This is a genomic window from Sulfitobacter sp. 1A13421 (genome assembly GCF_043557285.1).
Lineage (GTDB): Bacteria > Pseudomonadota > Alphaproteobacteria > Rhodobacterales > Rhodobacteraceae > Sulfitobacter > Sulfitobacter faviae.
Genome location: NZ_JBIFFQ010000012.1, coordinates 1 through 55,936, shown reverse-complemented (window position 1 = coordinate 55,936; position 55,936 = coordinate 1). Strand labels below are relative to the sequence as shown.

Here is a 55,936-nt window from a genome sequence, read left to right as displayed (position 1 = left end):
TGGTCACATGGTCCGAGCCGCGCACCACATGGGTCACGCCCATCTCGGTGTCGTCCACAACGCTCGCCAATGTATAAAGGATCTGCCCATCGCCGCGAATGAGCACTGGATCGCTGACCGAGGCCGCGTCGATGGAGATATCGCCGAGGATACCGTCGTCCCATTCGATCCGCTCGTGATCCAGCTTGAAGCGCCAGACACCGTCGCCACGTTCGGCACGCAAAGCGGCCTTCTCTTCGTCCGACAGGTTCAGCGCGGCGCGGTCATAGACCGGCGGCTTGCCCATGTTGAGCTGTTTCTTGCGCTTGAGGTCCAGCTCCGTCGGCGTCTCGAAAGCCTCGTAGAAACGGCCCTTTTCGCGCAGGTCATCTGCGGCGGCGTGGTAGCGATCCAGCCGCTCGGACTGACGCTCGACCCGGTCCCACTCCAGACCCAGCCATTCGAGGTCTCGCTTGATGCCATCGACATATTCTTCCTTGCTGCGCTCGGGATCGGTGTCGTCGATACGCAGGATGAAAGTGCCGCCTGCCTTGCGCGCGATGAGGTAGTTCATCAGCGCGGTGCGCAGGTTGCCCACATGGATATAGCCAGTGGGGGACGGGGCGAAACGGGTGATTGTGGGGTTGGACATCTGGCGTACTCCTGTTGCGCGCGGGCTTGCCACAGGGCGCGGGCGTTGTCCAGCAAAGGCGGGGGTCAGCCCCCGTCTGCTGCGGTGCCGGTCTGCGCGGGCGTGGCTTCTGACGTATCCGCGCCGGTGCTGTCTTCGGGCGCGGGTGTTTCGGTGGCCGCGTCCTCACCGTCAGCCTCTTCCGAAGCCGCGTCCGCCGCTTCCGAGGTTTCGGCCCCGGCGGTCTCATCACTCAGCGCGCCATTCTCCCATTCGCCCGAGGCTTCCTCGCCGCTGGCATAGCGCATGGTGCCACTGCCCTGCCGCTTGCCCGCTTTGAAGGTGCCCTCATAGACATCGCCATTGGCATAGGTCGCAACACCCTGCCCTTCGATCTCGCCCTCGGTCCACTCGCCCTCATAGACGAAACCGCTGGCCATGGTGATCTTGCCCTGACCGTGGCGCTGGCCGTCCCTAAAGGCCCCCTCGTAAACGGTGCCATCGGGATAGGTCGCCTTGCCCTGCCCGTGGCGCTGGCCGTCCTGCCAGCCGCCCTCATAGCGGTAGCCATCGGCATAGGTCATCACGCCTTGGCCGTGGTTACGGGCGTCCTTGAACGCGCCTTCATAGACCACGCCGTTGGTATAGGTGGCGATGCCCTCGCCTTCGATCACCCCGGCGACCCATTCGCCTTCATAGGTGGAGCCATCGGGATAGGTGATCTTACCCGTGCCATCGGCCAGATCATTGCGGAAGGTGCCGACATAGACCGACCCGTCGGGGTAGGTCACCTGCCCCTCGCCTTCGATCTGTCCGGCCACCCAAGAGCCGGTGTAGACATAGCCATCGGTGCCAGTAAACGTGCCCTGCCCGTCGCGACGGTCATCCTTGAAATCGCCCTCATAGGTGTCACCGTTTTCATAGGTGACCTTGCCCTTGCCCTCACGGCGGCCCGCGACCAGCGTGCCTTCGTAGACGTCGCCATTGGGTTGGGTCAGCGTGCCGGTGCCGTCGATCTGGCCGTCTTTCCACTTGCCCACATAGACCAGCCCGTCCGGCATGGTCAGCGTGCCTTCGCCGCTGCGTTTGCCGGCTTCGATCTCTCCTTCATAGACCGCGCCATCGGGGTAGGTGATCGTGCCGACGCCCTGTTTGACGCCATCGACCCAATCGCCCTTGTATTCATAGCCACCGGGGCTTTGCATCACGCCCTTGCCGTGGTGTTTGGCGTTGCGAAACGCGCCCTCATAGCGCACGCCGTTGGCGTAGATCGCCACGCCCTGCCCCATGATCGCGCCCGCTTCCCATTCGCCCTCATAGGTGCCGCCATCGGCAAAGGTGATCTTGCCCAGACCGTCAGGCTTGCCCTTGGCGAAATTGCCTTCATAGACCGATCCGTTAGGGAAGCGTGCAACGCCCTCGCCCTTGATCTCCCCCTCGACCCATTCGCCGGAGTATTCATAGCCATTGGGCAGCTTATAGGTCCCGGTGCCATGCTGAAGACCGCCTTGAAAGGTGCCCTCATAGATGCCGCCGTCGTCATATTCCTTGGTCAGCACCTGCCCGTCCTGCGCCGCAAGCGGCGTGGCCAGAAGGGCGATCAGACAGAGGGGCAGGCTGCGGTGCAACATGGGCGGAAATTCCCGATCTCGTTAAGTGGCATTTGGCCCGAGGTTACGGGTGATAGAGGGCAGAGGCAACGTGTTTGCAAGAGGGCCACGCCGGTTTGGGCGGATCCCGCGCACCCGGTGCTGCGGGTCAGCTCTGCGCACGGGGGTTTCGCCCCCGGTCCGATCTGCTAGACCCACCCGATGCCAGCCAGCCCGGAGCCTTGCCATGTCAGACCGTTTCCGCCTCACCCTCGGGCAGTTGAACCCCACCGCCGGTGATCTGCCCGGAAACGCGGCATTGGCCCGCGACGCATGGCAGGCTGGGCGCAACGCAGGCGCGCAGATGGTCGCCCTGCCCGAACTCTTCCTGACCGGACATGACGCGCAAGGGCTGTCGCAAAATCCTTCCTTTCAGCGCGATGTCTTGGCCCAACTTGAAGCGCTGGCCGCGCATTGCGCCGATGGCCCCGCCTTGGCACTTGGCACGTTGTGGGTGGCGGCGGGCAAGCTCCACAACGCATACCTCATCCTGCAAGGCGGAAAGATCGCGCAAAGGGTGCTGCAACACGCGCCCCGACCGCGCACGCCCTTCGATCCCGCCCCGATCAGCGGCCCCTATGCGGTGGCGGGGCTGCGCATCGGCTCTCCCATCGGCGCGGATGGTGAGACGGGCGACGTGGCCGAAACGCAGGCCGAGACGGGGGCCGAACTGCTGCTGATCCCCAATGCCGCGCCCCATCAGCGCGGCGCGATGGAGCGGCGCCTCAACCACATGGTCGCGCGGGTGATCGAGACGGAACTGCCGGTGATCCACCTCAACATGACCGGCGGCGAGGGTGAGACGGTTTTCGATGGCGCCACATTCGCGCTGAACCCCGGCGGCAAGCTGGCATTGCAGATGCCTGCTTTCGACACAGCGCTTGCCCATGTCGATTTGGAGCGCGGGCCGGAGGGCTGGCGGATCGTGGAAAGCGCCTTCGCGCCGCAGCCGGAGGCGCTGGAACGGGACTACCGCGCCTTGGTCGTGGGGCTGCGGGACTATGTTGCGAAAACCGGCGCTTCCAAGGTGCTGATCGAACAGGCCGAGGGGAACGACACCGCGCTCGCGGCGGCGATTGCGCGGGATGCCTTGGGGGCCGAGAATGTCCGCCAGATTGACGTGCCGCTGTCGGACAATCTGCACGCCGCGCTGCGGGATGAACTGGCCGCGCTCGGGGCAGAGGTCAGCGCCGAGATGCTCGCCCCTCCCCTGCGTAGCTTGATGCTACGCGCCTTGACCGATGACGCGGGGGAGATGCTGCTCACCGCACAGAACAAATCCGCTGCCGCCATGGGGATTGCGGCCCTGATGGGGGATTTCAACCCGGTCAAAGACCTTTACCAAACCGAGGTGCCGGCGCTCTGTGACTGGCGCAGCAAGACGGTGCGGGCATGGATGCAGGGACCGGCGCCCAGCCCGACCCCCGACACGGAAGAGGCCCGCGCCGAGGACGCCATCCTGCGCATCCTGCTGGAGGACGGCGGCAACGTTGATGACTGCGCGGCGGCGGGCCACGCGCCGCAGAGCGCGCAGAGGATTGCAGGGCGGATCGCGGCGGCAAAGGCGCGCAAGGGGCCAACCGTTCCCGGCCTGCGTTTGAAAGCAGAGACGGCCTAGACCGTCTCGCCCGCGTCCAACCGCTGCAACCATTTGTCCGCATCGCGCAGGACCGCCTCGCGCCGGTCGTCGTCCATACGATCCCAAGTGGCATAGATGTTCCTCATCCGCATATTGCCCTGAAACCGCTCGCGATGGCGGTCAAGGAAATGCCAGTACAGCAGGTTGAACGGGCAGGCCTTCGGTCCCGCCTTGGTGCTGACGCTATAGCTGCACCCTTTGCAATAATCCGACATGCGGTTGATATAGGCCCCGGAGGAGACATAGGGTTTCGAGGCGATGACCCCGCCATCGGCGAACTGGCTCATGCCGACGGTATTGGGCGCTTCGACCCATTCATAGGCGTCGGCGTAAACCTCTAGATACCACTCATGCACCTGATGCGGGTCGATCCCGGCCAGCAGGGCGAAATTGCCCGTCACCATCAGCCGTTGGATATGGTGGGCATAGGCCTGTTTCTGGGTCTGGCCAATCGCCTGCCGCAGGCAATTCATTTGCGTATCCGCACCCCAATAGAAGCTGGGCAGTTCCCGGTCGTGGCGCAGCACGTTGCGCGCCACATAGTCCGGCCCTTCGAGGAAATAGATGCCGCGCACATATTCGCGCCAGCCGAGGATCTGGCGGATGAACCCTTCGGCAGCGTTGATCGGCACGTCCCCCGCCTGCCACGCCTTCTCAGCCGCACGGCAGACCTCCAACGGGTCGAGCAGCCCGAGGTTCAGATAGGGCGAAATCAGCGCGTGAAAGAGATAGGGCTGCCCCTCCAGCATCGCGTCCTGATAATCGCCGAAACGCGGCAGAGCGTGGGCGATGAAATGCGCCAGAATCTGCAAAGCTTCCTCGCGCGTTGTGGCGAAATCGAAAGGATGCAGATCGCCGAAATTTTCGCCATAGCGCGTCTCGACCAAGTCCAGCACCGCCTGCACCTCGGCATCGGGGGCGAAGGTCAGCGGGTCGGGGATATCCAGCCCTTCCTTCGGAGGTTTGCGGTTGTCGTGGTCGAAATTCCACTTTCCGCCTGCGGGGTCGTCGCCCTCCATCAACAACTCCGTCTCGCGGCGCATCTCGCGGTAGAAGTATTCCATCCTGAGCGCCTTGCGCCCCTCGGCCCAATCCTCAAACCGTTTGCGGCTGGCGATGAAACGGTCATCCGGCACAAGCCGTGTGGGGATCGGCGCGTGGGTCAGCGCGTTGATCAGCCGCCACTCCCCCGGCTCGGTCACAATCACCTCACCCGCGCCCGCCTCTTCCGCACGGCGGAGCAATTCGCCCACGATTGAGCCCGCATTCTCGGGATCGTCCAAGGGAGTGTAGCGCAGCGTCCAGCCGTCTTTCTCCAACGCACGCGCGAACTTGCGCATCGCGGCAAAGACCAGTGCGATTTTTTTGGGGTGGTGGCGGACATATTCCGCCTCTTGCGCCACTTCGGCCATGACCACCACATCCCGCGCCTTATCCGCCGCGCGCAGGGACGACAGGTTCAGCGAGAGTTGATCGCCCAAGACCAAGATCAAACGGCTCACCACGGCACCGCCTTTCCGGCCCAGTCAAAGAACCCGCCGCTCTCCTCCGGCGTCAGCCCGTCGATCACCCGCAGCAGATTGCCCGCCGCCTCATTTGGTGGGACGGCGGGATGGCGGCCAAGGTATTTCTCGGTAAAGGGCGTCTCGACCGTGCCGGGATGCAGTGCCACGCAGATGCTTTGCGGATGGGAGCGGCTCAGCTCGATCGCGGCGGTATGCACGATCTGGTTCACCGCCGCCTTGGCGCTGCGGTAGCTGATCCACCCGCCCAGACGGTTGTCCCCGATGGAGCCGACCCGCGCCGAGAGCACGGCGAAAACCGCGCGCCTGTCACGGGGCAAAAGCCTTGCTGCGTGGCGCAGCACCAGCGCCGGGCCGACCGCGTTCAGCGCGAACTGATCCAGCATCGCCTTTTGCGTGATGGCCCGCAGCGACTTTTCCGGCGTGGCCCCGTCGATCTCCAACGCGCCGGTGGCGACGATCACCGCATCGAAATGGCCACTCAGCCCCTCCAGCACGGCATTGACCGATGCCTCATCCGTCAGGTCCAGCCCATCGCCCGCGCGGGACAGGGGCTTCACCGTATCACCGCGGGCGTGCAGAGCCGCACTTAGCGCCGCGCCGATCCCGCCGCTGGCCCCAATTACCAGCACCCGTGCGCTCATGACGCCGCCCATGGTATTGCTTGTCGCTGCATCCTGATCTCCCTTGCTTATAGGCAGATAGGCGGCGCTGACGCAGGGGCAAACAAAAGCCGCAACACCCCCTTTTCATTTGAAAAGACAGGCGTATAACTACTGCCATGACACAGGCCGTCCATATCCCGACCCTGCCGCGCAACTGCGCGGGCCTGCTGCGCGCCAACTTGCTGCACCTAATCCGCCTCTGAGCGTGCCCTTCGGCGCGCCCGCTCAGAGGGATGTGTTGCGCGCCAAGGATACCAGCAAAGAAAGAACCCAGGATGACAGATATGACGAAACAGGACCGTGTGCTGATTTTTGACACCACCTTGCGGGATGGCGAACAATCCCCCGGGGCGACGATGACCCATGCCGAGAAGCTTGAGATCGCGTCGCTGCTGGATGAGATGGGCGTCGACATCATCGAGGCCGGCTTTCCCATCGCCTCAGAAGGTGATTTCAAAGCGGTTTCTGAGATCGCGCGGCAGAGCCAGAATTCCGTGATCTGCGGCCTTGCCCGCGCGCAACTGGGCGATATCGACCGTTGCTGGGAAGCGGTGAAACACGCAGCCCAGCCGCGCATTCACACGTTCATCGGCACCTCGCCCCTGCACCGCGCCATTCCGAACCTCACCAAGGACGAAATGGCCGACCGCATCCATGAGACGGTGAGCCATGCCCGCAACCTTTGCGACAACGTGCAGTGGTCGCCGATGGACGCCACGCGGACCGAGCTTGACTACCTCTACCGGGTGGTGGAGATCGCCATCAAGGCGGGTGCCACGACGATCAACATCCCCGACACCGTGGGCTACACCGCTCCGCGCGAGAGCGCCGATCTGATCGCGAAGCTTCTGGAAAACGTGCCTGGCGCGGATGAGATCGTCTTTGCCACCCATTGCCACAATGATCTGGGCATGGCGACGGCCAACAGCCTCGCTGCCGTCGAGGCTGGCGCGCGGCAGATCGAATGCACCATCAACGGTCTGGGCGAACGGGCGGGCAATACCGCGCTGGAAGAGGTCGTCATGGCGCTCAAGGTGCGCAATGACATCATGCCCTATGAGACCCGCATCGACAGCCGCAAGATCATGAACATCTCGCGCCGCGTCGCCGCCGTCTCGGGCTTTGCCGTGCAGTTCAACAAGGCCATCGTCGGCAAGAACGCCTTCGCCCATGAGAGCGGCATTCACCAAGACGGTATGCTCAAGAATGCTGAGACCTTCGAGATCATGCGCCCCGAGGACGTGGGCCTCACTGAAACCAACATAGTCATGGGCAAACACTCGGGCCGCGCGGCGTTGCGGTCCAAGCTCGAAGACCTCGGGTTTGAACTGGGCGACAACCAGCTCAAGGATGTTTTCGTGCGGTTCAAGGAACTGGCCGACCGAAAGAAGGAAATCTACGAGGATGACCTCATCGCGCTGATGCGGACCGCGACGGACCCCGAGGAAGACCGCATTCGCCTGAAATCGCTCAAGGTCGTTTGCGGCACCGATGGCCCGCAGACCGCCGACATGATGCTTGAGATCGACGGCGCAGAGCAGACCACGAACCAGACCGGCGACGGCCCCGTCGATGCGGCGTTCAACTGCATCAAGGCGCTGGTGCCCCATTCTGCGCGGTTGCAGCTTTATCAGGTGCATGCGGTGACCGAGGGCACCGACGCGCAGGCGACGGTTTCCGTGCGGATGGAGGAAGAGGGCCGCATCGTGACCGGCCAGTCGGCGGATACCGATACCGTGGTGGCAAGCGTGCGGGCCTATATCCACGCGCTCAACCGCCTGTTGGTGCGGCGCGAGAAGGGCGGCACGGACAAGCGCGAGATTAATTATAAAGATGTGAGTTGAATGATATGGCGGGGGTAACCCCGCCCTATTTATTTGCAGTGAGGGCCATCGCCTGCCCGCGGGTTGGCGATCCAACGCCACCTCGGTGCCACTTTATGGCTCAACCATGATGTGCGCTCGCGAGGTTACGCCCAGCCTCACCAAATCGCCTACCCGTCCGGGCGGGCAGGCGATGGCCCGGCGCCTGCGGCTTGATTCCGGGCCGGTGGCATGAGCCCCCTCAATACGGATTCTTCGCCCCGCGATCATCGCTCAGCGACGCCTGCCCCCGCTCCACGATCTTCACCACGGCATCCGCGAGATGCTGCCGCTGGATATGATCATCCCCCGCCGCCACGCGCAGCTTGTGGGCCTCCAGCATCACCTCGGCATGGCTCGACCCGCGCGGTGGGATGAACGTGTAGCAAGCCAGTTCGATCAACAGCCCCAACGGGTCCTTGAAATAGATCGAATGCATGAAGCCCCGGTCCTTCACGCCGGAATGCCCGATGCCGCGCGCCTCCAACCGCGCGGGCACCTGATCGAACATCGCGCGGTCCACCTCGAAGGCCAGATGATGCACGCAGCCCGGGTCCATCGGCGTGCGGTTGTGCACCCGCTTGCGGTTCTCATTGGTGAAGATCGTGATCAGCCGACCATCGCCGGGATCGAAATACAAATGCCCCTCGTCCGGGTCATCAAGATTGGGCTGGTCAAAGATGAAAGGCATCCCCAACACCCCCTCCCAAAAGTCGATCGAGCTTTGCCGGTCCGCCCCGGTGAGGGTGATGTGATGCACACCAAGTGTCTGTATCTTCTGCATGGTATCGCCGACCTCCGCCTGTGCTGCGCCCGAAATATACCGCTCTATGATAGCGCGGCGGCAATATCGCGCCACCTTTGCGGTCTTGCCCCTTTCACCCTGACCCCGTGCGCCCTATAAGAGCCAATAGCCCGCGCGTGGACCCATGCAGGCGGGCCTGTCCGAATAGTTGCAAGGCTCCGCTACTCTATGTCCATCCTCGATCAATTCCGCGGCCTGTTCTCCTCTGATATGGCGATCGACCTCGGCACCGCGAACACGCTGGTTTACGTCAAGGGCAAGGGCATCGTGCTGAGCGAACCTTCGGTTGTGGCCTATCACGTCAAGGATGGCGTCAAGAAGGTGCTCGCCGTGGGTGAGGATGCGAAACTCATGCTGGGCCGTACCCCGGGCTCGATCGAGGCGATCCGCCCGATGCGCGAAGGTGTCATCGCGGATTTCGACACCGCCGAGGAGATGATCAAGCACTTCATCCGCAAGGTGCACAAGCGCTCGACCTTCTCGAAACCCAAGATCATCGTCTGCGTGCCGCATGGGGCGACCCCGGTCGAGAAACGCGCGATCCGCCAGTCGGTGCTGTCGGCAGGCGCGCGCCGCGCAGGCCTGATCGCCGAGCCTATCGCCGCGGCCATCGGTGCGGGCATGCCGATCACCGACCCGACAGGCAACATGGTCGTCGACATCGGTGGCGGTACGACCGAAGTGGCGGTGCTGTCCTTGGGCGATATCGTTTATGCGCGCTCCGTCCGCGTCGGTGGTGACCGGATGGACGAAGGCATCATCAGCTACCTGCGCCGCCAGCAAAACCTGCTGATCGGGGAGACGACTGCCGAACGGGTGAAGACCTCCATCGGCACGGCGCGGATGCCCGACGACGGGCGCGGCACCTCGATGCAGATCCGCGGCCGCGACCTGTTGAACGGCGTGCCGAAAGAGATCGAAGTCACCCAAGCCCAGATCGCCGAGGCGCTGGCCGAACCGGTGCAGCAGATCTGTGAGGCAGTGATGACCGCGCTGGAGACCACCCCGCCCGACCTGGCCGCCGACATCGTTGACCGCGGCGTGATGCTCACGGGCGGCGGCGCGCTGCTGGGTGATCTCGATCTGGCGCTGCGCGAACAGACGGGCCTCGCGATCTCGGTCGCGGATGAGCCGCTCAACTGCGTGGCCCTCGGCACCGGCAAGGCGCTGGAATACGAGAAACAGCTGCGCCACGCGATCGACTACGACAGTTAACCCTGGCAAGTTAGCCAGACCCGGCACGCGGCGACAACGCCCCGCCTGACCGGGTGGGAGTTTCGGCACAGATGGCCAAGGACCGTTCCAGTTCCAGCGATTTCACCGGCCCGCTGCGGCGGCTGCTGCTGGTCGTGTTGGTATTGGCGCTGACCGGCATCTTCCTACTTTGGCGCATCGACAGCCCCCGCGTTGAACGCTTTCGCGCGCAGGTGACGGATCGTTTCGTGCCCAACCTCGACTGGGCCATGGCCCCGGTCACCGGCACAATCAACCTGTTGCGCGATTTCCAAAGCTACCAGCGCCTGAGCGAACAGAACCGCGAGCTGCGCTCGGAACTGCGGCAGATGCAGGCGTGGAAAGAGGCGGCGCTTCAGCTTGAGCAAGAGAACGCCCGGCTGCTGGACCTCAACAACGTGCGGCTCGACCCGCGGCTGACCTTCATCACCGGCACGGTGCTGGCCGACAGCGGCTCGCCCTATCGACAATCGGTGCTTCTGAACGTCGGCGCGCGCGACGGGCTGGTCGAAGGCTGGGCCACGATGGACGGCATCGGCCTTGTGGGCCGCATCGCGGGGGTGGGCAAGAACACCGCGCGGGTGATCCTGCTGACCGATGCCTCAAGCCGCATTCCGGCGACGATCCAGCCTTCGGGCCAACGCGCCATCGTGGCGGGCGACAACAGCGCCGCGCCGCCCTTGGACTTCATCGAGAACCGCGAGCTGGTCCGCCCCGGCGACCGGGTGATCAGCTCGGGCGATGGCGGCGTGTTCCCCGCGGGCATCCTGATTGGACAGGTCGCCGCCGATCCGGGCGGGCGGCTGCGCGTGCGGCTGGCGGCGGATTACGAGCGGTTGGAATTCCTGCGCGTGCTGCGACACCACGGCAATGAAACCGTGCCAGACACCGCCCATGTCATCACCTCCGACGGCCCCTTGGCCGATCCGGCAGCGCCGGTCGAGGTGCAGCCATGACCGATCTGTCGCGCAGCCGCCTTTGGGTCATGCGCCTGAGCTTTGTCGCGCTGGCGCTGGTGATCCTGTTCTTCCACCTCCTCCCGCTTGAGACGACCCCGCGCGCTTGGGCCGGGCCGGACCTGCTGCTGGGCTTTGCCTGCGCTTGGGGGCTTAGACGGCCCGAATACGTGCCCTCGCTTTTTCTGGCGCTGGTCTTTCTGCTGGCGGATCTGTTGCTGCAACGCCCGCCCGGCCTTTGGGCGGTGCTGGCCCTGATCGGGGTCGAGAACCTCAAATCGCGGGGGCGGCATCTGCGGGATGCGAGCTTTGCCGCCGAATGGCTGACCGTGGCGGTGATCCTGACCATGGTGATCTTTGCCAACCGAATTCTGCTGAGCCTTGCGCTGGTGCCGACGCCTTCGCTGACGCTGAACCTCACGGAATTGGCACTGACAACGCTCGCTTATCCGCTGATCGTGGCGGTGACCCATGGTATCATGGGCGTGCGCAAGACCGCGCCGGGCGATCTGGATGCGCTTGGCAAACGGGTGTGATCGGGGAGCGATGATATGAGACGAAGCCGCGCCGACAATGATGCAACCCACACGCGCCTGACGCGCCGCGCCGCCCTTTTGGGCGGGGCGCAGCTATTGTTCATGGGCGGGCTGGCCGCGCGCATGCGCTATCTACAGGTCGATCAGGCCGACCAGTTCCGCCTGCTGGCCGAAGAGAACCGCATCAACATCCGCCTGATCCCCCCTGCCCGGGGTGAGATTTTCGACCGCAACGGCATACAACTTGCCGATAACGTGCCCTCCTACCGGATCGTCATGGTCCGCGAGGATGCGGGCGACGTGGAAGCCGTGATGGAGCGGCTCGCCCAAGTCATCGAGATCGACGAGGAGACCCGCGAACGCGCCATGACCGAAATGTCGCGCTCTGCCCCCTTCCTGCCCGTCACCATCGTTGATGACGTGAGTTGGGAAGTCGTGAGCAAAGTCAGCGTCAACGCCCCCGCCCTGCCCGGCGTCACGCCCGAAGTGGGCCTGACCCGCGTCTATCCGCGCGGCGCGGATTTCGCCCATGTGGTGGGCCGTGTAGGCCGGGTGAGCCAAGCCGACCTCGACGCGCTGGAGAACCCCGATCAGGTGCTGCGCATCCCGCGCTTTCAAATCGGCAAGATCAACGTCGAAGCCCGCGCCGAGAACCTGCTGCGCGGTGCTGCGGGCACCAAACATGTGGAGGTGAACGCCACGGGCCGCGTGATGCGCGAGCTGGAGCGGCGCGAAGGGCAGGCCGGGGCCGATCTGCAACTGACCGTGGACGCCAATCTGCAACGCTATGTGCAGGCCCGTCTGGGCGAGGAAAGCGCCGCCGTGGTCATCATCGACTGCGAGAATGGCGATCTGGCCGCGCTTGCATCCTCGCCCAGCTACGACCCGAACCTCTTTATCGGCGGCATCTCTTCGGCGGATTACAACCCGCTGCTCAATTCCAAATACCGCCCCTTGGTGAACAAACCCATACAGGGCACCTACCCGCCCGGCTCGACCTTCAAAATGATCGTGGCGCTTGCCGCCATCGAAGAGGGCATCGTCACCCCCGATGAGACGGTCTATTGCCCCGGTCATCTGGAGGTCGCGGGGCGGCGGTTCCACTGCTGGAAACGCGCCGGCCACGGCTGGGTCGATCTGCAACATTCGCTGAAACAATCCTGCGATGTCTATTACTACGATCTGGCGGTAAAAGTCGGGATCGAAAAGATCACCGCCATGGCGAACCGCTTTGGCCTTGGGATCAAACATGATCTGGCGCTGTCCTCGGTCGCGGGCGGGCTGGCGCCCACGAAACAGTGGAAACGTTCGGCCCGGGGTGAGGATTGGGTCGTGGGCGACACGGTCAACGCCTCTATTGGGCAAGGTTTCACCCTCTCCTCCCCGCTGCAATTGGCGGTGATGAGCGCGCGGATCGCTACGGGCCGCGCGGTGACGCCGCGGCTGATCAAATCCATCGACGGGGTGGAGCAACCCAGCGGCGCGGGCGAACCGATGGGGCTGAACGAGAACAACCTACGCCAATTGCGCAAGGCGATGTACGACGTGGTGAACGACCGCCGCGGCACCGGCTACCGCAGCCGCATCATCGACGACACGATGCGCATGGCGGGCAAGACCGGCACCAGTCAGGTGCGCAACATCACCGCCGCCGAACGCGCCCGCGGCGTGACCAGCAACGCCGACCTGCCGTGGGAACGCCGCGACCACGCGCTCTTTGTCTGCTTTGCGCCCTATGACAAACCGAAATACGCAGCCTGCGTGCTGGTGGAACACGGCGGCGGCGGCTCGACCGCGGCGGCCCCGATTGCGCGCGACGTGATGTTGCAGGCCATGGCGGGCGGCGAGCCGCCACTCGAAGCCTACCCCAAGTCCGACCGGGGCCGCATCGCCGCCCAACAAGAGGAACTGCGCAACACCACGCCCGAGACCACCGCCAATCTGGAGGGGGAGGATCAGGCATGAGCTATCTGGAGCATACGGTCAAATCCGTCCCCACAGGGCTGCGCAAGATCCTGTTCATGAACTGGCCGCTGGCGATCCTTCTGACCAGTGTCGCGGGCGTCGGTTTTCTGATGCTCTATTCGGTTGCGGGCGGGTCATTCTCCCCTTGGGCCGAACCGCAGATGAAACGTTTCGCCATGGGCATGGCGATCATGTTCACCGTGGCGATGGTGCCGATCTGGCTTTGGCGCAACCTGTCGGGCGTGGCCTATGGGGCGACCTTGGTGCTGCTGGTCGCGGTCGAACTCTTCGGCTCTGTCGGCATGGGCGCGCAGCGGTGGATCGACATCGGCTTCATGCGGCTACAACCGTCGGAACTGATGAAAATCACGCTGGTCCTGTTTTTGGCCGCCTATTACGACTGGCTGCCGGTCAAAAAGGTCTCGCGCCCCTTCTGGGTGCTGGTGCCCATCCTGATCATCGTGATCCCCACCGCGCTGGTGCTGAAACAGCCCGACCTTGGCACCTCGATCCTGCTGCTGACTGCCGGGGGCGGGCTGATGTTCCTTGCGGGCGTGCACTGGGCCTATTTCGCCGCCGTCATCACCGCCGCCATCGGGCTGGTCACTGCCGTCTTCCAATCGCGCGGCACCCCGTGGCAACTGCTGAAAGATTACCAATACCGCCGCATCGACACCTTCCTCGACCCCAGCCAAGATCCGCTTGGCGCGGGCTATCACATCACCCAATCCAAGATCGCGCTTGGCTCGGGCGGCTGGTCGGGGCGCGGCTATATGCAGGGCACCCAATCGCGGCTGAACTTCCTGCCCGAGAAACACACCGACTTCATCTTCACCACATTGGCCGAAGAGTTCGGCTTCGTCGGCGGCGTCTCCCTTCTGGGGCTTTACGCGCTGATCATCCTGTTCTGCGTGGCCTCGGCGGTGAAGAACAAGGACCGGTTCTCAAGCCTGCTGACCCTTGGCATCGCACTTAACTTCTTTCTCTTTTTCGCCGTTAACATGTCGATGGTCATGGGGCTGGCCCCCGTGGTCGGCGTGCCCCTGCCGATGGTGAGCTATGGCGGCTCGGCCATGCTGGTGCTGCTGCTGGCCTTCGGCTTGGTGCAATCGGCGCATGTTCACAGACCGAGGTAATTCATGACGATCAACATTCTCTTCGCCGCCAAAGCCGAACGCTGGGACGGCTACGAACAGCCTTTGAACGAAGCCCTGCGCAAAGCACTGCCGGGGCAGGATTTCACGCTGGCCACCGATCTGCCCCCTGAAGAGGTCGACTATATCGTCTATGCCCCGAACAGCGAGTTGCAGGACTTCACCCCCTACACGCGCGCCAAAGCTGTGCTGAACCTCTGGGCCGGGGTAGAGGCGATCACCGGCAATGAGACCTTGAAAATACCGCTGGCGCGGATGGTCGATTTCGGCCTGACCCACGGCATGGTCGAATGGTGTACGGGCCATGTGCTGCGCCATCATCTGGGGATGGATACCGACATCCTGCGCAAGGATGCCAAATGGGCGCCGCGCACCCCGCCGCTGGCGCGCGAGCGCAGCGTGGCGGTGCTGGGCATCGGTGCGCTCGGCCAAGCGGTGGCCGAGGCGCTGGTGGGTCTGGGCTTTGACGTGACCGGCTGGTCGCGAAGCGAAAAGCAGATCGAGGGCGTGCGTTGCTTGCATGGCGACGAAGGTCTGACGGAAGCGCTCAAACGCGCCGAGATCGCCGTGCTCCTGATGCCCGACACGCCCGCCACGCAGAACGTTCTGAATGCCGAGACGCTCGCGCAAATGCCCGAGGGTGCCTTCATCATCAACCCCGGTCGCGGGCCGCTGATCGACGACGATGCGCTCTTGGCAGCTCTCGATAGCGGACAGATCGCCCATGCAACGCTCGACGTCTTCCGGGTGGAGCCGCTGCCCGAGGATCACCCCTATTGGGCGCATCCGAAGGTGACCGTGACCCCGCATATCGCGGCGGCCACGCGCAACGACACGGCCTCGGAAGTCATCGCCGAGAACATTCGCCGCCGCGAGGCCGGCGAGCCCCTGCTACATCTGGTGGACCGCGACCGGGGATATTGACCCCGGACGCGGCAAGGCTCAGGCGGCCAACCCGCGCCCCTTGAGCAGCGCCTCGACCCCCGGCAGACGCCCCCGGAAGGCAATGTAAAGCTCCGCCGGATCGCGGCTACCGCCGGTCGAGAGGATGTGTTCCTCCAACGCGTCGGCGCGTTCGGCGTCGAAAGCCCCGCCCGCTTCCTCGAAGGCGGCAAAGGCGTCGGCGTCCATCACCTCGGACCACATGTAGCTGTAATAGGCGCTGGAATAGCCGTCGCCCGAAAACACATGCGCGAACTGCGGGGTGGCGTGGCGCATGCGGATCGCCTGCGGCATGCCGATGCTGCGGAGCACCTTGGCCTGTTTCGCCATCGGATTGGCAGGCGGCTCGCCGTCGTGGAACTCCAAATCGACGAGGGCGGAGGCGATATATTCCACCGTCTGAAAGCCCAAGTCGAAGGTCGCCGCGGCCAGCACCTTGTCGAGCATCTCACGCGGCATCGCCTCGCCCGTGCGGGCATGGGTGGCGAATTTCTGCAGCACCTCGGGCTGGTCCAGCCAGTGCTCGTAAAGCTGGCTCGGCAATTCCACGAAGTCGCGCGCCACCGAGGTGCCGCTGACGCTTTCATAGGTTACGTCCGAGAGCATCTGGTGCAGCGCATGGCCGAACTCGTGAAACAGCGTGCGGGCGTCGTCGTAGGACAGTAGCGCCGGATCGCCCTTGGCGAAATTGCAGACGTTGATCACCACGGGCGCCTGTTCGCGCGGGAACTTCGCCTGCGACCGCATGGCCGAGCACCACGCGCCCGACCGCTTCGAGCCCCGCGCGAAATAATCGCCGATGAAGACCGCCACATGCTGGCCGTTCCGCGTCACTTCCCACGCCCGGCAATCGGGGTGGTAGAGCGGCACGTCGAGCGGCGCGAATTCCAGCCCGAACAGCCGGTTGGCGCAGTCGAAGGCCGCGTCGATCATCCGGTCGAGCTGGAAATAGGGTTTCAGCGCCGCCTCATCGAGATCATGCTCCGCCGCGCGCCGCTTCTCGGCGTAGTAGCGCCAGTCCCATGGCTCCAGCGCACCGTTCACGCCGTCCTCGCGCATCAGCGCGGTGAGCACCTCGGCATCGGCGTCGGCCTGCGCCTTGGCCGGTTTCCAGACCGACATCAGCAAGTCGCGCACGGCTTGCGGGGTCTTCGCCATCTCGGTTTCGAGCTTGTAGGCGGCGAAATTGTCGTAGCCGAGGAGTTCGGCGCGCTCCTTGCGCAGGGCCAGCGTCTCGGCCGCGATCTCGCGGTTGTCGGTTTCCCCGCCGTTCGCGCCCCGCGCTTCCCACGCGCGGAACGCCTTCTCGCGCAGGTCGCGCAGGTCCGAAAATTGCAGGAAGGGCGTGATGAGTGAGCGCGACAGCGTGACCACCGGGCCTTGCGCGCCCTTTTCTTCGCCCGCAGCCCGGGCGGCATCGATCACGAAGTCCGGCAGGCCGGTCAGATCGTCCTCGGTCAGCGGCATGAACCAGTCGCGCTCGTCCGCCAGCAGGTTCTGGGTGAACTGGGTGCCCAGCACCGCCAGCCGCGCCTTGATCTCTTTCATGCGCTCGGCCTCCGACCCCGTGAGCGCCGCGCCTGAGCGGACGAAGCCACGGTGCGTCAGCATCAGCACGCGGGCCTGTTCCTCGCTGAGGTCGAGCCTGTCGCGCGCCTCCCAAACGGCATTGATGCGGGCGAAGAGTTTCGTGTTGCCCGAGATCGCCGATTGATGCGCGGCGAGCTTGGGGGAGAAGTCGCGCTGCAACGCTTCGCGCGCCGGGTTGCTGTCTGCGCCCGCGACGGTGAAGAAGACGCTCAGAACCTTGTCGAGCGCCGCGCCGGAGGCTTCCAACGCCTCAATGGTATTAGCGAACGTGGGGGCCTCGGAATTGCCGGCAATGGCGACGATCTCGGCCCGGTGGGCGGTGAGCGCCTCTTCGAGTGCCGGGGCGAAATCATCGTCGGAAATGCGATCAAAGGGGGCGATGCCGAAGGGAGTCTCCCATTCGGTCAGAAGCGGGTTGGTCATGCAGGTCTCCTTTGCGCCCAAGATGGGGCGCGCCGGGGTGACTTGCAATCACCCGCCGCAGGTTTCGCAGCCCGCGCGGCGTTTGAGCCCGATCTTGCGGGTCTCGCCATAAAGCCCGTCGTAGATCATCATCTCGCCGCGCAGCACGCTGCCCGCCCCGGTGATGAGCTTCACCGCCTCCAGCGCCATCATCGTGCCGATCACGCCGGGCAGTGGCCCGATCACCCCGGCCTCGGCGCAGGAAGGCGCAAGCCCCGCTGCCGGCGCTTCGGGGAAGATGCAGCGATAACAGGGCGCGCCGCGGGCGGGATCGAAGACGCTGAGCTGCCCCTCCCATTGGCTGAGCGCCCCCGAGATGAGCGGCGTGCCCGACGCAACGCAGGCGGCATTGACCCGGTAGCGGGTATCGAAATTGTCGGTCCCGTCGAGCACGAGGTCATAGTCGGCCACCAGATCCTCGGCGATCTCGTCGGTCAGACGGCGATGGTAGGGGCGCACGGTGACGTGGGGGTTCTGGGCCAGCATCTCGGCCTGCGCGGAACAGACCTTGGGCGTGCCGATGGCGGCGTCCTTGTGGATCACCTGCCGTTGCAGATTCGCGTTCTCGACCGCGTCATCGTCGATCACCCCGATGGTGCCGACGCCCGCCGCGGCGAGATATTGCAATACGGGCGCGCCGAGACCGCCCGCGCCGATCACCAGCACCTTCGCGTTCTTCAGCGCCTTCTGCCCGGGGCCGCCGACCTCACGCAACACGATGTGCCGGGCGTAGCGGTTCAACTCACTCTCCGAAAAACGGCCCGAGGCGGGGGCTTCGGTCGGCGCGTCCGGCGTGGCGCGCGCGCGCAGGGTCGCCAGCCCCTGCCGGTAGAGCAGCACCAGCACGACGAAACCGCCCAAGAGCAGCCAAGGCGCGGCGCTGCCGCCGGTGGCGAGGCGCAGCGGATGGGTGGCCGGAAACAGCAGATGCAGCGCGACCAGCGCCAGATACATCAGCCCGACCAGCCCCGCGCGCAGCCCGCGCGGCAGGCCAAGGAAGCCGCCGCCAAACCAAAGCGCCGCCGCGATAATCAAAACAGCCAGCATCACTGCGCCCCCGTCGAGCCAAACCCGCCCGCGCCGCGCGGGGTCTCATCAAGGCGCTCGGCCAGATCGAAGCCCGCCTGCACCACCGGAGCCACTACCATCTGCGCGATGCGCATGCCATGTTCGACGGTGAAGGCCTCCGCCCCCATATTGCCCATGATCACCCCCACGACGCCGCGATAATCGCTGTCGATGGTGCCGGGGCTGTTGATCAGGGTGATCCCATGCTTCAGCGCGAGACCCGAGCGCGGGCGGATCTGCACCTCGAACCCCTGCGGGATCGCCATCTGCAACCCGGTGGAGATCAGCGCCCGCGTGCCGGGGGCCAAGGTGACCGTGCCGCCGGGCAGATTGGCCCGCAGGTCCGCCCCCGCCGCCCCGGCGCTTTCATAGGCGGGCAGTGGCAGGCTGCGGTCCGCGCCATCGGCCCAGCAGAGTTTGATCGTGGTCATAGCGCCCCCTCAGGCAAGTGCTGCGGCGATACGTTCGGCCAGACGGGCGGCCACGGCATCTTTGCCCATGCGCGGCCAGTCCTCGGCCCCGGCCTCGGTGATCAGTGTCACGGCATTCTCGCGCCCGCCCATGATGCCGGTGGCGGGGGAGACGTCATTGGCGACGATCCAGTCACAGCCCTTGCGCTCCCGTTTCGCGGTGGCATGGGCCAGCACGTCGTTCGTCTCGGCGGCAAAGCCTACGACGAGTGGCGGGCGGCCTTTGCCGCGCTGGCTGACCGTTTTCAGGATGTCGGGGTTTTCCGCGAAAGTCAGGCTGGGCAGCCCGTCTTTCGATTTCTTCAGCTTCCGGTCCCCTGCCCCCTGCACATGCCAATCGGCCACCGCGGCGGCAAAGACGGCGGCATCGGCGGGCAGAGCAGCCTCTACCGCCTGCATCATCTCTTGCGCCGTTTGCACCGGCACCACCTCGACGCCCTCGGGCGGGGCGACTTCGGCGGGGCCGGTGACAAAGACGACCTTGGCCCCCAGATCCGCCAGCGCCCGCGCGATGGCTGTGCCCTGCGCCCCGGAAGAGCGGTTGGCGATATAGCGCACCGGGTCGATCGGCTCATGGGTGGGGCCGGAGGTGACGAGGATGCGCTTGCCCGCAAGCGGCCCCTGCCCAAGCCGCGCCTCGACTGCCGCGACAATTTCAAGCGGTTCGGCCATCCGCCCCGGCCCGTATTCACCGCAGGCCATATCACCGTCATTCGGCCCGACCATTGTGATGCCATCGCCGCGCAGAGTAGCGATGTTGCGCTGCGTCGCGGGGTGCTGCCACATCCGCACGTTCATCGCAGGTGCCAGCAGCACTGGCGTATCGGTGGCCAAAAGCAAGGTCGAGGCCAGATCATTTGCCGCCCCCTGCGCCATCTTGGCCATCAGGTCCGCCGTGGCGGGGGCAACCACCAAAAGGTCCGCCGCGCGGCTGAGCTGGATATGCCCCATCTCGGCCTCATCACCGAGGTCGAAAAGATCGCGAAAGACCTTCACGCCGGTCAGGGCAGATACGGAAAGCGGGGTGACAAACTCTTCGCCCGCGCGGGTCAGCACCGGTGTCACCTTGGCCCCACGCTCGCGCAGACGCCGGATCAGATCGAGGGATTTATAGGCGGCAATGCCGCCGCCGATGATCAGCAGAATATGTTTGCCCGACAGCATAAAGGCCCCCCGTTTGCATTAGGGAGACCTTAATCCGGGGCGGGGAAATCTGCCAGCCCCGGAAGGGATCGCGATGCGGGGTCAGGCCAGAAAGGCGAAGACCTCACGCGATTGCATCTCAAGCGACTTGCGCATCTTGCCAAAGGCCGCGGCTTCAAGCTGGCGGACCCGCTCTTTGCTGAGGCTGAGTTCATCGCCAAGGCTTTCCAAAGTACGCGCAGGATCCCGCAGTTTGCGTTCGCGCACGATGAATTGCTCACGCTCGGACAGGCCCTGCATTGCCGCCAGCAACCAGTTCCGCAGCTGCGCCGTGTCATGCTCTTCCTCGACACGCTCCGCCGCCTGCGCGCTTTCATCAGCCAGTGCTTCGATCCACTCGCGGCCCTCATCCTCAGCGCTCTGCGTGGCGTTCAGCGAATAGTCCGAGCCCGACAGACGGCCTTCCATCATCTCGACATCATGCAGCGGCACGCCGATTTCGGTCGAAATCATCTGGCGCAGCTGGTGCTTGTCCAACGTCTCGCCCATGGCCGTGGCCTCACGCTCCAACCGAGCCTGCACGCGGCGCATGTTGAAAAACAACGATTTCTGAGAGGAGGTCGACCCTGTCCGCACCATCGACCAATTGCGCATCACGTGGTCCTGAATGCTCGCCTTGATCCACCAGACCGCATAGGTCGAGAAACGCACGCCGCGGTCGGGGTCAAATTTGTCGGCGGCCTTCATCAGGCCCAGACCGGCCTCTTGGATCAGATCGTTCATCGGCGCGCCGTAACGCTTGAACTTGCCGGCCATCGAAATCGCCAGACGCATGTAGGCGGTGATCAAACGGTGCAACGCGGCCTCATCCCGGTGATCGCGCCACGCATAGGCCAATTCCAACTCCGTCTCGGCATCGAGCAATTCGGCCTTCATTGCGGTGCGGGTGAGTGAAAATTCGCGAGCGGTTTGCAATGACATTTGGTATCCCCCTTGAGAAATGCGCGGCGCACCTTGTGATGGGCCTTTGGTGGAGATACGCAGAGACATGCCATTTGGTTCAAATATTTGGTGAGAAGATGTTGCCTAGAACTACCTTTGCCCTAGGCGGGGCGGCCTCGGGCAAGTCGGAATGGGCGGAGGCCCTCGTAAATTCCAGCGGCATGTCAAAGACTTACCTCGCCACCGGTCGCATCTGGGATGACGAAGTTCAAGAACGCGTGAACAAGCATCAAGCAAGGCGCGATGCGGGGTGGCGTACCGTTGAATGCCCGCTAGATCTGACCGAACCACTGGCGAAACTGCCCGCCGGCGAAATCGTGCTGATCGACTGTGCGACCATGTGGCTGAGCAATCACCTGATGGAAGGCAGCGATCTGGAGGCCGCGCAGGCGCAGCTTTTGCAGGCCCTGCGGGGCTGCGCCGCGCATTGGATCGTGGTCTCGAATGAGGTCGGCCAAGGCATCGTGCCCGAGAACGCCATGGCCCGCCAATTCCGCGAGGCGCAGGGGCGGCTCAACATCGCCTTGGCCGCCGAGGCAGAGACGGTGGTGCAGGTCGTCGTCGGCCTGCCGCAACTGCTGAAAGGGGAGATGCCATGACCATTTGGCACTGGGTGCGCCACGGCCCGACCCATGAGAAGAACTTCGTCGGCTGGCGCGATGTCCCGGCGGACCTTTCCGATGCGCCCCGACTGGCGCGGTTGAACCTGCACCTGCCCGATGAGGCGCTGCTCGTCTCCTCGGACCTGATCCGCGCAGTGCATACGGCCGATGCGCTCGCCCAGCCTTCCCGCCGGCGCCTGCCCCATGAGCATGGACTGCGGGAGCTGCATTTCGGCGCTTGGGACGGGCTGCATTTCTCCGAAGTCGCCGCGCGTGACCCGGACCTCAGCCGCGCCTATTGGGAGACCCCCGGCGATGTCATGGCCCCCGAGGGCGAAAGCTGGAACCAGACCAAGGCGCGCGTCGACCGGGTGGTGGCACGGATCAACGCGGCCCACCCCAATGCCCATGTGATCGCCGTGGCGCATTTCGGCGTCATCCTCACGCAGGTGCAGCAGGCCCAAGGTGGCGGCCCGCTAGAGGCGATGGCCCATAAGATCGACAACCTTTCGGTGACGCAGCTGTCCCACGACAACGGCCAATGGCGGGTTGAAGGGATCAATCATACGCCCTGACCCACAGTGCCGTTAACCATTCCTAAACCCGTCTTGCCTACCGATTAACCATAGCAAGACGGAGCAGGGGTAATGGTATCGCGGGCCTATACGGTCGCATTTCAAGGGGTCGACGCGCGCATCGTCGAGGTGCAATGCGCGGTCACCGCCGGGCTGCCGGGCTTTTCGATCGTCGGACTGGCGGACAAGGCCGTCTCGGAAGCCCGGGACCGGGTGCGCACGGCGCTCAGCGCCTTGGCCATCGCGCTGCCGTCCAAACGCATCACCGTCAATCTCTCCCCCGCCGACCTGCCCAAGGAAGGCAGCCATTTCGACCTGCCCATCGCGCTGGCGCTGCTCTCGGCGCTGGATATCCTGCCGGATGACATCACCCAGAATGTGGTGGCCTTGGGGGAGCTTTCGCTCGACGGGACGCTGATGCCCGTGGTCGGCGCCCTGCCCGCCGCCATGGCCGCCGCCGCCGAGGACCGCAGCCTGCTCTGCCCCGCAGGGTCGGGGGCGGAGGCCGCATGGGTGGGCAAGACACAGGTCATCGCCGCCGCCACTCTGGGCGACGTGGTGCGCCACTATACCGGCCAAGTGCCGATCACCCCAGCAGAGCCGGGCGAAGTACCCCTCACGCCCGCGGGCCGCGACCTGCGCGAGGTTAAAGGTCAGGAACGCGCCAAACGCGCGTTGGAGATCGCCGCCGCCGGACGGCATCACCTGATGCTGGTCGGCACGCCGGGGTCGGGCAAATCCATGCTGGCCGCGCGGCTGCCCGGCATCCTACCGCCGCTGACGGCAGGTGAAGCGCTTGAGACCTCGATGATCCACTCCCTCGCCGGGCTGCTGGATGAGGGCGGCATTTCCCGCAGCCGCCCCTTTCGCGAGCCGCATCACACGGCCTCCATGGCTGCGATCATCGGCGGGGGTCGGCAGGCGCGACCGGGGGAGGCATCTCTGGCCCATAACGGCGTGTTGTTCATGGACGAATTCCCTGAGTTCAACCGCACGGTCCTCGAAACCCTGCGCCAACCGATCGAGACTGGCGAGGTCATGATCGCGCGGGCCAATGCCCATGTGAAATACCCTTGCCGCTTCATGCTCGTCGCGGCGGCGAACCCCTGCAAATGCGGCTACCTGCCCGACCCGGCCCGCGCCTGCGCCCGTGTCCCGGCTTGCGGGGAAGACTATCTCGGGCGTATCTCCGGCCCGCTGATGGACCGGTTCGATCTGCGCGTCGACGTGCCGCCCGTCAGCTACAGCGACCTCAACCTGCCCGCCAACGGCGAGACCTCGGCCGAGGTCGCGGCAAGGGTCGCCGCCGCGCGGGCGCTTCAATCCACGCGCTACGCGCCGCATGACGGGATTTCGGCCAATGCTGATGCGGCGGGTGACCTGCTCGAAACCGTCGTCAGCCCGGATGCCGAAGCGCGCACGCTGCTTCTGCGCGCAGCAGAACGGTTTTCCTTGTCGGCGCGCGGGTATCACCGGGTCATGCGTGTCGCGCGCACCATCGCCGACCTTGCGGGGGAACCCGAGGTCCGCCGGTCCCATATGGCCGAGGCGATCAGCTTTCGTCTGCCCGATCCGGCGGCAGGGCATTGATCCAATCGGCGAGGGCCGCAAGGCTCTGCCGCGCCTCGGGCAGGTGGTTCTGAAACAGCGGCCAGACATGCGGCAGGTCATGGACCTCCTGCAAAGTGGCCGACACGCCCGCTTCGCGCAGACGGGCCGCCAATCGGCGGCTGTCATCACGCAGGATTTCGCTGTCACTTACGGTGAGCCAGACGGGCGGTGCGCCGTTGAAATCCGCAAGAATTGGACTCGCCCGGGGGCTCTCCGCATCCTGCCCCTGAAGATAGAGCCGCGCCATTTCCGTCGCGCGGGCGGCGGGCAACAACACGTCGCGTTCGGCATTCTGAGTGAAACTTGGGCCTGAAAACGTCAGGTCCAACAAGGGTGAAAGCCCAAAGGCGCCAGCAGGCAGCGCCGCCCCCTCGCGACAAAGCTGCCCCAAAAGATCGAAAACCAGCGCGCCGCCCGCGCTGTCGCCGCCAATCACGATGTCCCCCGCGGCGATGCCCATTTGACACAGCGCATCCCACGCCGCGCGGATGTCTTGCGCAGGTTTGGGAAAGGCCGCTTCCGGCACGCGCGCATAGCGCGGCAGCACCGCCCGCGCGCCGGTCAGCAGGGATAGGCGCGCGACCATCGCCCGGTGCGTCTCCGGACTGCCAAACACGAACCCGCCGCCATGAACGTAGAGGATCACACGCCCTCGGGAGGCCTGCGGCGGCGTAAGCCAAAGCGCCGATCCCGCCCCCGGCAAATCACGCCATTCCGCATGCACCTCGCGCGGCCCCTTGAAAAAAAGCCGCGCCTGCATCTCCATCGTGGCCCGCAGGAATTGCGGGTTTGCATGCGCCAGCAAAGGTTTCTCTGTCAGACGCAGGTAGCGGTTCAGAAGATGCTGGCGCAGGCTCACCCGCGCTTGGCCTCGATCGCCTCCCAGATTTTTCCGGCGATATTCTCGCCATCGAACCGTTCCAGTTCTTGAATGCCGGTGGGAGAGGTCACGTTAATCTCGGTCAGATAATCGCCGATCACATCGATCCCGACAAAGATTTGGCCCTTTTCTTTGAGCAATGGCCCGATGGCGGCACAGATCTCCCGATCACGCTCCGTCAGCCCGACCTTCTCAGGCCGCCCGCCGACATGCATGTTCGACCGCGTCTCGCCCGCCGCCGGGACGCGGTTGATCGCGCCCACCGGCTCCCCGTCCACAAGAATGACGCGCTTGTCACCCTTGGATACGGCAGGCAGGAATTTCTGAACGATGAGCGGCTCACGCGAGAAGCCAGTGAACAACTCATGCAGGGAGGTGAGGTTGCGGTCATTGGCGTCCAACCGGAACACTCCGGCACCGCCATTGCCGTAAAGCGGTTTCAGAATCACATCGCCATGCTTCGCCTTGAAGGCTTTGATGGTCGAAAGATCACGCGCAATCGTGGTGGGCGGCGTCAGATCGGGGAAGTCGAGAACCAGAAGTTTCTCGGGGTAATTGCGGACCCAAAAGGGATCGTTGACCACCAATGTGGTTTCTTTCAGCCGGTCCAGCAGGTGGGTCGAGGTGATGTAATGCATGTCGAAAGGCGGGTCTTGGCGCAGCCAGACCACGTCGAAATCCGCCAAATCGACCTCGCGCTCTTCTCCGAACCGGGCATGATCGCCCTGCACGCGCTGCACGGTAAAGTCATAGCCCCGCGCAGTGATCCGCCCCTCTTGGTACGCCAAATGATCGGGCGTGTAGAAGAACAGCTCATGCCCCCGCGCCTGCGCCTCTTCGGCCAGCCGAAAGCTGCTGTCGGCATTGATGTTCACGTCCCCGATCGGGTCCATTTGAAAGGCGATTTTCATCGGCGTCCCCCGCTGCTTACCTTTGTCGTGATCCGACCCGGACCGACGGTGCAGGCTTTCGGGATCGCTTCTTAGATGGCGCAGCAGGGGCCTATGCGCAATGGGTCAGCCGTGGCCAAAAGCGTTTTCGATGATTTCAGTGCCCCCCTGCCCATCGACTAGCGCCACGTCAAAGCGCACCTCGGTCAGGCTTCCTGCAGGTTCGCCAGCAAGAAATTCCTCGGCGGAGCGGTAGATGCGCTGCATCTGTCGGGCGGAAAGGCTTTCGGCGGCCCGTGCGAAACTACGGCTTTGTTTCACCTCGACAAAGATTAAGGCAGCCCCATCGCGCAGGATCAAATCAATTTCACCAGCGCGGCCGCGCCAACGGCGGCGCGCGATGGCAAAACCGCGCCTTTCATAGTCTTGCGCGATCCGGTTCTCGGCGGCGATCCCAGCGTGATAGGCCATGCGCCCCCGTTGGCGTTTGGCCGCAGTTCGTATCCCCGTATTGCCCTGCGCCATTTTCATCGCTCCGATCCGCGTTCTAACCTTTGCCGAGCGCCAATGCCGCTTGATAGACCTGCCGCCGTGGCAGGCCATGGGCCTGCGCCACCAAATCGACAGCGTCACGCATCGACATATCTGTAAGCGCCCGTTGCAAATCTGTTTCTAGGTCAAGGTGATTAACAGAGTCTGAACGGCTGCGATCAATCAGCACGACCACTTCGCCTTTCGGTGCCTTCGCTTGATAAAGCCCGGCGAGATTTTCGAGGGTATCGCGCTGGATCTCTTCGAATTTCTTGGTCAACTCCCGGCACATTGCCGCCTTGCGCCCCGCGCCCAGTGCGGTTGCCGCATCGCGCAGCATGGCGCCGAGCCGTTTGGGCGATTCGTAGAACACCAGTGTTCCCGGCACGTCGCGCAGCTTTTCCAGCGCCGCGATCCGGGCCGATTTGCTGTTGGGCAGGAAACCCGCAAAGAAAAATGCATCCGTCGGCAGGGCGCCCAAGGCCAGCGCGGTCAGCACGGCCGATGGCCCCGGCGCGCAGGTCTGCATCACGCCCGCTTCGGCCGCGGCGCGGCTTAATTCAAACCCCGGATCGGCGATCAGCGGCATGCCCGCCTCCGACGCATAGGCGACCGATTTGCCCTCGCGGATGGCCGCGATCAGCCGCTCTTGCACCGATGTGCCGCTGTGATCGTGCAGCGCCAGCACCTTGCGCCCATCAAGCGGCACCCCATGAATTTCCATCAGCCGCCGCAGGCTGCGCGTGTCCTCTGCCGCCAGCAAATCCGCCGAGGCCAGCGTGTCGAGCGCGCGCAACGTGATATCGCGTGCGGTGCCGATGGGGACGCCCACGAAATAAAGTCCCGGGGCTAGCTCTGTCTTGTCAAATTTCAACGCTGGACCCGCCTTTCGCAGTCACTATGATCGCGGCCATGTTCCGGCGACCATCGTCGTCTTGCCACCACCGGGGAGTGAATACAAATGATTGCCTGTTTCCGCGCCATCCGCAAGAAGATGCACCTGCTCTTGCTGCCGCTCTTCGCGGTCCTGCTGGCGGCCTGTCAGCCTGTCGCCACGGGCGGCGCCAATTCCGGCGGCCCGCGCATCGACCCTGCGGCCCCCGTTCCCGTGGCGCTCTTGGTCCCGCGCGGCGGCACGGCCAGTGATGAGTTGCTGGCCAAGAACCTCGAAAACGCCGCGCGCCTTGCGATGCGCGATCTGGATGGCGTGCAGATCGACCTGCGCGTTTATGGCACCGCAGGCAATGCCAGCACAGCCGCCTCCGTCGCCGCGCAGGCGGTGAATGAAGGGGCCAAGATCATCCTTGGCCCGGTTTACGGCGAAGCGGCCAATGCGGCTGGGGTGGCCGTGGCCTCCTCCGGGGTCAACGTGATCTCCTTCTCGAACAACCCGACCATCGCGGGTGGCAATGTTTTCGTGCTCGGGCCGACCTTTGCCAATACCGCCAACCGGTTGGTGAGCTTTGCCAAGCGCAACGGCAAAGACAAAATGGTCGTGCTGCATGGTCAGGACCTTGCCGGACAACTGGGCCGTGACGCGATCCTTCAGGCGATCAGCGCCAATGGCGCGACGCTGGCAGGCACCGTCGATTACGCGCTGAGCCAAGAGTCGGTCGTGGCCGCCGTGCCGCGCGTCAAAGCGACCATCGAAGGCAGCGGCGCCAATGCGCTCTTCCTCACCACCTCCTCGGCCAGTGCTCTGCCGCTTTTCGCGCAGCTTCTGCCCGAGGCCGGCATCCAATCGGCGACCACACAATATGTCGGCCTGACCCGTTGGGACATCCCCGCCCAAACGCTGGAACTGCCCGGCGTTCAGGGCGGCTGGTTCGCCCTGCCCGACAGGGCGGCGAGCGGTGCCTTCTCGAACCGTTACACCGCGGCCTATGGCAGTGATCCGCACCCTCTGGCCGGGCTGGCCTTTGACGGGATCGCGGCGATCGGCTCCTTGGTGAAGGGCGGCAAATCCAACGCGCTTTCCGGGGCCGCGCTGACCCAAGGGGCGGGCTTCCAAGGCGCCAGCGGCATCTTCCGCCTGCGCCGCGATGGCACCAACGAACGTGCGCTGGCCGTGGCCACGATCCGCGACAACCGTGTCGTCGTGCTTGACCCGGCACCGCGCGGCTTTGGCGGGGCTGGTTTCTGAATTGGACCTCGCGAAACCGACAACAACATCAGGCGCGCGTCGACACCCGCGCCTGATTTGCGCGCCCGAGCAAATCTTTGACGACACGGCGATCTGGCAGGCCCTCGCCCAGCGCGACAGCACGCTGGAGGGCGCAGCCCTCAGGGCCGAGATCGTTCCCCTGATCCAAGAAGCCCAGCAGGCGGGCCGCAAGGCCATCGCGGCGGGCTTTGCTGAATCGCCCTTCGATGCCCGGGCGATGACCTCTTCCTACACCTATCTCACCGACCAACTGCTGCGCTGCGTCTTGCAGATCGCCACGCAGGTGCTGCACCCCAACCCGAACCCGACCGAGGGTGAACGGCTCGCTATGATTGGCGTCGGCGGCTATGGCCGGGGAGAGATGGCGCCCTTTTCCGATGTCGATCTGCTGTTCCTCATTCCCTACAAGGCCACCGCATGGTCGGAGAGCGTGATCGAATCGATGCTCTACATCCTGTGGGATTTGAAGCTGAAGGTCGGCCACGCCACCCGCACCATCGAAGACTGCCTGCGGCTGGGGGCGGATGATTTCACCATTCAGACCGCCCTGCTGGAAAACCGTTTCATCGACGGCGATGTGACCCTTGCGCAAGAGCTTTCCGAACGGCTCAAGAACGAACTTTTCTCAGGCGCGGGAAAGGATTTCATCGAAGCGAAACTGGAAGAGCGCGACAACCGCCACCTGAAACAGGGTGAGCGCTATATGGTCGAGCCCAACGTCAAGGAAGGTAAGGGCGGGCTGCGCGATCTGCATTCGTTGTTCTGGATCGCCAAATTCATCCATGACGTGGATCGGGTCGCGGATCTGGTCGATCTCGGCGTGTTCCGCGCCGATGAATACGACACCTTCCGCGAGGCCGAGGCTTTTCTCTGGGCCGTGCGGGGGCACCTCCACCTGATTGCCGGGCGCGCGACGGAACAGCTGACCTTCGACATGCAGGTGCAGGTCGCCCAAGCGATGGGCTATCAGGACATCGGCGGCCGGCGGGGCGTCGAGATCTTCATGCAGGCCTATTTCCGCCATGCCACCGCAGTGGGGGATCTGACGCGCATCTTCGTCAGCGGGCTCGAAGCGTCGCATATGAAGGCCGAACCGCTGCTGGAACGCATCTTCCGCCGCCGCCCGAAAATCCGCGAGGGGTTTCAGGTGGTCCACAACCGCATCGCGGTGAAGGACGATGAAGAGTTTTTGCAAGACAAGCTGAACCTGCTGCGCATCTTCGAAGAAGCGCTGCGCACAGGCATGTTGATCCACCCCGATGCGATGCGTCTGATCAAGGCCAACCTCGCGCTGATCGACGACGACATGCGCCGCACGCCCGAAGCCCGGCGCATCTTTCTCGATCTGTTGTTGAAACACGGCAACCCCGAACGCTCCCTGCGGCGGATGAACGAATTGGGCGTCTTGGGCGCCTTCATCCCTGAGTTCGAGCCGATCGTCGCGATGATGCAGTTCAACATGTATCATTCCTACACGGTCGACGAACACACTATCCAATGTATCGCCAACCTCGCCCGGATCGAAAAGGGCGAGCTGGAAGAGGAACTGCCCGTTGCCTCCTCGATCCTGAAACGCGGGGTGAACCGCAAGGTGCTCTATGTGGCCCTGCTGCTGCATGACATCGGCAAGGGGCGGCCCGAGGACCATTCCATCATCGGTGCGAAACTGGCGCGGCGCATCGGACCGCGGCTGGGGCTGAAACGCGATGAGGTCGACACGGTGGAATGGCTGGTGCGCTATCACCTGCTGATGTCCGACATGGCGCAGAAACGCGACATCGCCGATCCGCGCACAGTGCGCGATTTTGCCAAGGCGGTACAGACGGTCAAACGGCTCGACCTGCTTTGCGTGCTAACGGTCTGCGACATTCGTGGCGTCGGGCCGAATACATGGAACAATTGGAAAGCGGTGCTGATCCGCGCGCTCTATCGCCAGACCGAGCGGGCGCTGGAAACCGGGCTCGAAGACCTCAACCGCGAAAACCGGGGCGCGGAGGCCAAGAAAGCCCTGCGCGCCGCGCTCTCCGATTGGCCGCGCAAACGTCTCCAGCGCGAGACGGCCCGCCATTATCCGCCCTATTGGCAGGGTCTGCATGTCACCGCCCATGTCGCCTTTGCGGAACTGCTGCGCGACATCGGCAATGACGATATTCGCATTGATCTGCACCCCGACGAAGACCGCGGCGCGACGCGGGCCTGTTTCGTCATGGCCGATCACCCCGGCATCTTTGCCCGGCTCGCCGGCGCGCTGGCGCTGGTCGGCGCCAATGTGGTGGATGCGCGCAGCTACACCACGAAGGATGGTTTCGTCACCGACGCTTTCTGGATTCAGGACAGCGAAGATCAACCCTATGAGGCCAGCCGCCTGCCGCGGCTGCGCGAGATGATCCTCAAGACCCTGCGCGGCGAGATCGTCGCCCGCGATGCGCTGAAATCCCGCGATAAGGTCAAGAAGCGCGAGCGCGCTTTCAAAGTGCCCACACATATCACCTTCGACAACGAAGGTTCGGAAATCTACACGATCATCGAGGTCGACACCCGCGACCGGCCCGGTCTGCTCTATGATCTGACGCGCACCTTGGCGGCCTCGAATGTCTATATCGCCAATGCGGTGATTGCGACCTATGGCGAACAGGTGGTCGATACCTTCTACGTCAAGGATATGTTCGGCCTGAAATACTATACCGAGGCCAAGCAGCGCACCTTGGAAAAACGCCTGCGCGAAGCGATTGCCGCAGGGGTCGAGCGGGCGGAGGGCTAGCCCCCCGCCTCCGCCTCATCGGCGGGTTTTCGCCACCCGCTCTTTGGCCGCTTTGCTTTGCGCGTCAGATCCTCAAAATCCCTGCAACCCGCCGCTGAGGCGGGATTCCATGAATGAGGGACATATGAGCGTGACACGCGCCGCACTGCCGAACCGGGGCCTGATGGCCCTTTGCGCCACACTTCTTCTCACGGCAGCCTGCGCCAAAGCGCCTGACATCCCGCAGACCTATGATTTCGGCGGCATCGATCCCCAGCGGCATTTCATGGCCGTACAGACCGCCAAAGACATGCGCGCCAAGGGCCAGCGCGTTTGGTGCGTGCCCTTCGCCCGCAATGTCAGCGGTATCCAGATTCGCGGCAATGCGGAGACATGGTGGGGCAAGGCCAAAGGGCTTTACCCGCGCGGCGATGATCCCGTCGTCGGTGCCGTGATGGCCTTCAGCGCCACCCGCTCCATGCCGATGGGTCATATCGCTGTGGTTTCCGATATCGTCTCACCCCGCGAAATCCGGGTGGATCACGCTAATTGGAAGCGCAACGAAGTGTCGCTGAAAATGGCCGTGATTGACGTGTCCGACGACAACGACTGGTCCGCCGTCCGCTTGGAAAGCCAGCCGGGCGCCTTTGGCAGCACCTATCCGATCAATGGGTTCATCTACCCCACGGGGGGATAAGCGCCGCCTTGCCCCAGCGGGCGGCGGGGCATTTCCTGCCGTTTACCGCGATTGCACCGGGTGACCGCCCGCGCTAGGGATCACCGCAGCGCAAATTAAGGCTCCTCCGATGAAACCTATCCGTCTTATGTCCGGCTTTTTCACTGTCGGGGTCTGGACCCTGCTGAGCCGCGTGCTCGGCTTCCTGCGCGAAGTGCTGCTGCTGTCACTCATCGGCCCCGGCCCGGTCATGGACGCTTTCGTCGCCGCCTTCCGCCTGCCCAATATGTTCCGCCGCTTCTTTGCCGAGGGCGCGTTCAACGCGGCATTCGTGCCGATGTTCGCCAAAAAGCTGGAGGGCGAGGAAGGCGCCGAGACATTCGCCCGCGATGCCTTCAACGGCTTGGCGCTGGTGGTGCTGGCGCTGACCGCTTTGGGCATGATCTTCATGCCCGGTCTGGTCTGGCTAACCGCCGAAGGCTTCGTCGGAGATCCGCGCTTTGACATGACGGTCGCCTTTGGCCGCATCGCCTTTCCCTATATCCTCTGCATGTCACTGTCTGCGCTGTTTTCGGGCATCCTCAACGCCACTGGGCGCTTTGCCGTGGCCGCCGCAGCGCCGGTGCTGCTAAACATCTTCGTCATCGCCGCCATGACCTTCGCCGCGCTCACCGGGGGCGAAGTGGCGCTTTGGCTGATCTGGTCGATCCCCGTCGCCGGTGTGGCACAGCTGGCGCTGACATGGCGCGCCGCGGCCCAAGCGGGCTTCCCGCTGCGCCCCTCCCGCCCACGCTGGTCCCCCGACATGCGCGCGATGATCGTCATCGCCCTGCCCGCCGCGCTGGCCTCGGGCGTGATGCAGATTAACCTCGTGGTCGGGCAATTGGTGGCCAGCCAATATGACAAGGCCGTCTCATGGCTCTTCGCCGCCGACCGCCTCTATCAACTGCCCTTAGGCGTGGTGGGCATCGCCGTGGGCATCGTGCTGCTGCCCGACCTGTCGCGCCGCCTGCGGGCCGGAGACGACGCAGGCGCGCAAACCGCGCTCAGCCGCGCCGCCGAGATTTCGCTGGCCCTGACGATCCCCTCCTCGGTCGCGCTGATCGTGATCCCCTTCGCGCTGGTCACGGTGCTGTTCGAACGCGGCGCCTCGGGCGTCGACGACACCGCCGCGATTGCGACGGCAGTGATGGTCTACGGTCTCGGCCTGCCGTCCTTCGTGCTGCAAAAGATCCTGCAACCAGTCTATTTCGCGCGCGAAGACACCCGCCGCCCCTTCCATTTCGCTGTGATCGCCATGGTGGTGAACGCAGCGCTCGCCATCGGCCTTGCCCCCTTCATCGGCTGGATCGCCCCGGCGGTCGCCACGACGCTGGCGGGCTGGGCGATGTTTGCCTGCCTCGCCATCGGCGCACGGCGCTTTGGCGATGCGGTAAAGTTCGACGCGCGGTTCCACAAACGCATCTGGCGCATCCTCATCGCCTCCGCCGCCATGGGCGGCGCGCTCTGGCTGGGCAATGCTGCGCTGCAACCGATGCTTGGCCTGCCGTGGTGGCGCGGGCTCGCGCTGGTGCTGCTGCTTGTCATCGCGGCACTCAGCTACTTCGGCATCGGCCAGTTGATCGGCGCATTCCGCCTGTCCGAGTTCAAATCCGCGATGCGTCGCGGTTAACGCTGCTGCAACCGCGCCCTCAGTCGCGCCCATTCCCCGGGCGCGACCAGAAAGCTCAGCCCGAAACCACAGATGAACCCGGCGAGCTCCGCCACCCAGAGAAAGCCAGTCTCGAAAAACATACCCCAGAACAGCTGGAGCCCCATCAGCAGCGCGATCAGCGTAAAGGCTTGATACTGCGGCCCGCCCGAGCCCAGCAACCGCCGCCACATCACGAAACTATAGCCACCGATCAGCCCGTAAACATTGGGATAGGCCCCGGCGAGCCAGACCGGATCGTTCAACAGCGCCCCGTAAACCAGCGCCCCGCCGATCCCCGACAACACGAAGATCACCAGAAAGGCCAGTTGTCCCATCGCCTCGGCCACCATCTTGCCCAAGGCCAAAAGCAGCACCACGGCAAAGATCGCATGGGTAAAGCCCAGATGGATGAAGGGGTAAGTCACCACCCGCCAGATATGTTCGATCGGGTACTGGCCTGCCCCGATCATCGCGTCAAAGATCAGCCCCGAAAAGCCAAAGTCGCGCACCAGCGCCAGTCGCCAGCCTACGGCAGCGGGGCCGCCCACCAGCCCGGCCTCGGCCAGAGAGAGCACCACCTCGACCCCGGCGATGGCCAGAAACAGAATGACAACCGCGGGCGGCAGCGGGTTCACGGGGGGCTGGAGGTCTGGGTCTTGCATGGGCGCTCCTTGACGGGGTTCGCGGCCAGAAGTAAGCCTGCCGCGCAAGACTTTCCAGCCCAGAGGTGCCTCCAGATGTCCGAGACCCAATTCACCCCGCGCGTGTTTTCCGGCATTCAGCCCTCGGGCGACCTGCATCTGGGCAACTACCTCGGCGCGTTGAAACGGTTCGCCGATGCGCAGGAAAAGGGCGTGCAATCGATCTACTGCATGGTGGACCTGCATGCGATCACGGTCTGGCAAGACCCGGCGGACCTGAAGAAAAGCACCCGCGAGCTCTGCGCCGGTTTCATCGCCTCGGGCATCGACCCTGAAAAATCCATCCTGATCAACCAAAGCCAAGTGCCTGAGCACGCGCAACTGGCTTGGGTCTTCAACTGCGTCGCGCGCATGGGCTGGATGGGCCGCATGACCCAGTGGAAGGACAAGGCCGGCAAAAACGCCGAAGCCGCCTCGCTGGGGCTTTTCGCCTACCCCGCGCTGATGGCCGCCGACATCCTGATCTACCACGCCACCCATGTGCCGGTGGGCGAGGACCAGAAACAGCACCTTGAGCTGACCCGCGACATCGCCGCGAAGTTCAACCACGACTACGGCGTCGATTTCTTCCCGCTCACCGAACCGGTGATCGAAGGCGCGGCCACCCGCGTCATGTCCCTGCGCGACGGGTCCAAGAAGATGTCAAAGTCCGACCCCTCGCCCGCGAGCCGCATCAACCTGACCGACGATGCCGACACAATCGCCAAGAAGTTCCGCAAGGCGAAAACCGACCCCGACGCCCTCCCGTCCGAGGCCGAGGGCCTGAAGGACCGCCCCGAGGCGCGCAACCTCGTGAACATCTACGCCGCCCTCAGCGACCAATCCGTCGATCAGGTGCTGGCGGAAGTCGGCGGCCAGCAATTCGGCACCTTCAAGCCTGCGCTGGCGGAGCTGGCCGTCTCCAGAATGGGCCCGATCACCGCCGAAATGCAGCGCCTGATGGCCGACCCGGCCGAGATCGACCGCATCCTCGCCCGCGGCGCGGAACAAGCGCGCGAGATCACCGCCCCGATCCTCAAACGCACCTATGAGATCGTCGGCATGGTTGGCTAGCCCCCAAAAACCCTAGCGCCCCCCCAAAGGCGCTAGGGCACCTCAAGCCCCCCGCTTTCCACCCAAAGCGCCCCCTTCCCCCCCTTCATCCTTTCTCAAATACCAAATCCCGCACCCACCTCACGCGCCACCGCCCGCGTGAGCCCCCCGCGCCATGGACAATCCCGCCGCCCTACGCCACCTTCCCCGCAAGGATGAAGGGGAGCACAAGATGACCACAGGTTTTTTCTGGGACGAACGCTGCTTTTGGCACGCGGGGGGCAACTACGTCTTTACCATGCCGGTGGGCGGGCTGGTGCAGCCCCTCGCCGCCGGGGGCCTGCCGGAAAACCCCGAGACCAAGCGCCGGATGAAGAACCTGATGGAGGTGACCGGGCTCTTCGCCGAACTCGACACCCACAGCGCTGCCCCCGCCAGCCGGGAGGCCTTGGCGCGGGTGCATCCCGAAACCTATCTTGATGACTTCAAACGCCTCTCGGATGCGGGGGGTGGTGAGCTGGGCCATGCGGTGCCCTTCGCCCGTGGCGGCTATGAACTGGCCGCGCTCTCTGCCGGGCTGTCCATCGCCGCCGTCGATGCCGTGGCGCGGGGCGAGCTTCAGAACGCCTATGCCCTCAGCCGCCCGCCGGGGCATCACTGCCTGCCGGACCTGCCCAACGGTTTCTGCCTTCTCGCCAATATCGCCATCGCCATCGAAGCCGCGCAGGCCAAGGGGCTGGCAAAGCGCGTCGTCGTGCTGGATTGGGACGTGCACCACGGCAATGGGACCGAGGCGATCTATTATGACCGCGATGACGTGCTGACCATCTCGCTCCACCAAGAGGGGAATTACCCCATCGACACGGGCGGCCTGACGGAGCGCGGGCGCGGGGCGGGCGAAGGCTATAACATTAACCTGCCGATGCACGCAGGCTCGGGCCATACCGCCTACCTCCATGCGATGGACCGCGTGGTGATCCCGGCGATCGAGGCTTTCGCCCCCGACATGATCATCGTCGCCTGCGGCTATGACGCGGCGATCATCGACCCGCTGGCGCGGATGCAGGCCACCGCCGAAACCTTTGCCGAGATGACCAAACGCATTCGCAGCACCGCCGAGCGGCTTTGCGATGGCAAGCTGGTGCTGGTGCATGAGGGCGGCTATTCCGAGGCCTATGTCCCCTTCTGCGGCCATGCCACGATCGCCGCACTGAGCGGCAGCGCAATCGACGCGCCGGACCCGATGGCGCGGTCGCTGAATGCGCGCCAACCCTCGCCCGCCTTTGATGCCTTCCTCCGCCAGTCGATTGACGATATGGCGCAGCAACTGGACCTGTAAGAGACCCCGATGCCCGTAGCTGATCCTTCCGCCCTCGCCTTTTTGCAAAACCGCCGCTCGCGCCCGGCCAAGACGCTGGGCCTGCCGGTGCCCGATGCCGAAGCCCTGCGCCCGCTTCTGACCGCCGCCGCGCGCACGCCGGATCATGGCAAGTTGGAGCCTTGGCGTTTCGTGGTCATCGACCGTGCCGCGATGGCGCGTTTGGCAGGTGTGGTAGAGACACGCGGCGCGGCGCTTGGCCTTGGGGCCGAGGACATCGCCAAAGGGCGCGGCCAGTTCGATCAGGGCAACCTTGCCGTGGCGGTGATCGAGGTGCAAAAACCCTCTTCCAAGATTCCGCCGCTGGAGCAGACCTATTCCGCCGGGGCGGTTTGCCTCGCGCTTCTGAATGCCGCCCTCGCCGCAGGCTGGGGCGCCAATTGGCTGAGCGGTTGGCCCGCCCATGACCGGGGCTTTATGGAAGAGGGTTTGGCCCTCGCCCCGCATGAGCGCATCGCGGGCATCATTCACATCGGCACCGAAACCACCGCTCCGCCGGAACGTCCGCGCCCAGACATCGACGGGATTACCACATGGCTGTAAGCGCGATCCTCAGGTCATTCACCCGCGCGCTTGGCCAATTGGGCGATGCGCGCTTTCGCAAGGTGGTGCTCTTGGGCGTGGGCCTGTCGCTGGCGCTGCTGATCGCGGCCACGGCGGGCTTTGCCTATCTGGTGGACTGGGTCACCCCCGAAGACGCTTGGTTGCCCGTGCTGGGAGAGGTCAACTGGCTCGACGATCTGCTGAGTTGGAGCGCGCTGATCCTGCTGATGGTCCTCTCGGTCTTCCTGATGGTGCCCGTGGCCTCGGCGATCACCTCGATGTTTCTGGATGAAGTGGCCGGTGCGGTGGAAGAGGTGCACTATCCCCATCTGCCCCCCGCGAACCAAGTCGGCATGGGCGACGCCATCCGCGATATGGTCAATTTCATGGGCGTGCTGGTGGGGGCGAACCTGCTGGCGCTGGTGCTTTACCTGCTCTTCGCCCCGGCGGCGCTGTTCATCTTCTGGGGGCTGAACGGGTTTCTGCTGGGGCGGGAGTATTTCACCCTCGCCGCGCTGCGCCGCCACGGGCGGGACGAGACCAAGCGCCTGCGTCGCCGCCATGCGGGCACGATCTGGATGGCCGGGGTGCTGATGGCGGTGCCGCTTTCGGTGCCGCTGCTGAACCTGCTGATCCCGATCCTAGGCGCGGCGACCTTTACCCACCTGTACCATGCGTTGGTGCCGCATTCGGATGCAGCCAGCCTTCGATATCCGCCACGCTGATCCAGCCCGACAGAATGATCGTCGCGCTGATCGCCCAGATGATCGCGGCGACCAGCGTGGTCCACAGCGCCTTGCGGCCCAGATGATGCTGCTCGGGCGCGCCCGCGTGGGTGCCCGGCACCACCTCGCCCGCGTCGCCTTGGGTTTGCACCCGGATCGGCAGGGCGATCAGGAATGTCATCGACCAGATGACGGCAAAGAGGACGAGCCCCGAAACGATACCCATGATCAGACCTCCTCAAGCTCGACGAGCGCGCCGTTGAAATCCTTGGGGTGCAGGAACAATACCGGCTTGCCATGGGCGCCGATCTTCGGCTCGCCCGAGCCCAAGACCCGCGCGCCGGTGGATTTCAGGTGGTCCCGCGCGGCGAGGATGTCCTCGACCTCATAGCAAATGTGGTGGATGCCGCCTGCGGGGTTCTTTTCCAGAAAGCCGTTGATCGGGCTGTCTTCGCCCAAGGGATGCAGCAATTCGATCTTGGTGTTCGGCAGTTCGATGAAGATCACGGTCACCCCGTGGTCCGGTTCGGCCTGCGGCGCACCAACCTTGGCCCCAAGCGCGTGGCGATACTGATCCGCCGCAGCTTCAAGATCCGGCACCGCGATGGCCACATGGTTAAGACGTCCGATCATCCTGAATGCTCCTCGTGATTTGCCGGCTTTATGCCCGCCGCCCCGGTAAACAACAATGCGTCACGTTAACGCGTCATTAGCCAACGCGGCGTAACGATGGCGCAGCATTTGTTGTTGGAGGCGATGATGGACGATACCGACCCCTTTGAAAGACCGACCCTCACCCCCACGGCGGAGCGGCCATTGCTGGGCCTTACCGTTCTGGTGGTCGAAGACAGCCGTTTCGCCTGTGAGGCGATGCGCCTGCTCTGCCTGCGCTCGGGCGCGCGGATCAGACGGGCGGATTGCCTGCGTTCGGCCCGGCGGCATTTGCAGGTCTACCGCCCCAGCGTGGCGCTGGTCGACCTTGGCCTGCCCGATGGCAGCGGGTTGGACCTGATTGCCGAACTCATGCAAAGCACACCGCGGGTCGAGGCGATCATCGCCATCTCTGGCGACAGCCATATGGAGCCTGACGCCCGCGCGGCGGGGGTGGATGGGTTCCTGTCCAAGCCGATCACCTCGCTGTCCTCCTTTCAGCAAGCCATCCTCGCCGCACTGTCCGACGACCGCCGCCCCCGGGGGCCGCGTATCCTGCCAGATGAGGATGTCACCCCCGACCGGATCGGTTTCCAAGATGACATTGCCTATATCGCTGACGTGCTGGGGGACGCGCCCGACAATCAAACGCTGGATTACGTCGCGCAATTCCTGTGCGGGGTGGCCCGTTCGGCCAATGACCAGCGTTTGGAAGAGGCCGCCCGCGCCTTGGCCCATAAACGCGCCCTCGGCCAACCCGCGGGGCCAGAGACCGCAGCCATCACTGGCATGATCCAACACCGCCTTGCTGAAAAACTGGCGATCTAGCCTGACGGGTTAAAGGGTCGGATCCCCGGCCACCCGGACAAGGCGGGTCAGATCGCCAAGCCGCTCTTTCTGCTGCCCCTGCCCGTCGACATTGCCGGGGGCAAGCCAAACCTCGAACGCCTCTTTCAGCGCGGGCCATTCCGCGTCGATCGCGGCGAACCAAGCCGTGTCGCGGTTGCGCCCCTTGACGATGGTCGCCTGCCGAAAGACGCCCTCATAACTCAGCCCCAGACGCTGCGCCGCGCGGCGCGACGGACGGTTGAGCGCGTCGCACTTCCACTCGAATCTGCGATAGCCCGCCTCGAAGGCCCATTGCATCATCAGGAATATCGCCTCGGTCGCCGCCGGGGTGCGCTGAAGCGCGGGGCTGAAGTTGATATGGCCCACTTCGATGCTGCCCGCCTCGGGCTTGATCCGCAGGAAGCTCGCCACGCCCAGCCATTGGTCCCGCGCGCGGTCTTTCACCGCCATGAAATAGGGATCGGCCTTTCCCGCATTGTCGCGCACCCAACGGTGGTACTGCGCCGCCGACGAGAATGGCCCGTAGGGCAGATAATCCCAAACGTGATCCTCCCCCAGATAGGCGGGATAGAGCAGCGCCGCGTGTTTCTCGGCCGACAGCGGTTCCAACACTACATGACGGCCGGTGAGCACGTCACCCCCCGGGCGCGGCGGCTTGGACCAATTCTCAACAAGGGGCCCAACGGGGCGCGGGTCAGATTTACTGTTCATGGAAAAGTTATGCACCGGCGTTCTCGAGCCGCCAAGCTGAATAAACTTGAAATAATCGCATCAGACCCCAGTCTTGGCCTCCAAGCTACACATTGATGCCACAATCAGCCTTCAGCATCGTCGCAACCGCAAAGGCCCGGGAGGGTGAGATGAGCCAGCACGCCAAAGACAGCGCGACAGCCGCAAAGCCGGTCGACTGGATCGTTGTGGGCGCGAATGCGCTTGGGCTGGTCGTCGTCGCCTTGGCGGCTTTTCACGCGCAAACCGGCGGGCTGTTTCAAGAGGTTGCCAGCCAAACGGCGCAGGGCACGGTCTTCTAAGGCGGGAACCTGCCGGTGACTGCGGCGTTAGCCACAGGTAACACCAAAGGATTTTCCCATGCCCTCCATCTATGACGCGATCAAAGAAGATCATGATGAACACCGCGCCCTGTTGAACACCATTGCCGACACCGAAGGCGACAGCGCCGAGCGCCGCAAAGCTTGGGATCGCTTTTACCATGACGTGAAATCCCACGCCGCCGCCGAGGAAGAGACCTTTTATTCCACGCTGATGTCCGAAACATGGGGCCAAGATCACGCCCGCCATTCGGTGCATGAGCACCAGCAGCTTGACGACATCATGGAGGAACTGCGCGAAACCGATATGTCCTCGTCGGCTTGGCTGACTCGTTTCAAGCAGCTCAAGCACGATTACGAGCATCACATGGATGAGGAAGAAGACGAGCTTTTCACCCGCGCGAAAAAGGCTATCGGCGAGGAACAGAACGAGGCCTTCGGCGACAAGTTCCTGAAGCGTAAGGAAAAGGAAGCCAAACTCATCGAGGAAAAGCGCGAAGACAGCCTTGAGGATTGACCCAAGCCGCTCTTCCCTGCTAGATGTGTTCCCTTAACGTTCTTGTGGATATCCAGCCCCGCCGGGCAGGTTGCGGTTGCAAGAAAGCCCGAGGGAACGCAATATATTGGATATGAGCGATAATCCATCACAAGACCTACGCGACTTTCTGGGCAAAGACCGGTTTGGATGCGTCATGGCAGACCCGCCGTGGCGCTTTACCAACCGCACCGGAAAGGTCGCGCCCGAGCATAAGCGCTTGGCCCGTTATCCCACGATGACGGTTGAGGATATCTGCGCCCTGCCCGTGGCCGATCACCTCGAAGACCGCGCGCATTGCTACATGTGGGTGCCAAATGCGCTGCTGCCCGAAGGGTTGCAGGTGCTCAAAGCTTGGGGGTTTGAGTATAAATCCAACATCATTTGGCACAAAATCCGCAAGGATGGCGGCAGTGATGGGCGCGGCGTGGGTTTTTACTTCCGCAATGTGACCGAGATTTTGCTGTTCGGGGTGCGTGGCAAGAACGTGCGCACGCTCGACGCCGGGCGGCGGCAGGTGAACATGCTGCAAACCCGCAAGCGCGAACATTCGCGCAAGCCGGATGAGCAATATGACCTGATCGAAAGCTGCTCTTGGGGCCCCTACCTCGAACTCTTCGGGCGTGGCGTGCGCGAGGGTTGGACCGTTTGGGGCAATCAGGCCGAGGCGGATTACAAGCCCGATTGGAAGACCTACAGCTACAATTCCAGTGTCGCGGCTGAGTAATCTGGCGCGGCGCATCGACGACGCGGTTTTCGACGACGAAAGGCTTGTCGAAGACCTGCTGCCCGTCGATCTGCGCGACCGCTATTCCGTCACCAGCTACCGCAGCGCCGCCGCCGTGCTGCAACAACGCGCGCCCGAGGAATTGGCCGCGATCATCCGGGTGCTGCGCCAATTCACCATCAGCCGCAATGAAATCCGCGCGCCGGGTGGCAACCGGATGTCGGCCACCACCCGTTTCGCGCAATATGCGGCAGCCGAGAATTTCCACGAAGAGGTGCGGATCAAGGCCGACCTGCTGGTGCAACTCACCGCAGGCAAAGGCGACAGCGCGCCCGAGGTTGACCGCATCATCCGCGAAGACTTCATCCACAATCATATGGTCGATTTCTGGCGTGGCCGGGTGGCGTTCGACTATGAGTGGAACAGCAAGGACCAGACCTACGACCGCGACCTATACGCCTTTCGCAGCTTCTTTGAAGCGGGGGTGATCGACGTGGGAGTCATCGTGACGCGCGAACTGTCGAACGACTTTTTCAAATCGCTCGGCAATTGCTTGGACAAGTTCGGCAATGAGACCGACAAGACCGTCAGCGCGAAATTCGGGGCCAGCACCACCGGCACCCACAAGCTGATCAGCCGCATCGCCGCCGGGCGCAGCGGCGGCTGCCCGGTTCTGGTGCTGGGCATCCTACCGGGCAATATCACCCCCGGTTAAGCCGGGGGCGACGTTTCATTCAGACAGGATCACTCCTGCGGGATGACCCGCAGACCCAGTTCCATCAGCTGATCGCTGGTGGGCTCGGAAGGCGCGTTCATCATCAGGTCTTCGGCGCGCTGGTTCATCGGGAAGAGGATGACTTCGCGGATGTTCTGCTCTTCGGCCAGCAGCATGACGATACGGTCGATGCCCGCAGCACAGCCACCGTGGGGCGGCGCGCCGTATTGGAAGGCGTTGACCATGCCACCAAAGCGCTTGCGCACCTCGTCTTCGCCGTAGCCCGCGATCTCAAAGGCTTTGAACATGATCTCCGGCTTGTGGTTCCGGATCGCGCCCGAGACCAGTTCGTAGCCGTTGCAGGCGAGGTCATATTGGTAGCCCAGCACCTTGAGCGGATCGCCCTCCAGCGCTTCCATCCCGCCTTGGGGCATGGAGAAGGGGTTGTGCTCGAAGTCGATCTTGCCGGTCTCTTCGTCGCGCTCGTAGATCGGGAAATCCACGATCCATGCAAAGGCGAAACGCTCCTTGTCGGTGAGGTTCAACTCCTCGCCGATGACGTTACGCGCTCGGCCTGCGACGGCCTCGAAGCTCTTCGGTTTGCCGCCGAGGAAGAAGGCCGCGTCGCCGACGCCCAGACCCAACTGCTGGCGGATCGCTTCGGTCCGCTCAGGCCCGATGTTCTTGGCCAGCGGGCCTGCCGCCTCCATTCCGTTGCCCTGATCGCGCCAGAAGATATAGCCCATGCCGGGCAGACCTTCCTTCTGCGCAAAGGCGTTCATACGGTCGCAGAACTTGCGGCTGCCGCCTGTGGGCGCGGGGATGGCGCGGATTTCGGTGCCTTCCTGCTCAAGCAGTTTGGCAAAGATCGCGAAGCCGGAATCGCGGAAGTGCTCGCTCACCACCTGCATCTTGATCGGGTTGCGCAGGTCGGGCTTGTCGGAGCCATACCACAGCGCGGCGTCCTTGTAGGAAATCTGCTCCCAAGTCTCGTCGACCTTCTTGCCGCCGCCGAACTCTTCGAAGATGCCTGCGATCACCGGCTGGATCGTGTCGAAGACGTCCTGCTGCGTGACGAAGGACATCTCCATGTCGAGCTGGTAGAAATCGGTGGGCGAACGGTCGGCGCGCGGGTCTTCGTCGCGGAAGCAGGGCGCGATCTGGAAGTATTTGTCAAAGCCCGAAACCATGAGCAGCTGTTTGAACTGCTGCGGCGCCTGCGGCAGGGCGTAGAACTTGCCCGGATGCAGACGCGACGGCACGAGGAAGTCGCGCGCGCCTTCGGGGGAGGAAGCAGTGATGATCGGCGTCTGGAATTCGCGGAATTTCTGATCCCACATGCGTTTGCGGATCGAGGCCACGACGTCAGAGCGCAGCGCCATGTTCTTTTGCATCTTCTCACGGCGCAGGTCGAGGTAGCGATAGCGCAGACGTGTCTCCTCGGGGTATTCCTGATCGCCGAAGACCTGAAGCGGCAGTTCCGCGGCAGAACCCAAGATTTCGATGTCGCGCGCGTAGACTTCGATCTCACCCGTGGGCAGCTTGGGGTTCACAAGGCTCTCGTCGCGCGCCTTCACGGTGCCGTCGATGCGCACACACCACTCCGCGCGGACCTTCTCCATCTCGGCGAAGGCCGGGCTGTCGGGGTCGCAGATCACCTGCGTGATGCCGTAATGGTCGCGCAGGTCCAAAAACAGCACGCCGCCGTGATCGCGCACCCGGTGCACCCAGCCGGACAGGCGCACATTGTCACCCTTGTTCTCAAGGCTCAGATCGGCACAGGTATGGCTGCGATAGGCGTGCATGATGGTCCCTTCCTAGGGCTATTTCAGGTTTCGCGCAGGTACACCGTTTGACGGTCGGGAAGTCAAGACTTTGCTGCCACGCGCCCCCACAATAATAGGAGGTTTCCGCGCCTAAACCCCCATCCGGAGTCCTGCGCGATCCCGTTTTGAAGGGTCAGCTAGAGCGCAAGCGCATCCAAAAGCTGCTCTCTTTTCGCTTCTGCCTTTGGGATCGATTGGGTAATCTGCCCGCGCTGCATGACATGGAAATGATCCGCGTTGTTATAGGCAAAATCAAAGTTCTGCTCGACCAGCACGATGGCCAACTCCCCCCGATCGCGCAGAAGCCGGATCGTGCGGCCAATCATCTGGATGATATTGGGCTGAATCCCCTCGGTGGGTTCATCCAACAGGAGCACGCTGGGCCGCGCGATGAGTGCGCGGGCAATGGAAAGCTGCTGTTGTTGCCCGCCCGAAAGGTCGCCCCCGCGCCGGGTCTTCATCTCAGCGAGGACGGGGAAGAGATCGAAAATGTCGTCTGGGATCCTGCGCTCGGACTTGGGCAGGCAGGCAAAGCCCGTCTCAAGGTTCTCTTGCACGGTCATCAGTGGAAAAATCTCACGCCCCTGCGGCACATATCCGACGCCCGCCTTGGCCGAGAGCGCCGCACGACCCGGTTGCAATTCCACGCCATTAAGCCTGATCGCCCCGTCTGAGAAAGGATGCCGCCCGGCGATGGCTTTCAGCAGGCTCGTCTTGCCGACCCCATTCGTGCCGGTCACGCAAGTCACCTGCCCCACGGGCGCATTCAAGGTGATGTCATGGAGGATCCGGGATTGCCCGTATTTCAGGCTCAGGTTCTCAATCTCCAGCATCGGCGCGCCCCAAGTATACGTCAATTACAGTCTGATTGTTGGTCACATGGTCCAGTGACCCTTCGGCCAGCACCGATCCTTCATGCAGCACGGTCACCTTGCAGTTCAGCCGCCGCACGAACTCCATATCATGTTCCACCACGATAACAGCGCGGGTCTCGGCCGCCTTTTTCAGGATGTCGGTGGTGTGCTCGCGCTCATGCGCGGTCATGCCCGCAGCGGGCTCATCCACCAGCAGCAGGCGCGGCGATTGCGCAAGCAGCATCCCGATCTCCAGCCATTGTTTTTGCCCGTGGCTCAACTCTCCGGCAGGGCGGGAGAGATGGGCGGTCAGGTTGATCTCATCGGCGATCTGTTCAAGCCGCGCCGCCCCCTCTGCACTCTTGCGATAGAACAGGACCGAGAAGGTGCCCCGCGGGTTCTTGAGTGCCATGGCAAGGTTTTCGCGCACGCTTTGCGCCTCGAAAACCGTGGGCTTTTGAAACTTCCGCCCGATCCCCAGCATGGCGATCTGGCTTTCCGACAGGCCGATGAGCGAGCGGCTGTCTTCGCCGAAACGAATATGGCCCTCATCCGGCTTCGTCTTGCCGGTGATGATATCCATGAAGGTGGTTTTGCCCGCCCCATTGGGGCCGATAACGGCCCGCAACTCCGGCTCCCCGATCTGGAGGCTGAGGTTCTTGATCGCCTGAAACCCGTCAAAGGATTTCGAAATTCCGGACATTTCCAAAAGAGAAGTCATGACTTGCGCACCAGTTTGTCAAAGAGGCCGCCGATGCCCTTGGGCGCAAACAGCGTGATAAGTACAAAGCTCAGGCCAAGCAGCACCAGCCACCAGTCGACCCAATGGATCGTATAGACCCCCAGATCGATGCTGGGCGCGCCGCCCCCCGTGAACCAACTGGACAGGAGCGAGACCACCGCCGCCCCGATGACCGCCCCGTAAAGCCGCCCTCGCCCGCCAATGGCGACCCAGACCGCCAGATAGATCGAGGCGATGGGCGCGATCTCAGCCGGGTTGATGATGCCCGCCTGCGGGTAATAGAGCGCGCCCGCGATGCCTGCGACGATGGCAGTGATGGTAAAGACGAATAGCTTATAACTCTCCACATGATAGCCGAGGAAACGAACGCGCGATTCATCGTCGCGGATGGCTTGGATGATATTGCCCAGCTTGCTGTCGGTGATCCAAGCGAAGAACAGGTAGCCCAATGCGAGGGCCAAGGCGGAGGCGAGGAAGAAGACGATTGAGACCACGTCTTGCCCGCTGTCGGCGAAACCGGGGATGTTTTGCAGCCCCGACAGGCCATTGTTGCCCCGCAGCCCGCTGTCGTTCTGGAAGAGGTAAAGCGCCAGCGCCAGTGTCATCGCTTGGGTTAGGATCGACAAATAGACCCCATTGACGCGGCTGCGGAAGGCAAGCCAGCCAAAGACCAGCGCCAGCGCGCCGGGGATCAGCACGACGAAGGCCAATTGAATCCACAGGCTGTCCGCAAAGGCCCAGATCAGCGGGAATTCGGATGAGCCGACAACCCCGAAAATCTGGTTTCCGATGGCGTCCGATATCTCCTGCGGCGTGGGCGGGATGGTCTGACCGGCAAGACTGTCGGCCACGATGATCTCGGTGCGCGCATACATGAGCCACATCCCGATGGCGTAACCCCCGATCCCGAAAAAGGCGAAATGCCCAAGGCTGAGGATGCCGCAATACCCCCAGACCACATCCATCGCGATGGCCACAAGGCACAGGCAAAGGGTCTTGCCCAGCGTCTTGACGAAAGAGGTCGAGACAAGCCCGGTGCCGACCGCTTCGGACATCACCGTGACAAGGGCCGTGAACAGGCCCAGCGCGGCGAGGAAGTAGAGAACCGAAGGATTGCGCCCGATGAAGGAACTGCGTTGGCTGTGCGTCTGGGTCATGGCTCAATCCGCCGCTGCCCGGCCTTTGGGGGCGACAATGCCCTTGGGCCGGAATTGAATGAACAGGATGATGAAAAGGATCATATAGGTCTGGGCCGCCAGCGTATTGGAGGGGTTCAACCACTCGATCCCCTTTTGCAGGAAGCCGATCAGCCCCGCGCCCGCCAGCGTGCCGAAGACCGATCCGACACCGCCCACCACGACGGTCATGAAGCTTTGCACGATGTAATTCGTGCCCATCTCGGAGGTGACCTGCGCATAAAGCCCGATGCCGACGCCCGCGACCCCGGCGATGCCGGAGCCCAGCCCGAAGGTCATCATGTTGATGCGATCCGGGTTGATCCCCATTGAGGCCGCCATGCCGGGGTTCTGCGTCACCGCGCGCACCTCCAAGCCAAGGCGCGTACGCTTGAGAATATACAGCAGCAAGAACAGAAAGATCAGCGCCAGCACGAAAATGGCGATGCGGATGAAACTGATCTGAACCACATCCGAAATCACCAGCGCCCCGCGCAGCCATTCGGGCGATGTCAGCGGGCGGGCCTGCGTGCCAAAGATGTTCTTGGCGATCTGCTGCAGGGCGATCGAGATGCCGAAGGTCGCCAAAAGAGTCTCAAGCGGGCGATGGTAGAGATGGCGGATCACCAGCCGCTCCATCGCGACGCCCGCGCCAAAGGTGACAGCAAAGGCCAGCGGCAGCGCGATCAGAAGCGACACCGTGTAATCGGGAACGATGAGCTGCACCACATAGCCCGTATAGGCCCCCATCATGATAAACTCGCCATGGGCCATGTTGATGACCCCCATCTGCCCAAAGGTGATCGCGAGCCCAATCGCGGCGAGGAAATAGATCGAGGCCAGCGAAAGACCGTCGAGTGTCAAATCCAACGTCTGCGCCCAGCCAACCCGCGTTTCGACCGCGTCGAGCGTGGCGCGGGCCGCGTCGGTGATCGCGGCGTCCTCCTCTTCGTAGCGCTCATAAAAGACCGCGTTCTGCAAAGCGGTGTCGATATCATCCTGCGTCACCAGAGGCGGCACGCGGCCTGCCTCGGCAAGCGCGCGATAGGCATCCACACGCCGCGCCGGGTCATCCAATTGCGCCAGAGGGACGCCGCCCACCCGGCCATCGACGATATTGGCCTCCAGCGCCGCGCGTATCTCGCCTTCTGGCACGATCGCGGGGGCGAGCCCTGCCTCCACCAGCGTCTCATAGCTTGCCGAGGGTGCTGCCGTAGGATCAAGAATGCGGGCGATGTTCCCCTCGGGCTGCTGTTCGGCCACGCCGGTCTTGACCGAGAGGATCTGGCTCAGCACCGCCCGCGCTTCGAGTGAGGTATCGGAGGACAGGCTTTCAATCGCGCGAATGCGCTCATCAGTCGCCTGCCCAAAGCGCGCGGTCAGGAAATTGGCCAATTGCTCCTTGCGAGCGCGCAGGGCGGGATCATCCTCTCCATCAAGTGAGGCCAGGAGCGGGCCAAGCTGGCTGGCATCGCTGCGGCGCGCGATGCTTTCAAGCGCGGCGCGGCGGCGCGCAGGATCGGGATCGGACAGTTGAAACTGCACCAAGGCCGTGCCGATGACCCGCCGCACGCCGCCATTGGGGCGCAATTGGCTGAACCCATCCGAGGGCGCAGTGGCCTCTTCGCCCGTATCTATGTCGCGCAGCGCGAGCGTATCATCCGCCTCGGCCCCAAAGTAGAACAGGCCCGAGGTATCGTCTTGCCAAACGTTCCGCTCGGCCCATTGCTCCAGAAAGGCTGGCACCTGCGGCAGGCCCGAGACCACCAGATCGTCCAATAGGACACCGACCGATTTACGCGAGGGTTTGACCACCTCTGCTTCGTGGGTCTGCAAAAGGGACTGGAGGTCCTGAGCAGATGCAAAACCGACAGAGGCCAGCAAGCACATCAGGCTGAGCAGCATTCGAACCATGAGGTATGGGGCTTTCGAAGAGGGAGTGGTCAAAACGGATGCCGGGCACGGCTGAGGACGCGCCCGGCTCTTGGGTTCAGTAGTTTGAAGTCAACTGAACGCAGGTCTCGGTCTCTTTGTTGTACATGCCGCATTCGAGGTCTTTCCAGTCGGAGACCAGAACCGCCGATTCAGGCAGGAAATCCGTCCATGCATCGCCCGGCACTTCTTCGGTCTGGCTGATGATGTCGAATTGGCCGTCTTCGGTGATTTCACCGATCAACACAGGCTTGGCGAGGTGGTGATTGGGCAGCATGACAGCCGTCCCGCCGGTGAGGTTGGGGAACTCCTGCCCATACATCGCCGCACGCACAGCATCCACATCCGTGGTGCCCGCTTCGGTGACCGCGTTCACCCACATGTTGAAACCGATGTAATGCGCCTCCATCGGGTCATTGGTCACCCGGTCTTCGCCCATCGCCTCTTTCCACGCGGCGACCCATTCGTCATTCTGCTCGGATTCAGCCGATTGGAAGTAGTTCCACGCCGCGAGGTGCCCCACGAGGTCAGCGGTATCGAGGCCCGAAAGCTCTTCCTCCCCGACCGAGAAGGCGACGACCGGAATGTCATCGGCTGAGATGCCCGCCGCGGCCAGTTCTTTGTAAAAGCCGATATTCGCATCGCCATTGATGGTTGAGATCACGCCCACCTGCGAGCCATCCGCGCCCAGTTCGACTACATCCGACACGATCGTGGACCAGTCGGAATGGCCGAAAGGCGTATAGTTGACGAAGATGTTCTCTTCGGGAATGCCCTTATCCAGCAGGTATTGCTCAAGAATGTTGTTGGTGGTTCTGGGATAGACATAGTCAGTCCCCAGCAGCGCAAATTTCTCGACGCCCAGTTCCTCAAGGAAATAATCGGTGGCCGGAATCGCCTGCTGGTTCGGGGCCGCACCGGTGTAGAACACATTGCGCGAGCTTTCCTCGCCCTCATATTGGACGGGGTAGAACATCAGGCCGTTCAGCTCTTCCAGAACGGGCAGCGCGGATTTGCGCGAGACCGAGGTCCAAGAGCCAAAGATGACATCCACCTCCGAGACGGTGAGAAGCTCACGCGCCTTTTCGGCGAACAGCGGCCAGTCGGAAGCCGGGTCAACGACGACCGCTTCGATCTCACATCCCAGCAAGCCGCCCGCGGCGTTCTGCTGCGCAATCAAAAGCTCCATCGTGTCTTTCAACGTCGTCTCGGAAATGGCCATCGTCCCCGAGAGGGAGTGCAGCACGCCAACCTTGATCGGATCGTCGCAGGCCGCAGCGGCGGCTGATCCTGCGAGCAGAAGGGCAGCGGTCGCCGTGACTGTGCGTTTGGTGGAAAATTTCATGACGGTATCCCCGTTTGGTGTGCGGAGGAGCAAAGACGCGATGATGCCTCTTCCACACAGCGTTTATTGTTATCGCGCGCGGATGCCCCCCTTGGCGGACAACTCCCTTGGCGCCGCCCCATAGCGAGGCCCCTGCAGCCTCAATTTCAGGGCGCGTTGCAACAAGCCCTAACCCAAGGTCGCTTTCTGCGGCGCAGCAATAACGCCCTTCGATTGGGCGGTTTGAGGTGGACCTGCCAAAATTTGGGCGCTGAGCGCATGGATTTTGGCAAGCTCGGGGCATCGGCCTACGGGTTGCACCACATATTGTGATGTTATAACGTTACTCAGATTATCCATAGCAGAGCCCACAAACCATGCCCGCCACCGACAAACGCATTCCCGTTACTCTGCTGACCGGCTTCCTCGGCGCGGGGAAAACCACGCTGCTCAATCACATCGTCTCAAGCGAAGAGGCCCCCAAAATCGCGGTCGTCGTGAATGAATTCGGTGAGGCCGGGCTTGACCACGACCTGATCGAAACCGCCGACGAAGAGGTCATTCTCATGCAATCGGGCTGTCTGTGCTGCTCGATCAGGGGGGATCTGTCGCGGACGCTGCAAGACCTCAAGCGCCGCAGGCAGACGTGGCGCGTGCAATTCGACCGCGTTGTGATCGAGACGACGGGGCTGGCCGATCCCGGCCCCATTCTTCAAACCTTCTTGGCCGACCCCTATCTGGCCCGCAAATTCCGCGTGGACGGGGTGGTGACAGTCGTCGATGCCGCGAATGGGCCGGACACGCTGGATCAGCAGTTCGAAGCCGTCTCGCAGGTGGCGATGGCCGACCTGCTGGTGCTCAGCAAATCCGACTTGGTGACCCAGCAAGCGCTCGCCGCCTTTGAAAGCAGGCTGCGCGACCTTAATCAAACGGCGCGCGTCATCAAGGCCGAACGCGGGCTTATCCCGATTGCATCGCTCTGGGGGCTCAGCGGTATGCGGCGGGCGGTTGATGCGGGCAACGTTATGGAATGGCTCACGCCCGTCCCAGTGGCGGATCCGCTCGACAACCTCTCAGGCTTCGCCGCGCCCTCGGCATCCGCGCCCGTAATGCAAACCCACCAGCATGATGCACGGATCGGGTCGGCCTCTATCGTTCTAGACGCACCGATCCCGGCCGAGGCTTTCGACCTTTGGCTCGACACGCTGGCCAGGCTGCGCGGGTCCGATCTTTTGCGGGTCAAAGGCATCGTGCATCTGGAAGACGTCCCCACCCCCTTTGTCTTTCACGGGGTCCAGCATCTTTTCGACCCGCCCGTCCCCCTGCGCGACTGGCCAAAGGACGACCAGCAGTCCCGCATCGTCGTCATCGCCCGCGACATGACCAACCCCGAACTGAACCGCAGCCTCGATATGCTGCGCGCCCGGCGCGATGGGCCTGGGCTAGAGGCGGGATAGCAGCTTGACCCGGCATGGCTCTTCGGCCACAGATCATGGCGATGGTTTCCAGCCGCCGCAGCGGCGTCTGGGATGAAAAGGGAATACGGTAAGGCAAGCAGCGCGCGCCGAAACCGTAACTGCCCCCGCAACTGTGAGCGGTGAGTGACCCCGGCAAAAACCACTGAGCTTTAGGCTTGGGAAGGTTCGGGCGAACGTCGATCCGCGAGTCAGGAGACCTGCCATCACCGGCACCGAGAGGGGCCGTAACTGCAACTCAACCCAGACGGGGTGTCTGGTTAGGAGAACATGATGGCGACAGGGAAACTCCCCTGCTGTAGAACATGGCTGCTCGATCCCCCGCGCGTTCGCGGAGGGCGACATGGATACGCATCAGAACCACAGGATTACGGTTTGCACCTCATGCAAACACAAAGGCACGGATTGCCGCCCGGGCTTTGACCTGATCCAGAGGCTGAGCGCCGCAATCGCGGCAGCCGGCGCGGCGATCCCCGAGGATTTCGAGGTCGCGGGCGTGGCCTGTATGGCGGGCTGCGACCGCCCCTGCACGGTGGCCTATCATGCCAGCGCAAAGGCGACCTACCTCTTTGGTGATATCGACCCTGACGAAGACATCGATGACCTTGTGGCCTTCGCCCGGCACTATGCCACATTGAATGACGGCTGGTGCTCTTCGCTGGACCGCCCCGGCAAACTGCGCAAATCCACCCTTGCGCGGGTGCCCGCGGCGATGATCGAGCTGAAACCCAGCCACCTGCGCGTCTCATGAGGGCTGCCGATCTTGCAGTAAAGGATGTAAGCTGGGCGCCGGGAAAATCGGGCCAGCCGGTTCTGCACCCTACGTCCTTTACCGTCGCAGCGGGCGGCGTTCTGGGCGTGCTGGGGCCGAATGGCGCGGGCAAATCCACCCTCTTGCGCCTGCTCTACCGTTTTCAACCGCCCCAAACGGGGTCAATCCATGTGGGCGGGCAGGATATTTGGTCCCTCTCCGCCCGTGCCGCCGCGCGGCGCATCGCCGCCGTCTTGCAAGAACAGACGCCGTCTTTTGGGCTGACGGTCTTGGAGATCGTCCGCCTTGGCCGCACGCCTCATCGCGCGGCGTTTTCGTCATCAAGCCGGAAAGATGAGCAGATCATCGACCGCGTCTTGGACCGGCTCAGCCTGCACCCCCTCGCCCACCGCGATGTCGGCACGCTTTCGGGCGGGGAAAGGCAGCGCGTCATGGTCGCCCGCGCCTTGGCGCAGGAGCCGCAGGTCTTGGTCCTGGATGAGCCGACCAACCACCTCGATATACGCCACCAGCTTGAAATCGTGTCCCTGATCCGCGGTTTGAACATGACCATCGTCGTCTCGCTTCATGATCTCAATATGGCCGATGGCATCTGTGACGAGGTGCTGGTGCTGAAAGAAGGCTATCCGCAGGGCTTCGGCCCGCCAAATACGGTTCTGACCGATGATCTCGTCTCAAAAACATTTCGCGTCGACGCGCAGCGCGAGCGGCTCACCCCCAGCGGCGCGGCGCATTTCTCTTTTGCCCTTCCAGATTGAAACGGAAAACTCTTATGAAACTTACTCTCACCACCCTCGCCGCCCTGATGATCGCCGGATCGGCCTTTGCCCAGACCACCGTTCAAAGCTGCGACCGCGAAGTCACCTTTGAACACCCGCCTCAAGCTGCGGTCGCCAATGACGTGAACCTGCTTGAGATGATGCTGGTGCTCGGCCTCGCAGACCGCATGGTGGGCTATACCGGCATCTCGGGCTGGAACAAACTGGACCAAGAGATGACCGCAGGTGTCGCGGCGCTGCCGGAACTGTCGTCGAAATACCCCTCGCGTGAGGTGCTGATCGGGGCGGATGCCGACTTCTTCTTTGCCGGTTGGAACTACGGTATGAAGGTCGGCGGCGAGGTGACGCCGGAAACGCTCGACCCCTTCGGCATTCAAGTCTACGAACTCACCGAAAGCTGCATCCATATCGGTCAAAAAGCCCCATCCTCGATGGAGGATATGTACAACGATCTGCGCAATCTTGGCACGATCTTCGACGTCTCGGATCGCGCGGAAAGCTTGATCGAAGGCTACCAAGCCGAGCTCGACGCATTCCTCACGGCGCTGCCCCCGCTTGAGACCGCCCCCCGGGTCTTTGTCTATGACAGCGGCGAAGATGTGCCTTTCACCGCCGGGGCCTATGCCATGCCGAACGCCTTAATCGAGGCCGCGGGCGGCACGAACATCATGAACGACCTTGAGAAAAGCTGGGCCACCGTCGGTTGGGAGGCCGTGGTCGCGCGTGATCCCGAAGTCATCGTGATCGTCAATTACGGCGAAGTCACCGCCGATCAAAAGCGCGCCTTCATGATGGAGAACCCCGCCTTCGCCGACATCGACGCCGTGCGCAACGACCGTTTCGTCGTGCTGGAATATGTCGAGGCCACGCCCGGTCCGCGCAACATTGAAGCGGTCAAAACCCTCGCCACCGCGTTTCGGGGGCAGTGAGCATTCATGACGTTTAAACCGCGATCGATAGCGCCTCGGAAACCCACGCGGGGGGTGTGGATCACTTGCCTGTTCGGCATCGCGATCCTGCTGGCATCGCTGTCGATTGCGGTGAGCGTGGGGGCCGTCGTGGTCCCCGTCGAAACCGTCTGGGGCATCTTGGTCAACAAGGCCGCCCCCGGCGCCATTGCCGTGGACTGGTCCGGCGGGCGGGAGGCCATCGTCTGGAACATCCGCCTGCCGAGGGCCATCCTCGCCTGTCTCGTCGGGGCGGGATTGGCGATCGTCGGCGCAAGCCTTCAGGCCGTCACCCGCAATCCGCTAGCAGACCCGCATCTGCTGGGCATTTCGGCAGGCGGCGCATTCGGCGCCATTCTGGCCCTACTGCACACGGGGCTGTTCCTCGGAGGGCTCACCGTCCCCCTGCTCGCCTTCCTCGGCTCGCTCGGGGCGATACTGATCGTTCTTGCCGTCACGCAATTCGCGGCCGCCACCAGCGCCGACCGGCTGGTCTTGGCGGGCGTCGCCGTGTCCTTCATCGTCATGTCCGCCGCCAATGTGCTGATTTTCCTCGGCGATCCACGGGCCACACATACGGTCGTGTTCTGGATGCTCGGCGGCCTCGGCTTGGCGGGATGGGACCAACTCATCTACCCTGCCCTTATCCTGCTGGGCTGCGGCGCCTATCTCTGGCTCAGGTCAGGCCACCTGAACGCCATGACCGTCGGCGATGAAACCGCCACCACCCTCGGCATCCCCGTCGCGCGTTTCCGGCTCACGATCTTCGTCATCGGCGCCCTCATCACGGGGGTCATGGTGGCTTTCTCAGGGGTGATCGGCTTCGTCGGTCTGATGATCCCCCACATCGTGCGCCTCATGGTCGGCGGCGACTACCGCCGCCTGCTCCCTATCTCAGCCCTATGCGGCGCCGTGTTCCTCTTGTGGGCGGACATCGTGGCCAGAACCATCATGGCGCCTGACGATATGCCCATCGGCATCGTTACGGGGCTTATCGGCGGCGTGTTTTTCGTCTGGTTGCTGCGGCGCCAGATACGGTGAGGCGCATAACAATGAGAGACGCTGCAACCGGGCGCTGAACTGCTGACCCGCCCCTTTGCTAAACTCTCTTCCCTTCTACCGACGCAAATAGTCTTCTTCGCAAAGCTGGCGGAACACGAATTTGAACAGCGGTAGAGCAAGGGGACATCCCCCCAAATGCAGAAAGACCCGCCGGCGAGGGCGGGTCTTTCTGAAAGCGATACTTCGCTAATATTGGTTGCGGGAGTAGGATTTGAACCTACGACCTTCAGGTTATGAGCCTGACGAGCTACCGGGCTGCTCCATCCCGCGCCAATGCCCTCCGTTTAGACTTATAGTGCGGGAGCTGCAAGCGCATTCGAACAGAAAAAGGTAATTTTTCTTGAGATTTTTTCCGGCACGCTTAACGTTCGCGCCGCCAAAGTTCGCTGGCCGCCGGAAAGCCCCCCCCAAACGCAAAACCGCCGCAGCATTGAGCTGCGGCGGTTTTGTTATTCTGATCATCGTAGAGAGATACTGTAGTCTAGGAACTTATTAGGTTTGGCGATG

53 protein-coding genes, 1 tRNA gene and 1 riboswitch (1 of these 55 cut by a window edge) are annotated in these 55,936 nt (G+C 63.5%); of the genes, 29 read left to right on the top strand and 25 right to left on the bottom strand.

All coding sequences use genetic code 11. The annotated features are described in order from the left end of the window. Positions 1–631: the 5' portion of a glutamate--tRNA ligase gene (gene gltX, locus ACGYLI_RS16500; protein WP_394419939.1), read on the bottom strand. It extends 707 nt beyond the left edge of the window; 631 of the gene's 1,338 nt are visible here — the first part of the coding sequence; its start codon is at positions 629–631; the stop codon falls past the left edge of the window. Between the two features lie 65 nt (positions 632–696). Next, the gene (locus tag ACGYLI_RS16495; RefSeq protein WP_394419938.1) at positions 697–2,241 is read right to left on the bottom strand and encodes an MORN repeat-containing protein; all 1,545 of its coding nucleotides are present in this window, start codon (positions 2,239–2,241) and stop codon (positions 697–699) included. Between the two features lie 205 nt (positions 2,242–2,446). Between ACGYLI_RS16495 and ACGYLI_RS16490 the strand changes: the two genes are divergently transcribed. Beyond that, positions 2,447–3,877 carry a nitrilase-related carbon-nitrogen hydrolase gene (locus ACGYLI_RS16490; protein ID WP_394419937.1) on the top strand — a complete coding sequence of 477 codons (1,431 nt, stop codon included), beginning with the start codon at positions 2,447–2,449 and terminating at the stop codon, positions 3,875–3,877. On the opposite strand, the gene ACGYLI_RS16485 is transcribed toward ACGYLI_RS16490, so the two are convergent. Both ACGYLI_RS16485 and ACGYLI_RS16480 read right to left on the bottom strand, forming a co-directional pair. Next, on the bottom strand, positions 3,874–5,400 hold the full coding sequence (locus ACGYLI_RS16485; RefSeq protein ID WP_394419936.1) for a cryptochrome/photolyase family protein: 1,527 nt from the start codon (positions 5,398–5,400) through the stop codon (positions 3,874–3,876). The two genes, ACGYLI_RS16490 and ACGYLI_RS16485, sit on opposite strands and share 4 nt — an antisense overlap. After that, positions 5,397–6,065: an SDR family NAD(P)-dependent oxidoreductase gene (locus tag ACGYLI_RS16480; protein WP_394419935.1), complete on the bottom strand. Its 669-nt coding sequence runs from the start codon at positions 6,063–6,065 to the stop codon at positions 5,397–5,399. The genes ACGYLI_RS16485 and ACGYLI_RS16480 overlap by 4 nt, the downstream gene beginning before the upstream one ends. A 296-nt stretch (positions 6,066–6,361) precedes the next feature. On the opposite strand from ACGYLI_RS16480, the gene ACGYLI_RS16475 reads away from it, so the two are divergent. Further along, complete coding sequence (locus tag ACGYLI_RS16475) at positions 6,362–7,930, top strand: 2-isopropylmalate synthase (protein ID WP_271692346.1); 1,569 nt, start codon at positions 6,362–6,364, stop codon at positions 7,928–7,930. Between the two features lie 220 nt (positions 7,931–8,150). Here the strand turns inward: ACGYLI_RS16475 and ACGYLI_RS16470 are convergent, their stop codons facing one another. Then, a complete protein-coding gene (locus tag ACGYLI_RS16470) occupies positions 8,151–8,732 on the bottom strand; it encodes a VOC family protein (RefSeq protein WP_067265286.1) in 582 nt (193 codons plus the stop codon). 189 nt (positions 8,733–8,921) lie between these two features. On the opposite strand from ACGYLI_RS16470, the gene ACGYLI_RS16465 reads away from it, so the two are divergent. The 6 genes from ACGYLI_RS16465 to ACGYLI_RS16440 all read left to right on the top strand — a co-directional run bounded on the left by ACGYLI_RS16465 (position 8,922) and on the right by ACGYLI_RS16440 (position 15,521). Then, the gene (locus tag ACGYLI_RS16465; RefSeq protein ID WP_040700660.1) at positions 8,922–9,968 is read left to right on the top strand and encodes a rod shape-determining protein; all 1,047 of its coding nucleotides are present in this window, start codon (positions 8,922–8,924) and stop codon (positions 9,966–9,968) included. A gap of 71 nt (positions 9,969–10,039) precedes the next feature. Continuing rightward, positions 10,040–10,942: a rod shape-determining protein MreC gene (mreC, locus tag ACGYLI_RS16460; protein ID WP_394419934.1), complete on the top strand. Its 903-nt coding sequence runs from the start codon at positions 10,040–10,042 to the stop codon at positions 10,940–10,942. Beyond that, entirely contained in the window at positions 10,939–11,478 is a 540-nt protein-coding gene (locus ACGYLI_RS16455) for a rod shape-determining protein MreD (RefSeq protein WP_067265291.1), read from the top strand. Before mreC ends, ACGYLI_RS16455 begins: the two co-directional genes overlap by 4 nt. 15 nt (positions 11,479–11,493) lie before the next feature. Continuing rightward, positions 11,494–13,443 (top strand): penicillin-binding protein 2, encoded by a 1,950-nt coding sequence (gene mrdA, locus ACGYLI_RS16450; protein WP_394419933.1) that lies wholly within the window; start codon positions 11,494–11,496, stop codon positions 13,441–13,443. Beyond that, complete coding sequence (rodA, locus tag ACGYLI_RS16445) at positions 13,440–14,579, top strand: rod shape-determining protein RodA (protein ID WP_067265296.1); 1,140 nt, start codon at positions 13,440–13,442, stop codon at positions 14,577–14,579. Before mrdA ends, rodA begins: the two co-directional genes overlap by 4 nt. Before the next feature lie 3 nt (positions 14,580–14,582). After that, entirely contained in the window at positions 14,583–15,521 is a 939-nt protein-coding gene (locus tag ACGYLI_RS16440) for a 2-hydroxyacid dehydrogenase (RefSeq protein WP_394419932.1), read from the top strand. A gap of 18 nt (positions 15,522–15,539) precedes the next feature. On the opposite strand, the gene ACGYLI_RS16435 is transcribed toward ACGYLI_RS16440, so the two are convergent. The 5 genes from ACGYLI_RS16435 to ACGYLI_RS16415 form a co-directional block, all read right to left on the bottom strand. Further along, complete coding sequence (locus ACGYLI_RS16435) at positions 15,540–17,552, bottom strand: M3 family metallopeptidase (protein WP_394419931.1); 2,013 nt, start codon at positions 17,550–17,552, stop codon at positions 15,540–15,542. A 48-nt stretch (positions 17,553–17,600) separates the two neighbouring features. Then, entirely contained in the window at positions 17,601–18,638 is a 1,038-nt protein-coding gene (locus ACGYLI_RS16430; RefSeq protein ID WP_394419930.1) for a HesA/MoeB/ThiF family protein, read from the bottom strand. Beyond that, positions 18,638–19,090 (bottom strand): dUTP diphosphatase, encoded by a 453-nt coding sequence (gene dut, locus ACGYLI_RS16425; RefSeq protein ID WP_394419929.1) that lies wholly within the window; start codon positions 19,088–19,090, stop codon positions 18,638–18,640. The genes ACGYLI_RS16430 and dut overlap by 1 nt, the downstream gene beginning before the upstream one ends. Positions 19,091–19,099: 9 nt before the next feature. Continuing rightward, positions 19,100–20,293, bottom strand: a complete 1,194-nt coding sequence (coaBC, locus tag ACGYLI_RS16420; RefSeq protein ID WP_394419928.1) for a bifunctional phosphopantothenoylcysteine decarboxylase/phosphopantothenate--cysteine ligase CoaBC — start codon at positions 20,291–20,293, stop codon at positions 19,100–19,102. Between the two features lie 81 nt (positions 20,294–20,374). After that, positions 20,375–21,253, bottom strand: coding sequence for an RNA polymerase factor sigma-32 (locus tag ACGYLI_RS16415; protein ID WP_067265311.1), 879 nt, complete (start codon positions 21,251–21,253; stop codon positions 20,375–20,377). Positions 21,254–21,351: 98 nt separating this feature from the next. Here ACGYLI_RS16415 and cobU point away from each other — a divergent pair, with 98 nt between their 5' ends. The 3 genes from cobU to ACGYLI_RS16400 all read left to right on the top strand — a co-directional run bounded on the left by cobU (position 21,352) and on the right by ACGYLI_RS16400 (position 24,041). Then, a complete protein-coding gene (gene cobU, locus ACGYLI_RS16410) occupies positions 21,352–21,873 on the top strand; it encodes a bifunctional adenosylcobinamide kinase/adenosylcobinamide-phosphate guanylyltransferase (RefSeq protein WP_394419927.1) in 522 nt (173 codons plus the stop codon). Continuing rightward, positions 21,870–22,451, top strand: a complete 582-nt coding sequence (locus ACGYLI_RS16405; protein WP_394419926.1) for a histidine phosphatase family protein — start codon at positions 21,870–21,872, stop codon at positions 22,449–22,451. Before cobU ends, ACGYLI_RS16405 begins: the two co-directional genes overlap by 4 nt. A 72-nt stretch (positions 22,452–22,523) precedes the next feature. Next, positions 22,524–24,041, top strand: a complete 1,518-nt coding sequence (locus ACGYLI_RS16400) for a YifB family Mg chelatase-like AAA ATPase (RefSeq protein WP_394419925.1) — start codon at positions 22,524–22,526, stop codon at positions 24,039–24,041. On the opposite strand, the gene ACGYLI_RS16395 is transcribed toward ACGYLI_RS16400, so the two are convergent. From ACGYLI_RS16395 to rsmI, 4 genes are all read right to left on the bottom strand, one after another. Then, positions 24,004–24,921: an alpha/beta hydrolase gene (locus ACGYLI_RS16395; protein ID WP_394419924.1), complete on the bottom strand. Its 918-nt coding sequence runs from the start codon at positions 24,919–24,921 to the stop codon at positions 24,004–24,006. The two genes, ACGYLI_RS16400 and ACGYLI_RS16395, sit on opposite strands and share 38 nt — an antisense overlap. Beyond that, on the bottom strand, positions 24,918–25,853 hold the full coding sequence (gene gshB / locus ACGYLI_RS16390; RefSeq protein ID WP_394419923.1) for a glutathione synthase: 936 nt from the start codon (positions 25,851–25,853) through the stop codon (positions 24,918–24,920). Before gshB ends, ACGYLI_RS16395 begins: the two co-directional genes overlap by 4 nt. A gap of 105 nt (positions 25,854–25,958) precedes the next feature. Further along, a complete protein-coding gene (locus ACGYLI_RS16385) occupies positions 25,959–26,303 on the bottom strand; it encodes a YraN family protein (RefSeq protein WP_394419922.1) in 345 nt (114 codons plus the stop codon). Positions 26,304–26,379: 76 nt separating this feature from the next. Continuing rightward, a complete protein-coding gene (rsmI, locus tag ACGYLI_RS16380) occupies positions 26,380–27,237 on the bottom strand; it encodes a 16S rRNA (cytidine(1402)-2'-O)-methyltransferase (protein WP_209217010.1) in 858 nt (285 codons plus the stop codon). Between the two features lie 87 nt (positions 27,238–27,324). Between rsmI and ACGYLI_RS16375 the strand changes: the two genes are divergently transcribed. The 4 genes from ACGYLI_RS16375 to murJ all read left to right on the top strand — a co-directional run bounded on the left by ACGYLI_RS16375 (position 27,325) and on the right by murJ (position 33,615). Beyond that, the gene (locus ACGYLI_RS16375; RefSeq protein WP_394419921.1) at positions 27,325–28,506 is read left to right on the top strand and encodes a penicillin-binding protein activator; all 1,182 of its coding nucleotides are present in this window, start codon (positions 27,325–27,327) and stop codon (positions 28,504–28,506) included. Further along, positions 28,466–31,288, top strand: a complete 2,823-nt coding sequence (locus ACGYLI_RS16370; protein ID WP_394419920.1) for a [protein-PII] uridylyltransferase — start codon at positions 28,466–28,468, stop codon at positions 31,286–31,288. Before ACGYLI_RS16375 ends, ACGYLI_RS16370 begins: the two co-directional genes overlap by 41 nt. 124 nt (positions 31,289–31,412) lie before the next feature. Then, positions 31,413–31,964, top strand: coding sequence for a CHAP domain-containing protein (locus tag ACGYLI_RS16365; RefSeq protein WP_394412617.1), 552 nt, complete (start codon positions 31,413–31,415; stop codon positions 31,962–31,964). 109 nt (positions 31,965–32,073) lie between these two features. Next, positions 32,074–33,615, top strand: a complete 1,542-nt coding sequence (gene murJ / locus ACGYLI_RS16360; protein ID WP_394419919.1) for a murein biosynthesis integral membrane protein MurJ — start codon at positions 32,074–32,076, stop codon at positions 33,613–33,615. Here murJ and ACGYLI_RS16355 read toward each other — a convergent pair. Then, entirely contained in the window at positions 33,612–34,298 is a 687-nt protein-coding gene (locus ACGYLI_RS16355) for a rhomboid family intramembrane serine protease (protein WP_394419918.1), read from the bottom strand. The genes murJ and ACGYLI_RS16355 overlap by 4 nt on opposite strands. Before the next feature lie 75 nt (positions 34,299–34,373). Between ACGYLI_RS16355 and trpS the strand changes: the two genes are divergently transcribed. The 4 genes from trpS (at position 34,374) to ACGYLI_RS16335 (ending at position 38,015) form a co-directional block, all read left to right on the top strand. Then, positions 34,374–35,390: a tryptophan--tRNA ligase gene (gene trpS / locus ACGYLI_RS16350; protein ID WP_209217007.1), complete on the top strand. Its 1,017-nt coding sequence runs from the start codon at positions 34,374–34,376 to the stop codon at positions 35,388–35,390. A 211-nt stretch (positions 35,391–35,601) separates the two neighbouring features. Beyond that, entirely contained in the window at positions 35,602–36,708 is a 1,107-nt protein-coding gene (locus ACGYLI_RS16345; RefSeq protein ID WP_394419917.1) for a class II histone deacetylase, read from the top strand. 9 nt (positions 36,709–36,717) lie between these two features. Next, positions 36,718–37,290, top strand: a complete 573-nt coding sequence (locus ACGYLI_RS16340; RefSeq protein WP_394419916.1) for a nitroreductase family protein — start codon at positions 36,718–36,720, stop codon at positions 37,288–37,290. Then, entirely contained in the window at positions 37,281–38,015 is a 735-nt protein-coding gene (locus ACGYLI_RS16335) for an EI24 domain-containing protein (RefSeq protein ID WP_394419915.1), read from the top strand. The genes ACGYLI_RS16340 and ACGYLI_RS16335 overlap by 10 nt, the downstream gene beginning before the upstream one ends. Here the strand turns inward: ACGYLI_RS16335 and ACGYLI_RS16330 are convergent. Next, entirely contained in the window at positions 37,948–38,241 is a 294-nt protein-coding gene (locus ACGYLI_RS16330; RefSeq protein ID WP_067261517.1) for a DUF1467 family protein, read from the bottom strand. The genes ACGYLI_RS16335 and ACGYLI_RS16330 overlap by 68 nt on opposite strands. A 2-nt stretch (positions 38,242–38,243) precedes the next feature. Then, on the bottom strand, positions 38,244–38,648 hold the full coding sequence (gene mce, locus ACGYLI_RS16325) for a methylmalonyl-CoA epimerase (protein ID WP_067261515.1): 405 nt from the start codon (positions 38,646–38,648) through the stop codon (positions 38,244–38,246). 126 nt (positions 38,649–38,774) lie between these two features. Between mce and ACGYLI_RS16320 the strand changes: the two genes are divergently transcribed. Then, positions 38,775–39,494, top strand: coding sequence for a response regulator (locus ACGYLI_RS16320; RefSeq protein WP_394419963.1), 720 nt, complete (start codon positions 38,775–38,777; stop codon positions 39,492–39,494). 9 nt (positions 39,495–39,503) lie between these two features. On the opposite strand, the gene ACGYLI_RS16315 is transcribed toward ACGYLI_RS16320, so the two are convergent. Then, positions 39,504–40,226, bottom strand: coding sequence for a GNAT family N-acetyltransferase (locus ACGYLI_RS16315; protein WP_394419914.1), 723 nt, complete (start codon positions 40,224–40,226; stop codon positions 39,504–39,506). Between the two features lie 149 nt (positions 40,227–40,375). Here ACGYLI_RS16315 and ACGYLI_RS16310 point away from each other — a divergent pair, with 149 nt between their 5' ends. From ACGYLI_RS16310 to ACGYLI_RS16295, 4 genes are all read left to right on the top strand, one after another. Beyond that, the gene (locus ACGYLI_RS16310) at positions 40,376–40,546 is read left to right on the top strand and encodes a hypothetical protein (RefSeq protein ID WP_394412637.1); all 171 of its coding nucleotides are present in this window, start codon (positions 40,376–40,378) and stop codon (positions 40,544–40,546) included. Between the two features lie 58 nt (positions 40,547–40,604). Continuing rightward, positions 40,605–41,081: a hemerythrin domain-containing protein gene (locus ACGYLI_RS16305; RefSeq protein WP_394419913.1), complete on the top strand. Its 477-nt coding sequence runs from the start codon at positions 40,605–40,607 to the stop codon at positions 41,079–41,081. A gap of 112 nt (positions 41,082–41,193) precedes the next feature. Continuing rightward, positions 41,194–41,826, top strand: coding sequence for an MT-A70 family methyltransferase (locus ACGYLI_RS16300; protein ID WP_067261508.1), 633 nt, complete (start codon positions 41,194–41,196; stop codon positions 41,824–41,826). Beyond that, the gene (locus ACGYLI_RS16295) at positions 41,810–42,541 is read left to right on the top strand and encodes a BglII/BstYI family type II restriction endonuclease (protein WP_348540731.1); all 732 of its coding nucleotides are present in this window, start codon (positions 41,810–41,812) and stop codon (positions 42,539–42,541) included. Before ACGYLI_RS16300 ends, ACGYLI_RS16295 begins: the two co-directional genes overlap by 17 nt. A 29-nt stretch (positions 42,542–42,570) precedes the next feature. Here the strand turns inward: ACGYLI_RS16295 and aspS are convergent, their stop codons facing one another. The 6 genes from aspS to urtA all read right to left on the bottom strand — a co-directional run bounded on the left by aspS (position 42,571) and on the right by urtA (position 50,415). Further along, complete coding sequence (gene aspS, locus ACGYLI_RS16290) at positions 42,571–44,346, bottom strand: aspartate--tRNA ligase (RefSeq protein WP_394419912.1); 1,776 nt, start codon at positions 44,344–44,346, stop codon at positions 42,571–42,573. 158 nt (positions 44,347–44,504) lie between these two features. Further along, a complete protein-coding gene (gene urtE / locus ACGYLI_RS16285) occupies positions 44,505–45,200 on the bottom strand; it encodes an urea ABC transporter ATP-binding subunit UrtE (RefSeq protein ID WP_394419911.1) in 696 nt (231 codons plus the stop codon). Then, the gene (gene urtD / locus ACGYLI_RS16280; RefSeq protein ID WP_394419910.1) at positions 45,187–45,942 is read right to left on the bottom strand and encodes an urea ABC transporter ATP-binding protein UrtD; all 756 of its coding nucleotides are present in this window, start codon (positions 45,940–45,942) and stop codon (positions 45,187–45,189) included. The genes urtE and urtD overlap by 14 nt, the downstream gene beginning before the upstream one ends. Then, positions 45,939–47,120, bottom strand: coding sequence for an urea ABC transporter permease subunit UrtC (urtC, locus tag ACGYLI_RS16275; RefSeq protein ID WP_394419909.1), 1,182 nt, complete (start codon positions 47,118–47,120; stop codon positions 45,939–45,941). The genes urtD and urtC overlap by 4 nt, the downstream gene beginning before the upstream one ends. Positions 47,121–47,123: 3 nt before the next feature. Next, positions 47,124–49,052 carry an urea ABC transporter permease subunit UrtB gene (urtB, locus tag ACGYLI_RS16270; RefSeq protein ID WP_394419908.1) on the bottom strand — a complete coding sequence of 643 codons (1,929 nt, stop codon included), beginning with the start codon at positions 49,050–49,052 and terminating at the stop codon, positions 47,124–47,126. A 76-nt stretch (positions 49,053–49,128) separates the two neighbouring features. Continuing rightward, complete coding sequence (gene urtA / locus ACGYLI_RS16265; RefSeq protein ID WP_168613474.1) at positions 49,129–50,415, bottom strand: urea ABC transporter substrate-binding protein; 1,287 nt, start codon at positions 50,413–50,415, stop codon at positions 49,129–49,131. A gap of 356 nt (positions 50,416–50,771) precedes the next feature. On the opposite strand from urtA, the gene ACGYLI_RS16260 reads away from it, so the two are divergent. The 5 genes from ACGYLI_RS16260 to ACGYLI_RS16240 all read left to right on the top strand — a co-directional run bounded on the left by ACGYLI_RS16260 (position 50,772) and on the right by ACGYLI_RS16240 (position 55,408). Then, positions 50,772–51,851, top strand: coding sequence for a CobW family GTP-binding protein (locus ACGYLI_RS16260; RefSeq protein ID WP_394419907.1), 1,080 nt, complete (start codon positions 50,772–50,774; stop codon positions 51,849–51,851). A gap of 25 nt (positions 51,852–51,876) precedes the next feature. Continuing rightward, positions 51,877–52,092, top strand: a riboswitch (cobalamin riboswitch). Between the two features lie 120 nt (positions 52,093–52,212). Further along, on the top strand, positions 52,213–52,620 hold the full coding sequence (locus ACGYLI_RS16255) for a DUF1636 family protein (RefSeq protein WP_394419906.1): 408 nt from the start codon (positions 52,213–52,215) through the stop codon (positions 52,618–52,620). Beyond that, complete coding sequence (locus ACGYLI_RS16250; RefSeq protein WP_394419905.1) at positions 52,617–53,399, top strand: ABC transporter ATP-binding protein; 783 nt, start codon at positions 52,617–52,619, stop codon at positions 53,397–53,399. Before ACGYLI_RS16255 ends, ACGYLI_RS16250 begins: the two co-directional genes overlap by 4 nt. Before the next feature lie 14 nt (positions 53,400–53,413). Further along, positions 53,414–54,349 carry an ABC transporter substrate-binding protein gene (locus ACGYLI_RS16245; RefSeq protein ID WP_394419904.1) on the top strand — a complete coding sequence of 312 codons (936 nt, stop codon included), beginning with the start codon at positions 53,414–53,416 and terminating at the stop codon, positions 54,347–54,349. 54 nt (positions 54,350–54,403) lie between these two features. Continuing rightward, a complete protein-coding gene (locus ACGYLI_RS16240) occupies positions 54,404–55,408 on the top strand; it encodes a FecCD family ABC transporter permease (RefSeq protein WP_394419903.1) in 1,005 nt (334 codons plus the stop codon). Between the two features lie 214 nt (positions 55,409–55,622). Here ACGYLI_RS16240 and ACGYLI_RS16235 read toward each other — a convergent pair. Continuing rightward, positions 55,623–55,699 (bottom strand) — tRNA-Met (locus ACGYLI_RS16235). Between the last annotated feature and the right edge of the window lie 237 nt (positions 55,700–55,936).

Bases quoted from the DNA above. Each gene is read 5' to 3' on its own strand.
- ACGYLI_RS16385 (WP_394419922.1), bottom strand. From the start codon at position 26,303: ATGGCCTATCACGCTGGGATCGCCGCCGAGAACCGGATCGCGCAAGAC.
- gshB (WP_394419923.1), bottom strand. From the start codon at position 25,853: ATGAAAATCGCCTTTCAAATGGACCCGATCGGGGACGTGAACATCAAT.
- cobU (WP_394419927.1), top strand. From the start codon at position 21,352: ATGTTGCCTAGAACTACCTTTGCCCTAGGCGGGGCGGCCTCGGGCAAG.
- mce (WP_067261515.1), bottom strand. From the start codon at position 38,648: ATGATCGGACGTCTTAACCATGTGGCCATCGCGGTGCCGGATCTTGAA.
- urtA (WP_168613474.1), bottom strand. From the start codon at position 50,415: ATGAAATTTTCCACCAAACGCACAGTCACGGCGACCGCTGCCCTTCTG.
- ACGYLI_RS16475 (WP_271692346.1), top strand. From the start codon at position 6,362: ATGACAGATATGACGAAACAGGACCGTGTGCTGATTTTTGACACCACC.
- urtE (WP_394419911.1), bottom strand. From the start codon at position 45,200: ATGCTGGAGATTGAGAACCTGAGCCTGAAATACGGGCAATCCCGGATC.
- ACGYLI_RS16310 (WP_394412637.1), top strand. From the start codon at position 40,376: ATGAGCCAGCACGCCAAAGACAGCGCGACAGCCGCAAAGCCGGTCGAC.
- ACGYLI_RS16430 (WP_394419930.1), bottom strand. From the start codon at position 18,638: ATGCTGGCTGTTTTGATTATCGCGGCGGCGCTTTGGTTTGGCGGCGGC.
- rodA (WP_067265296.1), top strand. From the start codon at position 13,440: ATGAGCTATCTGGAGCATACGGTCAAATCCGTCCCCACAGGGCTGCGC.
- trpS (WP_209217007.1), top strand. From the start codon at position 34,374: ATGTCCGAGACCCAATTCACCCCGCGCGTGTTTTCCGGCATTCAGCCC.
- ACGYLI_RS16405 (WP_394419926.1), top strand. From the start codon at position 21,870: ATGACCATTTGGCACTGGGTGCGCCACGGCCCGACCCATGAGAAGAAC.
- ACGYLI_RS16400 (WP_394419925.1), top strand. From the start codon at position 22,524: ATGGTATCGCGGGCCTATACGGTCGCATTTCAAGGGGTCGACGCGCGC.
- ACGYLI_RS16455 (WP_067265291.1), top strand. From the start codon at position 10,939: ATGACCGATCTGTCGCGCAGCCGCCTTTGGGTCATGCGCCTGAGCTTT.
- ACGYLI_RS16245 (WP_394419904.1), top strand. From the start codon at position 53,414: ATGAAACTTACTCTCACCACCCTCGCCGCCCTGATGATCGCCGGATCG.
- ACGYLI_RS16250 (WP_394419905.1), top strand. From the start codon at position 52,617: ATGAGGGCTGCCGATCTTGCAGTAAAGGATGTAAGCTGGGCGCCGGGA.
- coaBC (WP_394419928.1), bottom strand. From the start codon at position 20,293: ATGCTGTCGGGCAAACATATTCTGCTGATCATCGGCGGCGGCATTGCC.
- urtD (WP_394419910.1), bottom strand. From the start codon at position 45,942: ATGACTTCTCTTTTGGAAATGTCCGGAATTTCGAAATCCTTTGACGGG.
- murJ (WP_394419919.1), top strand. From the start codon at position 32,074: ATGAAACCTATCCGTCTTATGTCCGGCTTTTTCACTGTCGGGGTCTGG.
- ACGYLI_RS16315 (WP_394419914.1), bottom strand. From the start codon at position 40,226: ATGAACAGTAAATCTGACCCGCGCCCCGTTGGGCCCCTTGTTGAGAAT.
- mrdA (WP_394419933.1), top strand. From the start codon at position 11,494: ATGAGACGAAGCCGCGCCGACAATGATGCAACCCACACGCGCCTGACG.
- ACGYLI_RS16470 (WP_067265286.1), bottom strand. From the start codon at position 8,732: ATGCAGAAGATACAGACACTTGGTGTGCATCACATCACCCTCACCGGG.
- ACGYLI_RS16260 (WP_394419907.1), top strand. From the start codon at position 50,772: ATGCCCGCCACCGACAAACGCATTCCCGTTACTCTGCTGACCGGCTTC.
- ACGYLI_RS16490 (WP_394419937.1), top strand. From the start codon at position 2,447: ATGTCAGACCGTTTCCGCCTCACCCTCGGGCAGTTGAACCCCACCGCC.
- ACGYLI_RS16300 (WP_067261508.1), top strand. From the start codon at position 41,194: ATGAGCGATAATCCATCACAAGACCTACGCGACTTTCTGGGCAAAGAC.
- ACGYLI_RS16320 (WP_394419963.1), top strand. From the start codon at position 38,775: ATGGACGATACCGACCCCTTTGAAAGACCGACCCTCACCCCCACGGCG.
- ACGYLI_RS16345 (WP_394419917.1), top strand. From the start codon at position 35,602: ATGACCACAGGTTTTTTCTGGGACGAACGCTGCTTTTGGCACGCGGGG.
- ACGYLI_RS16495 (WP_394419938.1), bottom strand. From the start codon at position 2,241: ATGTTGCACCGCAGCCTGCCCCTCTGTCTGATCGCCCTTCTGGCCACG.
- urtC (WP_394419909.1), bottom strand. From the start codon at position 47,120: ATGACCCAGACGCACAGCCAACGCAGTTCCTTCATCGGGCGCAATCCT.
- ACGYLI_RS16255 (WP_394419906.1), top strand. From the start codon at position 52,213: ATGGATACGCATCAGAACCACAGGATTACGGTTTGCACCTCATGCAAA.
- ACGYLI_RS16440 (WP_394419932.1), top strand. From the start codon at position 14,583: ATGACGATCAACATTCTCTTCGCCGCCAAAGCCGAACGCTGGGACGGC.
- urtB (WP_394419908.1), bottom strand. From the start codon at position 49,052: ATGGTTCGAATGCTGCTCAGCCTGATGTGCTTGCTGGCCTCTGTCGGT.
- ACGYLI_RS16355 (WP_394419918.1), bottom strand. From the start codon at position 34,298: ATGCAAGACCCAGACCTCCAGCCCCCCGTGAACCCGCTGCCGCCCGCG.
- ACGYLI_RS16335 (WP_394419915.1), top strand. From the start codon at position 37,281: ATGGCTGTAAGCGCGATCCTCAGGTCATTCACCCGCGCGCTTGGCCAA.
- ACGYLI_RS16365 (WP_394412617.1), top strand. From the start codon at position 31,413: ATGAGCGTGACACGCGCCGCACTGCCGAACCGGGGCCTGATGGCCCTT.
- ACGYLI_RS16375 (WP_394419921.1), top strand. From the start codon at position 27,325: ATGATTGCCTGTTTCCGCGCCATCCGCAAGAAGATGCACCTGCTCTTG.
- mreC (WP_394419934.1), top strand. From the start codon at position 10,040: ATGGCCAAGGACCGTTCCAGTTCCAGCGATTTCACCGGCCCGCTGCGG.
- ACGYLI_RS16465 (WP_040700660.1), top strand. From the start codon at position 8,922: ATGTCCATCCTCGATCAATTCCGCGGCCTGTTCTCCTCTGATATGGCG.
- ACGYLI_RS16435 (WP_394419931.1), bottom strand. From the start codon at position 17,552: ATGACCAACCCGCTTCTGACCGAATGGGAGACTCCCTTCGGCATCGCC.
- ACGYLI_RS16305 (WP_394419913.1), top strand. From the start codon at position 40,605: ATGCCCTCCATCTATGACGCGATCAAAGAAGATCATGATGAACACCGC.
- ACGYLI_RS16340 (WP_394419916.1), top strand. From the start codon at position 36,718: ATGCCCGTAGCTGATCCTTCCGCCCTCGCCTTTTTGCAAAACCGCCGC.
- ACGYLI_RS16330 (WP_067261517.1), bottom strand. From the start codon at position 38,241: ATGGGTATCGTTTCGGGGCTCGTCCTCTTTGCCGTCATCTGGTCGATG.
- aspS (WP_394419912.1), bottom strand. From the start codon at position 44,346: ATGCACGCCTATCGCAGCCATACCTGTGCCGATCTGAGCCTTGAGAAC.
- dut (WP_394419929.1), bottom strand. From the start codon at position 19,090: ATGACCACGATCAAACTCTGCTGGGCCGATGGCGCGGACCGCAGCCTG.
- ACGYLI_RS16480 (WP_394419935.1), bottom strand. From the start codon at position 6,065: ATGAGCGCACGGGTGCTGGTAATTGGGGCCAGCGGCGGGATCGGCGCG.
- ACGYLI_RS16415 (WP_067265311.1), bottom strand. From the start codon at position 21,253: ATGTCATTGCAAACCGCTCGCGAATTTTCACTCACCCGCACCGCAATG.